General features: G+C 46.1%; 66 protein-coding genes, 4 tRNA genes, 1 rRNA gene, 1 other RNA gene and 1 pseudogene (2 of these 73 cut by a window edge). 27 read left to right on the top strand and 46 right to left on the bottom strand.

Annotated elements, in window-relative coordinates:
* The 3 genes in view from pheT to QVC96_RS01965 are tightly spaced (at most 4 nt apart) and all read right to left on the bottom strand, a layout consistent with a single transcriptional unit that may run on beyond the window.
* A protein-coding gene (gene pheT / locus QVC96_RS01955; protein WP_287689793.1) for a phenylalanine--tRNA ligase subunit beta crosses the window boundary here: on the bottom strand, positions 1-460 show its start. It extends 1,163 nt beyond the left edge of the window; 460 of the gene's 1,623 nt are visible here — the first part of the coding sequence; it begins with the start codon at positions 458-460; the stop codon falls past the left edge of the window.
* A complete protein-coding gene (locus tag QVC96_RS01960) occupies positions 460-1,857 on the bottom strand; it encodes a phenylalanine--tRNA ligase subunit alpha (RefSeq protein WP_287689794.1) in 1,398 nt (465 codons plus the stop codon). Before QVC96_RS01960 ends, pheT begins: the two co-directional genes overlap by 1 nt.
* Positions 1,858-1,861: 4 nt before the next feature.
* The gene (locus tag QVC96_RS01965; protein ID WP_287689795.1) at positions 1,862-2,542 is read right to left on the bottom strand and encodes a metal-dependent hydrolase; all 681 of its coding nucleotides are present in this window, start codon (positions 2,540-2,542) and stop codon (positions 1,862-1,864) included.
* A 52-nt stretch (positions 2,543-2,594) separates the two neighbouring features.
* Between QVC96_RS01965 and map the strand changes: the two genes are divergently transcribed.
* From map to rpl7ae, 8 genes are all read left to right on the top strand, one after another.
* Positions 2,595-3,488: a type II methionyl aminopeptidase gene (gene map, locus QVC96_RS01970; RefSeq protein ID WP_287689796.1), complete on the top strand. Its 894-nt coding sequence runs from the start codon at positions 2,595-2,597 to the stop codon at positions 3,486-3,488.
* A gap of 59 nt (positions 3,489-3,547) precedes the next feature.
* Positions 3,548-4,693 carry a DUF1512 domain-containing protein gene (locus QVC96_RS01975; protein WP_287689797.1) on the top strand — a complete coding sequence of 382 codons (1,146 nt, stop codon included), beginning with the start codon at positions 3,548-3,550 and terminating at the stop codon, positions 4,691-4,693.
* 6 nt (positions 4,694-4,699) lie between these two features.
* The gene (locus tag QVC96_RS01980) at positions 4,700-4,894 is read left to right on the top strand and encodes a hypothetical protein (RefSeq protein ID WP_255775992.1); all 195 of its coding nucleotides are present in this window, start codon (positions 4,700-4,702) and stop codon (positions 4,892-4,894) included.
* A 33-nt stretch (positions 4,895-4,927) separates the two neighbouring features.
* A 5S ribosomal RNA gene (gene rrf, locus QVC96_RS01985) occupies positions 4,928-5,046 on the top strand.
* A gap of 31 nt (positions 5,047-5,077) precedes the next feature.
* A complete protein-coding gene (locus QVC96_RS01990) occupies positions 5,078-6,244 on the top strand; it encodes an HD domain-containing protein (protein ID WP_287689798.1) in 1,167 nt (388 codons plus the stop codon).
* Complete coding sequence (locus tag QVC96_RS01995; protein ID WP_287689799.1) at positions 6,241-6,909, top strand: phosphoglycolate phosphatase; 669 nt, start codon at positions 6,241-6,243, stop codon at positions 6,907-6,909. The genes QVC96_RS01990 and QVC96_RS01995 overlap by 4 nt, the downstream gene beginning before the upstream one ends.
* Before the next feature lie 5 nt (positions 6,910-6,914).
* The gene (locus QVC96_RS02000; protein ID WP_425597974.1) at positions 6,915-8,609 is read left to right on the top strand and encodes a glutamate--tRNA ligase; all 1,695 of its coding nucleotides are present in this window, start codon (positions 6,915-6,917) and stop codon (positions 8,607-8,609) included.
* 62 nt (positions 8,610-8,671) lie between these two features.
* Positions 8,672-9,049 (top strand): 50S ribosomal protein L7Ae, encoded by a 378-nt coding sequence (gene rpl7ae / locus QVC96_RS02005; protein WP_012022058.1) that lies wholly within the window; start codon positions 8,672-8,674, stop codon positions 9,047-9,049.
* A 495-nt stretch (positions 9,050-9,544) separates the two neighbouring features.
* Here the strand turns inward: rpl7ae and QVC96_RS02010 are convergent, their stop codons facing one another.
* The 4 genes from QVC96_RS02010 to QVC96_RS02025 all read right to left on the bottom strand — a co-directional run bounded on the left by QVC96_RS02010 (position 9,545) and on the right by QVC96_RS02025 (position 10,529).
* Positions 9,545-9,832 (bottom strand): hypothetical protein, encoded by a 288-nt coding sequence (locus QVC96_RS02010; protein WP_287689800.1) that lies wholly within the window; start codon positions 9,830-9,832, stop codon positions 9,545-9,547.
* Positions 9,813-9,995 carry a hypothetical protein gene (locus tag QVC96_RS02015; RefSeq protein ID WP_287689801.1) on the bottom strand — a complete coding sequence of 61 codons (183 nt, stop codon included), beginning with the start codon at positions 9,993-9,995 and terminating at the stop codon, positions 9,813-9,815. The genes QVC96_RS02010 and QVC96_RS02015 overlap by 20 nt, the downstream gene beginning before the upstream one ends.
* 192 nt (positions 9,996-10,187) lie before the next feature.
* Positions 10,188-10,277: transfer RNA gene (locus QVC96_RS02020), tRNA-Asn, on the bottom strand.
* 177 nt (positions 10,278-10,454) lie between these two features.
* Positions 10,455-10,529, bottom strand: a tRNA-Pro gene (locus QVC96_RS02025).
* A gap of 303 nt (positions 10,530-10,832) precedes the next feature.
* Between QVC96_RS02025 and QVC96_RS02030 the strand changes: the two genes are divergently transcribed.
* On the top strand, positions 10,833-12,200 hold the full coding sequence (locus QVC96_RS02030) for a hypothetical protein (RefSeq protein ID WP_287689802.1): 1,368 nt from the start codon (positions 10,833-10,835) through the stop codon (positions 12,198-12,200).
* 228 nt (positions 12,201-12,428) lie between these two features.
* Here the strand turns inward: QVC96_RS02030 and QVC96_RS02035 are convergent, their stop codons facing one another.
* The 18 genes from QVC96_RS02035 to QVC96_RS02120 all read right to left on the bottom strand — a co-directional run bounded on the left by QVC96_RS02035 (position 12,429) and on the right by QVC96_RS02120 (position 24,461).
* Positions 12,429-12,905 carry a hypothetical protein gene (locus tag QVC96_RS02035; RefSeq protein ID WP_287689803.1) on the bottom strand — a complete coding sequence of 159 codons (477 nt, stop codon included), beginning with the start codon at positions 12,903-12,905 and terminating at the stop codon, positions 12,429-12,431.
* Entirely contained in the window at positions 12,889-13,515 is a 627-nt protein-coding gene (locus QVC96_RS02040; protein ID WP_287689804.1) for a molybdopterin-dependent oxidoreductase, read from the bottom strand. The genes QVC96_RS02035 and QVC96_RS02040 overlap by 17 nt, the downstream gene beginning before the upstream one ends.
* Positions 13,516-13,703: 188 nt before the next feature.
* Positions 13,704-14,657, bottom strand: coding sequence for an MraY family glycosyltransferase (locus QVC96_RS02045; protein WP_287690402.1), 954 nt, complete (start codon positions 14,655-14,657; stop codon positions 13,704-13,706).
* Between the two features lie 9 nt (positions 14,658-14,666).
* Positions 14,667-15,650 (bottom strand): geranylgeranyl diphosphate synthase, encoded by a 984-nt coding sequence (gene gds, locus QVC96_RS02050; protein ID WP_238024825.1) that lies wholly within the window; start codon positions 15,648-15,650, stop codon positions 14,667-14,669.
* Positions 15,650-16,750, bottom strand: a complete 1,101-nt coding sequence (gene fni / locus QVC96_RS02055) for a type 2 isopentenyl-diphosphate Delta-isomerase (protein WP_287689805.1) — start codon at positions 16,748-16,750, stop codon at positions 15,650-15,652. Before fni ends, gds begins: the two co-directional genes overlap by 1 nt.
* Positions 16,747-17,382, bottom strand: coding sequence for a uridylate kinase (locus tag QVC96_RS02060; protein WP_287689806.1), 636 nt, complete (start codon positions 17,380-17,382; stop codon positions 16,747-16,749). Before QVC96_RS02060 ends, fni begins: the two co-directional genes overlap by 4 nt.
* Before the next feature lie 8 nt (positions 17,383-17,390).
* Positions 17,391-18,041: a hypothetical protein gene (locus QVC96_RS02065; protein WP_238024822.1), complete on the bottom strand. Its 651-nt coding sequence runs from the start codon at positions 18,039-18,041 to the stop codon at positions 17,391-17,393.
* Complete coding sequence (amrB, locus tag QVC96_RS02070) at positions 18,019-18,867, bottom strand: AmmeMemoRadiSam system protein B (protein ID WP_287689807.1); 849 nt, start codon at positions 18,865-18,867, stop codon at positions 18,019-18,021. Before amrB ends, QVC96_RS02065 begins: the two co-directional genes overlap by 23 nt.
* Entirely contained in the window at positions 18,864-19,541 is a 678-nt protein-coding gene (gene rpsB / locus QVC96_RS02075) for a 30S ribosomal protein S2 (RefSeq protein WP_238024820.1), read from the bottom strand. The genes amrB and rpsB overlap by 4 nt, the downstream gene beginning before the upstream one ends.
* 10 nt (positions 19,542-19,551) lie before the next feature.
* Positions 19,552-19,752, bottom strand: coding sequence for a DNA-directed RNA polymerase subunit N (locus tag QVC96_RS02080; protein WP_238024819.1), 201 nt, complete (start codon positions 19,750-19,752; stop codon positions 19,552-19,554).
* Between the two features lie 4 nt (positions 19,753-19,756).
* Positions 19,757-20,170, bottom strand: coding sequence for a 30S ribosomal protein S9 (locus tag QVC96_RS02085; protein WP_238024818.1), 414 nt, complete (start codon positions 20,168-20,170; stop codon positions 19,757-19,759).
* Positions 20,160-20,603, bottom strand: a complete 444-nt coding sequence (locus tag QVC96_RS02090; protein WP_287689808.1) for a 50S ribosomal protein L13 — start codon at positions 20,601-20,603, stop codon at positions 20,160-20,162. Before QVC96_RS02090 ends, QVC96_RS02085 begins: the two co-directional genes overlap by 11 nt.
* On the bottom strand, positions 20,600-20,953 hold the full coding sequence (locus QVC96_RS02095) for a 50S ribosomal protein L18e (protein WP_287689809.1): 354 nt from the start codon (positions 20,951-20,953) through the stop codon (positions 20,600-20,602). Before QVC96_RS02095 ends, QVC96_RS02090 begins: the two co-directional genes overlap by 4 nt.
* On the bottom strand, positions 20,950-21,738 hold the full coding sequence (locus QVC96_RS02100) for a DNA-directed RNA polymerase subunit D (RefSeq protein ID WP_287689810.1): 789 nt from the start codon (positions 21,736-21,738) through the stop codon (positions 20,950-20,952). The genes QVC96_RS02095 and QVC96_RS02100 overlap by 4 nt, the downstream gene beginning before the upstream one ends.
* Before the next feature lies 1 nt (position 21,739).
* A complete protein-coding gene (locus tag QVC96_RS02105; protein ID WP_012022072.1) occupies positions 21,740-22,138 on the bottom strand; it encodes a 30S ribosomal protein S11 in 399 nt (132 codons plus the stop codon).
* Entirely contained in the window at positions 22,116-22,658 is a 543-nt protein-coding gene (locus QVC96_RS02110; RefSeq protein ID WP_238024814.1) for a 30S ribosomal protein S4, read from the bottom strand. The genes QVC96_RS02105 and QVC96_RS02110 overlap by 23 nt, the downstream gene beginning before the upstream one ends.
* A gap of 10 nt (positions 22,659-22,668) precedes the next feature.
* Positions 22,669-23,166: a 30S ribosomal protein S13 gene (locus QVC96_RS02115; RefSeq protein WP_238024813.1), complete on the bottom strand. Its 498-nt coding sequence runs from the start codon at positions 23,164-23,166 to the stop codon at positions 22,669-22,671.
* Between the two features lie 20 nt (positions 23,167-23,186).
* Positions 23,187-24,461 (bottom strand): AIR synthase-related protein, encoded by a 1,275-nt coding sequence (locus QVC96_RS02120; protein ID WP_287689811.1) that lies wholly within the window; start codon positions 24,459-24,461, stop codon positions 23,187-23,189.
* A gap of 40 nt (positions 24,462-24,501) precedes the next feature.
* On the opposite strand from QVC96_RS02120, the gene QVC96_RS02125 reads away from it, so the two are divergent.
* Genes QVC96_RS02125 through dnaG form a run of 4 tightly spaced genes read left to right on the top strand, consistent with a single transcriptional unit; the run spans position 24,502 to position 27,620 of the window.
* Positions 24,502-24,906, top strand: a complete 405-nt coding sequence (locus QVC96_RS02125) for a secondary thiamine-phosphate synthase enzyme YjbQ (protein ID WP_238024811.1) — start codon at positions 24,502-24,504, stop codon at positions 24,904-24,906.
* A gap of 39 nt (positions 24,907-24,945) precedes the next feature.
* The gene (locus QVC96_RS02130) at positions 24,946-25,260 is read left to right on the top strand and encodes a hypothetical protein (RefSeq protein ID WP_238024810.1); all 315 of its coding nucleotides are present in this window, start codon (positions 24,946-24,948) and stop codon (positions 25,258-25,260) included.
* 45 nt (positions 25,261-25,305) lie between these two features.
* The gene (locus tag QVC96_RS02135; RefSeq protein ID WP_287689812.1) at positions 25,306-26,382 is read left to right on the top strand and encodes a tyrosine--tRNA ligase; all 1,077 of its coding nucleotides are present in this window, start codon (positions 25,306-25,308) and stop codon (positions 26,380-26,382) included.
* A 5-nt stretch (positions 26,383-26,387) separates the two neighbouring features.
* Entirely contained in the window at positions 26,388-27,620 is a 1,233-nt protein-coding gene (dnaG, locus tag QVC96_RS02140) for a DNA primase DnaG (RefSeq protein WP_238024808.1), read from the top strand.
* On the opposite strand, the gene QVC96_RS02145 is transcribed toward dnaG, so the two are convergent.
* Together QVC96_RS02145 and rimI are read right to left on the bottom strand one after the other, a co-directional pair.
* Complete coding sequence (locus QVC96_RS02145) at positions 27,607-29,958, bottom strand: DNA-directed DNA polymerase (RefSeq protein WP_287689813.1); 2,352 nt, start codon at positions 29,956-29,958, stop codon at positions 27,607-27,609. The two genes, dnaG and QVC96_RS02145, sit on opposite strands and share 14 nt — an antisense overlap.
* 69 nt (positions 29,959-30,027) lie before the next feature.
* Positions 30,028-30,492 (bottom strand): ribosomal protein S18-alanine N-acetyltransferase, encoded by a 465-nt coding sequence (rimI, locus tag QVC96_RS02150; RefSeq protein WP_287689814.1) that lies wholly within the window; start codon positions 30,490-30,492, stop codon positions 30,028-30,030.
* Between the two features lie 18 nt (positions 30,493-30,510).
* Between rimI and QVC96_RS02155 the strand changes: the two genes are divergently transcribed.
* On the top strand, positions 30,511-31,536 hold the full coding sequence (locus QVC96_RS02155; protein ID WP_238024805.1) for an mRNA surveillance protein pelota: 1,026 nt from the start codon (positions 30,511-30,513) through the stop codon (positions 31,534-31,536).
* Here QVC96_RS02155 and QVC96_RS02160 read toward each other — a convergent pair.
* The 3 genes from QVC96_RS02160 to QVC96_RS02170 are packed head-to-tail and all read right to left on the bottom strand — an operon-like array spanning position 31,504 to position 33,683.
* Positions 31,504-32,457 (bottom strand): radical SAM protein, encoded by a 954-nt coding sequence (locus tag QVC96_RS02160; RefSeq protein WP_287690403.1) that lies wholly within the window; start codon positions 32,455-32,457, stop codon positions 31,504-31,506. The genes QVC96_RS02155 and QVC96_RS02160 overlap by 33 nt on opposite strands.
* A 49-nt stretch (positions 32,458-32,506) precedes the next feature.
* Positions 32,507-33,037 carry a DUF1122 family protein gene (locus tag QVC96_RS02165; RefSeq protein ID WP_287689815.1) on the bottom strand — a complete coding sequence of 177 codons (531 nt, stop codon included), beginning with the start codon at positions 33,035-33,037 and terminating at the stop codon, positions 32,507-32,509.
* Complete coding sequence (locus QVC96_RS02170) at positions 33,012-33,683, bottom strand: nucleotidyltransferase domain-containing protein (RefSeq protein WP_287689816.1); 672 nt, start codon at positions 33,681-33,683, stop codon at positions 33,012-33,014. Before QVC96_RS02170 ends, QVC96_RS02165 begins: the two co-directional genes overlap by 26 nt.
* A 37-nt stretch (positions 33,684-33,720) precedes the next feature.
* Here QVC96_RS02170 and QVC96_RS02175 point away from each other — a divergent pair, with 37 nt between their 5' ends.
* Positions 33,721-34,785, top strand: a complete 1,065-nt coding sequence (locus QVC96_RS02175) for a site-2 protease family protein (protein ID WP_287689817.1) — start codon at positions 33,721-33,723, stop codon at positions 34,783-34,785.
* On the opposite strand, the gene lysS is transcribed toward QVC96_RS02175, so the two are convergent.
* The 4 genes from lysS to QVC96_RS02195 form a co-directional block, all read right to left on the bottom strand.
* On the bottom strand, positions 34,772-36,253 hold the full coding sequence (gene lysS / locus QVC96_RS02180) for a lysine--tRNA ligase (RefSeq protein WP_238024802.1): 1,482 nt from the start codon (positions 36,251-36,253) through the stop codon (positions 34,772-34,774). The two genes, QVC96_RS02175 and lysS, sit on opposite strands and share 14 nt — an antisense overlap.
* 63 nt (positions 36,254-36,316) lie before the next feature.
* An RNA gene (gene ffs, locus QVC96_RS02185) (signal recognition particle sRNA) lies at positions 36,317-36,621 on the bottom strand.
* A 155-nt stretch (positions 36,622-36,776) separates the two neighbouring features.
* Positions 36,777-36,908 (bottom strand) — tRNA-Trp (locus tag QVC96_RS02190).
* 68 nt (positions 36,909-36,976) lie between these two features.
* Positions 36,977-38,089 carry an MFS transporter gene (locus tag QVC96_RS02195; RefSeq protein WP_238024801.1) on the bottom strand — a complete coding sequence of 371 codons (1,113 nt, stop codon included), beginning with the start codon at positions 38,087-38,089 and terminating at the stop codon, positions 36,977-36,979.
* Between the two features lie 786 nt (positions 38,090-38,875).
* On the opposite strand from QVC96_RS02195, the pseudogene QVC96_RS02200 reads away from it, so the two are divergent.
* Positions 38,876-38,983, top strand: a pseudogene (locus QVC96_RS02200) (putative integrase); the annotation flags it as partial.
* Here the strand turns inward: QVC96_RS02200 and QVC96_RS02205 are convergent.
* The 4 genes from QVC96_RS02205 to QVC96_RS02220 form a co-directional block, all read right to left on the bottom strand.
* Positions 38,965-39,040 (bottom strand) — tRNA-Gly (locus tag QVC96_RS02205). The pseudogene QVC96_RS02200 and the gene QVC96_RS02205 sit on opposite strands and share 19 nt — an antisense overlap.
* Before the next feature lie 206 nt (positions 39,041-39,246).
* Positions 39,247-39,870 (bottom strand): protein-L-isoaspartate O-methyltransferase family protein, encoded by a 624-nt coding sequence (locus QVC96_RS02210; protein WP_287689818.1) that lies wholly within the window; start codon positions 39,868-39,870, stop codon positions 39,247-39,249.
* Positions 39,830-41,578 carry an ATP-binding protein gene (locus tag QVC96_RS02215; protein ID WP_287689819.1) on the bottom strand — a complete coding sequence of 583 codons (1,749 nt, stop codon included), beginning with the start codon at positions 41,576-41,578 and terminating at the stop codon, positions 39,830-39,832. Before QVC96_RS02215 ends, QVC96_RS02210 begins: the two co-directional genes overlap by 41 nt.
* Positions 41,560-42,297: a DNA double-strand break repair nuclease NurA gene (locus QVC96_RS02220; protein WP_238024798.1), complete on the bottom strand. Its 738-nt coding sequence runs from the start codon at positions 42,295-42,297 to the stop codon at positions 41,560-41,562. The genes QVC96_RS02215 and QVC96_RS02220 overlap by 19 nt, the downstream gene beginning before the upstream one ends.
* Between QVC96_RS02220 and QVC96_RS02225 the strand changes: the two genes are divergently transcribed.
* Entirely contained in the window at positions 42,263-43,177 is a 915-nt protein-coding gene (locus QVC96_RS02225; RefSeq protein WP_287689820.1) for a thiamine-phosphate synthase family protein, read from the top strand. The genes QVC96_RS02220 and QVC96_RS02225 overlap by 35 nt on opposite strands.
* On the opposite strand, the gene QVC96_RS02230 is transcribed toward QVC96_RS02225, so the two are convergent.
* Both QVC96_RS02230 and QVC96_RS02235 read right to left on the bottom strand, forming a co-directional pair.
* Positions 43,152-44,885, bottom strand: coding sequence for an MMPL family transporter (locus tag QVC96_RS02230; RefSeq protein ID WP_287689821.1), 1,734 nt, complete (start codon positions 44,883-44,885; stop codon positions 43,152-43,154). The two genes, QVC96_RS02225 and QVC96_RS02230, sit on opposite strands and share 26 nt — an antisense overlap.
* Positions 44,886-44,970: 85 nt before the next feature.
* Entirely contained in the window at positions 44,971-45,651 is a 681-nt protein-coding gene (locus QVC96_RS02235; RefSeq protein ID WP_287689822.1) for a hypothetical protein, read from the bottom strand.
* Between the two features lie 93 nt (positions 45,652-45,744).
* On the opposite strand from QVC96_RS02235, the gene QVC96_RS02240 reads away from it, so the two are divergent.
* The 6 genes from QVC96_RS02240 (at position 45,745) to QVC96_RS02265 (ending at position 49,358) form a co-directional block, all read left to right on the top strand.
* The gene (locus QVC96_RS02240) at positions 45,745-45,906 is read left to right on the top strand and encodes a hypothetical protein (protein WP_238024795.1); all 162 of its coding nucleotides are present in this window, start codon (positions 45,745-45,747) and stop codon (positions 45,904-45,906) included.
* Between the two features lie 17 nt (positions 45,907-45,923).
* Positions 45,924-46,523, top strand: a complete 600-nt coding sequence (locus QVC96_RS02245; protein WP_287689823.1) for a hypothetical protein — start codon at positions 45,924-45,926, stop codon at positions 46,521-46,523.
* A gap of 23 nt (positions 46,524-46,546) precedes the next feature.
* Entirely contained in the window at positions 46,547-47,158 is a 612-nt protein-coding gene (locus QVC96_RS02250) for a peptidase M50 (protein ID WP_238024793.1), read from the top strand.
* Positions 47,159-47,186: 28 nt separating this feature from the next.
* Positions 47,187-47,714: a rhomboid family intramembrane serine protease gene (locus tag QVC96_RS02255; protein WP_238024792.1), complete on the top strand. Its 528-nt coding sequence runs from the start codon at positions 47,187-47,189 to the stop codon at positions 47,712-47,714.
* A gap of 163 nt (positions 47,715-47,877) precedes the next feature.
* Positions 47,878-48,423 carry an adenylate kinase family protein gene (locus tag QVC96_RS02260; RefSeq protein ID WP_238024791.1) on the top strand — a complete coding sequence of 182 codons (546 nt, stop codon included), beginning with the start codon at positions 47,878-47,880 and terminating at the stop codon, positions 48,421-48,423.
* A 26-nt stretch (positions 48,424-48,449) separates the two neighbouring features.
* A complete protein-coding gene (locus QVC96_RS02265) occupies positions 48,450-49,358 on the top strand; it encodes an Mrp/NBP35 family ATP-binding protein (protein ID WP_012022099.1) in 909 nt (302 codons plus the stop codon).
* On the opposite strand, the gene QVC96_RS02270 is transcribed toward QVC96_RS02265, so the two are convergent.
* Complete coding sequence (locus tag QVC96_RS02270) at positions 49,328-49,543, bottom strand: hypothetical protein (protein WP_238024790.1); 216 nt, start codon at positions 49,541-49,543, stop codon at positions 49,328-49,330. The two genes, QVC96_RS02265 and QVC96_RS02270, sit on opposite strands and share 31 nt — an antisense overlap.
* 210 nt (positions 49,544-49,753) lie before the next feature.
* On the opposite strand from QVC96_RS02270, the gene QVC96_RS02275 reads away from it, so the two are divergent.
* Positions 49,754-50,101 (top strand): helix-turn-helix domain-containing protein, encoded by a 348-nt coding sequence (locus QVC96_RS02275; protein ID WP_238024789.1) that lies wholly within the window; start codon positions 49,754-49,756, stop codon positions 50,099-50,101.
* Here the strand turns inward: QVC96_RS02275 and QVC96_RS02280 are convergent.
* Positions 50,082-50,651: a LysE family translocator gene (locus QVC96_RS02280; protein ID WP_238024788.1), complete on the bottom strand. Its 570-nt coding sequence runs from the start codon at positions 50,649-50,651 to the stop codon at positions 50,082-50,084. The two genes, QVC96_RS02275 and QVC96_RS02280, sit on opposite strands and share 20 nt — an antisense overlap.
* 125 nt (positions 50,652-50,776) lie before the next feature.
* Between QVC96_RS02280 and cbp1 the strand changes: the two genes are divergently transcribed.
* Complete coding sequence (cbp1, locus tag QVC96_RS02285; RefSeq protein WP_287689824.1) at positions 50,777-51,196, top strand: CRISPR DNA repeat-binding protein Cbp1; 420 nt, start codon at positions 50,777-50,779, stop codon at positions 51,194-51,196.
* Here the strand turns inward: cbp1 and QVC96_RS02290 are convergent, their stop codons facing one another.
* Together QVC96_RS02290 and cdvB1/B2 are read right to left on the bottom strand one after the other, a co-directional pair.
* Positions 51,197-52,342: a tryptophan--tRNA ligase gene (locus QVC96_RS02290; RefSeq protein ID WP_287689825.1), complete on the bottom strand. Its 1,146-nt coding sequence runs from the start codon at positions 52,340-52,342 to the stop codon at positions 51,197-51,199.
* A gap of 45 nt (positions 52,343-52,387) precedes the next feature.
* Positions 52,388-53,023, bottom strand: coding sequence for a cell division protein CdvB1/B2 (gene cdvB1/B2, locus QVC96_RS02295; RefSeq protein WP_238024786.1), 636 nt, complete (start codon positions 53,021-53,023; stop codon positions 52,388-52,390).
* A gap of 260 nt (positions 53,024-53,283) precedes the next feature.
* Between cdvB1/B2 and QVC96_RS02300 the strand changes: the two genes are divergently transcribed.
* A complete protein-coding gene (locus QVC96_RS02300; protein WP_287689826.1) occupies positions 53,284-53,544 on the top strand; it encodes a hypothetical protein in 261 nt (86 codons plus the stop codon).
* Positions 53,545-53,547: 3 nt separating this feature from the next.
* The gene (gene alaXM / locus QVC96_RS02305) at positions 53,548-54,255 is read left to right on the top strand and encodes an alanyl-tRNA editing protein AlaXM (protein ID WP_287689827.1); all 708 of its coding nucleotides are present in this window, start codon (positions 53,548-53,550) and stop codon (positions 54,253-54,255) included.
* On the opposite strand, the gene QVC96_RS02310 is transcribed toward alaXM, so the two are convergent.
* Together QVC96_RS02310 and QVC96_RS02315 are read right to left on the bottom strand one after the other, a co-directional pair.
* Entirely contained in the window at positions 54,252-55,217 is a 966-nt protein-coding gene (locus tag QVC96_RS02310) for a pyridoxal phosphate-dependent aminotransferase (RefSeq protein ID WP_287689828.1), read from the bottom strand. The two genes, alaXM and QVC96_RS02310, sit on opposite strands and share 4 nt — an antisense overlap.
* Positions 55,217-55,742, bottom strand: the 3' portion of a protein-coding gene (locus QVC96_RS02315) for a helix-turn-helix domain-containing protein (protein ID WP_238024782.1). Its footprint extends 56 nt past the window's final position; only the last 526 of its 582 coding nucleotides appear in the window; its start codon lies off the right edge, out of view; it ends in the stop codon at positions 55,217-55,219. Before QVC96_RS02315 ends, QVC96_RS02310 begins: the two co-directional genes overlap by 1 nt.

The raw sequence follows: 55,742 nt of genomic DNA on the forward strand, positions 1-55,742 counted from the left end.
GAGGCACTGGGGCATATCTTATCACCTTCCCCTCAACTTTCTGAAGATCATGAATTCCAATTGCAACCTTCTTCCTCCTTCTGCCTATGGTATCATGTAGTTTCTCCTGGAATTGAATGAGTTCCTTCAGGTAAAGGTCCGGGTTGAGTTTCACGTTATAAACGATACAGGCTAGAGCGTAGGGCCTTGAGGGTACTCTCTCCACCTCCAACACGTAATCGGTGTCCCTTACTGTGTATTTTGGCTCCCCCAATTCCCTACCTGTTATTCCCTTCAGTGCCCTGACTATCCCACCTAGACTAAGCATGTCCAGCCTATCGGCGTTAACCTCTATGGAATACTCGTCCTGATTCACCGGCGATACCTCAGATTTCAGTCTGAAGAGGTAATCCACTAACTCCTGTTCATTCAGCCTAGTCAAGTCCTGCAATATCCACTTGTTAAGGTTTATGGTTGGCATCAGATCACCCTCCTTGATCTCAGGTACTCTATGTCAAGCGAGTACAGATCCCTTATATCCTTGACACCTAGGAAGAGCATGGCCAGCCTGTCTATTCCTATTCCCCATGCGCCGGCCGGTGAGTAAACACCTGCAGGCTCCGTAACCTCCTTTCTAAGGAGTCCAGCACCGGCCATCTCCACCCAACCAAGGCCATCAATAAAACCATAGACTTCAACGCTGGGTTCTGTGAACGGGAAGTAGCCCGGCTTAAACTTCACCTGTTTAACTCCCAGCCCTTGAAATATATCACGAAGAGTGGAAAGGAGGTCCCTGAACGTGAAGTTCTCCTCCACAACCAGCCCATCCATCTGATGGAACTCTATGAGATGGGTAGCATCAATGGAATCTGGCCTAAAGACCTTACCTATTGTAAAGGCCCTTATTGCCCTAGGTGCACCACTTAGTACCCTAGCAGTGACCGCGGTGGTTTGGCTCCTGAGAACAAGCCTCCTGGCATTATCCTCACTCCACGAATACCTCCACCACTTCTCGTGTATCTCCTTTACCTTTTTAACGAGGTCCCCATCTGGTAGTTTCCCTCTTCCCTCAATTACGAAGGAATCATGAATTTCCCTGGCAGGATGATCCTGTGGCTGAAATAACATGTCGAAATTGAAGAACTCTGTCTCCACAAATTCTCCAGACACCTCCACGAAACCCAATCCAACCATAAGGTCCTTCACCTTCTCTATAAAGTCCCTGAAGTAGTGTGTCTTGCCTATGGGAAAGAAAGGAGGATCGGCCTCCACGTTATATGGCTTGAACTCGTAATTTTTCCATGAACCTGTTGTAAGCATTTCATGGGTTAGGTAGAGCTCCGCTGGTCTGACCTCAACGTCCTTAACCAGCTGAACCTTCAAAACTTTCTCCTCCTTTACCTCAACCAGCTTCCTCTTGACGAGCGAATCCAGCATCTCCCTTTCAATTTCCTTTCCGGCCTGAAGATCCTTGAGCGCAATGTACTCAGGTGAGACGTGACTCGAGACCTTGGGTATTACAGTATCATTTTCTACGATTATGAGCCCCTTTCTCCTAGCCCATCCAAAACCTATCTCAAAGTCCTTGCCAAGGACGCTTTTCAATTCTTGTATCTTAGCCGGCTTACCATTGAGAGTGGAAACCAGACGATCCTCTGGTAAACCCTGTTCAGCCCTCAGTTTACCCTCCTCAGTTAACCTAGCCACCCTTCTGGTCTCCTCTGAGATTACTTTCACTATACCCTTGGATTCCAGAGTTGCAATAATACTGAAAACAGAGCTTGGAGGAAGACCTGTTGCTTCCCCAATTTCCTGGGAAGTCGATTCCTTTCTCTTTCTCAAAAAATCCAAGATTTTAAGCTCGTTCTCACTGAGCATTACGCTACAACTCGATTGACTGACCTGGCTGTAACAGAATTGCCTCGTAGCCCTTCTCCTTAACTCCCTTCACAAACTCCTGGGGGTCAACCCTTATCATGTCCCACGTGTTGAAATGTATGGGGATTGCACCCTTCCTCGGTTTTATCATATCCACCGCAATCACCGCCTGCTTAGGATCCATGGTGAATCTTCCACCAATAGGTAGGAGTGCGTAATCCGGCTGGAATACTTGGCCTATCAACCTCATGTCCTCAAAGAGTCCCGTATCACCTGCGTGATATATGGTTGTACGGCCATCGGATACCACAATCCCTGTGGGGTCACTATGTTCGCTTGAGTGAACTGCCTTAGTCAGGGCCAGCCTTATCCCTTCATGTTCCACATAGCCTCCAACATTGGCGGGAATAAGCTGCGCCTCAGGAACCTTAAACTGATTAACTAGATACATCTCTAGATCAAAGGTCGCAAATAGTTTTGCTTTATTATTCATTTTCAATATCTCCACCGTATCCCCAAGATGGTCATAATGATCGTGGGTTACCCCAACGACGCTGACTCCCTCCAGATAGTTAAGCTTTACTGGAGATAGGGGATTGTCTTTTATCAAGGGGTCAATTACAACCCTCTTTCCAGAAATGAGAACCTCCACTGCCGCATGACCTAACCATCTAATTTGAGACATGGGGCATTGTATTAGACTAAAAATAAAAATTTCATTCGCGTATTATCTTTCCATGACCGAGGACGAATTAAAGCTTGTTAAGGCCGCTGGAGAGATTGCTTCTAGGGCCAGGGATCTTGGGGCTAGAATGATTAAACCGGGAGTTAAGGTGATTGAAGTTTGTGAGGCTGTTGAGAAGGCCATAATTGAGGCTGGAGCAAGGCCTGCCTTTCCCTGCAATCTCTCCATTAATCACGAAGCTGCGCACTATAGCCCCGTGATAGGGGACGAGAAGGTAATTCCTGATGGCGCAATTGTGAAACTGGACATAGGTGCCCATATAGAGGGTTACATAACGGACACCGCAGTAACTGTCTACCTCGATGACAGAATGGAGAGGCTAGCTGATGCTGCTAAGGATGCATTGAAGTCAGCTATCTCCAATTTTAAGATGGGGGCTTCACTGTCAGATATAGGAAAAGTTATTGAGAAAACGATCAGGGGATACGGCTTTAAACCCGTAAGGAACCTTGGGGGGCACCTCATTCGAAGATATGAACTCCATGCAGGTATTTTCGTGCCTAACGTTTACGAGAGAATCACCGGGAAGATTCAGGGAGGTAACACTTACGCCATAGAACCCTTCGCTACTGACGGTGGAGGAGAAGTAGTTGAGGGAAAGGAGGTAACAATTTACTCATTAAGATTGAAACAGGTGAGGGGTCTAACAGAGATTGAAAGGAAATACCTGGAGGAAATTGATAAGAGATTTAAGACCTTGCCCTTCTCAGAGAGATGGCTATCAGACCTGGGTAGCAAGGAGGAGGTTGAACAAACTCTCAGGACCCTAAGCAAGCGCGGTGCCCTTCACGCATATCCGGTCCTCCTAGAGGTTAGAAGGGGGATGGTGTCCCAGTTTGAACACACGGTTTACGTTGACGAGAAGGGAACGCTCGTTTTAACCTGAGGTTACTGGTACTTTGATAAAAGTTTAATTTCTCACAAACGCGTGTCTATACGAACATTATGAATGGATTAATAATAGCTCTTGCACAGACCAGTAGTCAAGGTCAAAGCGGGGCAGCCTTGGCGTTCTCATATATATTTTACATATTTTTCATAGCCCTTCTAGCCCTTTCATTCTTCCCTGGAGTTCAGCAGAAGACCCAAATCATGTTTCTTAGCAGAGATGTTGAACAGAAACTTCAGATGATCGAGGGATACCTGAAGGACTCCAGAGGACTCACTGAAAAGCTTCTAAAGGAGAAGGGATTTGCAGATCCAAAGGCCTTCGTGGAAAGGATAATAGACAGGTTCGTTATTGACCCAGTTAGCGTTGAGCCCACTGACATCATAAACAGGATGAAGCTTCTAATGAGGTCCAACGAGGACACAGTGAGGGAAATGATAACAGCTGTGAACCCTAACATTGATCCCATGACAAGGAGTCAAATAGAAATTTCCACAGAAGTGGTTAATGCGCTCAACCTGATCTACAAGGTGATTAGGCATTACCTAATAATGGCGAAGAAACTGAACAGCATCATGATAATGTATCAGCTTCAGATGGTGGCTCCCATATACGTGAAATACGCGGAGGCCTATGCTAAGGCACAGAAAGTGTTCCTTCAGGGAATACCCATAGGAGATGGTTTAGGACCTTTAGTTGCCTCAAGGTTCTTAATGAAAGCCGATCAGAAGTTCACTGTAAGTAAGGATACCATAGCTGGGTCGATAGAGTTTGAAGGAAGGAAGGTAGTTGTGGTGAAGGCAGAAGGCCCAATGGCTACTGTGGGTACTCCAGGTGAGGGAGTGCAAAACGTGATTGAAAGAGAAGGCGGAAGAGTGTCAAGAATAATAACAGTGGATGCAGCGCTTAAGCTTGAGGGAGAGGAGACTGGTTCTGTGGCCGAGGGAATGGGTGTTGCAATGGGTGACCCAGGGCCAGAGAAGATAGCCATAGAGAGGGTTGCAGTGAAGTATGGAATACCCATTGACGCAGTCATTGTTAAGATGAGCATGGAGGAGGCCATTACGGAAATGAGGAAAGAGGTATATCAAGCTGCAGATAAAGCAATAGAATATGTAAAGAGGATCATCCTAGAAAGGACAAAACCTGGAAGCACTGTGGTGGTTGTGGGAGTAGGTAACACGGCGGGTATAGCCCAGTGATGGAAATTGGCAATAAGTGTTGACTCCAAGCAGAATCTGAAGGTTAAGACTCTCATAAAATGCATGCAATGCGACTACACTCAAGAAAGAGACTTCCAAGTAGGTGACTTTGTACTCAAGCTCGTGGGCAACTGTCCCAAAGATAACGGCCCGCTCTACATTGCCGGGATATATGCTGAGGCCGTAACATCTAAGAAATAATTTTTTAAGGAAGGCTGAACAATAAGAGATTGTCCACCCGGTCATAGCGGGGGAGCAACACCCGGACTCATCTCGAACCCGGAAGTAAAGTCCTCCGCGTTGGGGATGCGGTGGGATCCGAAAGGGCCCGCAGCTACCCCAAACTGGGATGGACTTTTAATTTTACATTTCTTATTTCTGCATATGAAAAGGGTATTCGATGAAGTTCATGGGACCATCGAGCTAGACGATTTAGCGGTTAAACTGGTGGACTTACCGGAATTTCAGAGGCTTAGAAGAATCAGGCAGACCAGCCTTGCATACACAGTTTACCCGGGCGCAACTCACACTAGGTTCAGCCATTCCCTAGGGACGTACTACCTTGCCGATAAAATTGGAAACAAATTAGTTAAGGAAGGTACAATAAATAGCGAGGAGTTAAACCTTGTCAAGATAGCAGCCCTAATTCACGATTTGGGTCAGTTTCCTTTCAGTCATGCAATAGAGAGCTTTTACATAACCAAGGGTCTCGGAAACAAGGAACTCAGGGAGCTGGTTATAAAAAATTACATATCGGATGTCCTAGACGAATTTGGAATAGATCATAGGAAGGTGAGGGATCTCCTCGACGGTAGCAGTATGTTAACCTCTGTGATTGACGGTGACGTTGATGTGGATAGAATGGACTACCTGATAAGGGATTCGACGCATACTGGGATTCAACTGGGAAGGATAGATCTAGATAGACTTATTTTTACTATCTCATATAGAGAAAATGGAATTTCTATCCAGGATAAGGGAATAATAAGCTTGGAGAACTTCTATCTTTCAAGGCTTCACATGTACCAGGCGGTATACTATCACAAAACGATCCTGGGATACGAGCTGTTCCTGAGGAGCATCTACTCTAAACTTGTGGAGGAATGCGAGACTAGGCTGGAGGTTGAGGATGTAAAGAGAATGATAGAGGGAGGGACTTTTCCCTACTGGGATGACGAGTGGGTTTTTGGCTCCCTCTATAGGTGCTATTCGAACAATCCCAACTCAGTCACATCGCAGATGATTAAGGATTTCCTTGACAGGAGAGGGCCCAAGGTGGTTTACGAGGAAATTGGTTACGACAACGAGAAAGATACCAAATTCAAGGAGATCACAGAGAGGCTAGTCAAGTTCATTCCTCCCGATTCTCTTTACCCCTTTGAAGAAAAAATCTCAATACTGGATAAGGACAGGATAAGGGTGATTTCCAAGTACAGGGAAATAGGCCTAGATAGTTATCCCACCCTACTTAGGTCAATACCCGAGAGGCTCATCATTAGAAGAGTTTATGTCGATAGAAGGTTTGTCAATAGAGCTAGGGAATTAATTTGATTAAGATGCTCTTAACCGATTTAGATGGTACATTAACCGAAGACAGGGGCACCTATGTCGTGGATATAGACGCTATCAGGGCACTGAGGAGAGCAGAGAGGGCAGGCATAAAAGTGGCCCTCGTGAGTGGGAATTCCTATCCTGTGTTAAGGGGGTTACACAATTACCTGGGATTGACGGGAGGGGTTGTTGCGGAAAATGGTTGTTTTGTTTTTTACAAAGGAGTCACATATAGGGTATGCGAGACGCTCTCCAGAGATATAGTCTCGGAGTTCGCTAAGGTATTCAACCTCAAGGAAAGCTGGCAGAACGAGTTCAGAAAATCGGATTTTGGATTTACACCAGCAGAATTGAAAGACGAAATGATAAAGTGGGCGGAGGATAGAGGACTAGTTGTACAGAGTAGTGGTTACGCTCTTCACCTATCTGGTAAACCTGGGGGGAAGGGAGCTGGAGTGAGAAAACTACTTGAACTCGCGAAGGTCACCAAGGAGGAAACCGGCGCCATAGGGGACTCCAGAACCGACGTGGAAATGTTTAGGGAGGCCGGGATCACAGCCGCTGTCTCCAATGCAGATCCGGAGCTGAAGAAAGTTGCTTCCATCTCACTTAAATTAAAAAGCGGAGCAGGAGTTATGGAATTCATTGAAATGTTACTGAGTTGATCGTAATGGAACTAGAGGAAATTGTATATAAATACGCGTTATGGAATGCCGTCAGGCACAACGGACAGGCCCAGGTAGGTCCAGTTGTGAGCAAGGTATTTGCAGAGAAGCCTGAACTAAAGGCCAATGCAAAGGAAGTGGTTAAGCTTGCCGAGAAAGTGGTAGCCAAGGTAAACTCAATGACTCTGGAACAGCAGACGGCAGAGATCCAGAGGTACCCTGACCTGCTTGAGGAGAGAAAGAAGGAAGAGAAAAAGACCCTTTCTCCTTTACCAAACGTAAAGGGAACCGTGGTCACCAGATTCGCTCCGAATCCCGATGGTCCTCTTCACTTGGGGAACGCCAGGGCCGCAGTCCTCTCCTTCGAGTATGCCAGGATGTACAATGGAAAGTTCATTCTTAGGTTCGACGATACTGATCCCAAGGTAAAGAAACCAATCAAGGAGGCTTACCAGTGGATCAGGGATGATCTACGATGGTTGAACATAACGTGGGATCTCGAGTTCAAGGCCTCTGAGAGATTGTCCGCTTACTACGAGGTAACCAAGGTGATGCTGGAGAAGGGGGTTGCGTACGTTGATACGCTCAGCGATTCCGAGTTTAAGGCCCATAGGGACGCAAGGAAGATGGCGGAATACAAACCAAGGAGCAACCCACCTGAAGTCAACCTAGAGTTGTGGGCGAGGATGCTAAATGGCGATTTTGACGAGGGTAAGGCTGTTGTGAGGATAAAGACCAACCCTGAGGATCCAGATCCTTCCAAGATTGATTGGGTCATGCTCAGAATTATCGACACCAGGAGGAATCCCCATCCCATAACTGGGGACAGGTTCAGGGTCTGGCCCACGTACAACTTTGCCACTGCGGTGGACGATCATGAGTTTGGGATAACCCACATTCTACGTGCAAAGGAACATATGACAAATACCGAGAAGCAGAGATGGGTTTACAACTATATGGGCTGGGAAATGCCAACAGTCCTGGAGTTCGGAAGACTGAAACTTGAGGGCTTCATGATGAGCAAGTCCAAGATAAGGGGAATGCTGGAGACAGGATCGGAAAGGGATGACCCCAGATTGCCTACGCTGGCGGGGCTAAGGAGGAGGGGGATTATACCCGACACAGTGAGGGAGATCATAATACAGGTGGGACTGAAAGTAACTGACGCGACAATTAGCTTCGACAACATAGCTTCCGTTAACAGAAAACTTCTGGACCCCGTGGCCAAGAGACTGATGTTCGTCAGGGACGGAGTTGCCTTCAAGCTGGATATTCCTCAGGAAATGAAAGCCAAAGTGCCCTTAATCCCGTCCAAACAGGAGTTCAGGGAGATTTCGGTGAAGCCCGGCGATGAGATTTACTTGGACAGAGATGACATTGAACAGGGGAAGATAGTTAGACTCATGGATCTTTGCAACGTGAAGATAGAAGGAGACGCTTTAAGGTTCATCAGTCAGGATCTGGAGTCAGCCAAGAGAATGGGGGCTGACATAATCCAGTGGGTAAAGAAGAGCGATAGCAAACCCGTGATCGTGATAAGGGCAGATCCCGAGAAGAACCTAGAGGAGATAAAGGGATATGGGGAAAGGTACTTTGAGAACCTGAAAGCAGGGGATATTGTTCAGCTAGTTCGCTACGGATTCGCTAGAGTCGATAGTATCTCGCCTAGCGGAATTACCATGATATTCGCACATGAGTAACTTTTTAATTCTCGAGGCTTAAATTGCACGGCGTGACGACATAGGAAGGAGGATGAACGCAAATGGCTAAACCGTCTTATGTAAAATTTGACGTTCCGCCGGAATTGGCGGAGAAAGCTCTAGAGGCTCTAAAGAAAGCCAAAGAAACAGGCAAGATAAGAAAGGGTACCAACGAGGCTACCAAGGCTATAGAGAGGGGCCAGGCTAAACTCGTCCTCATAGCTGAGGATGTCCAGCCTGAGGAAATAGTTGCCCATCTACCACCTTTGTGCGAAGAGAAGAAGATACCATACATTTACGTTCCCACCAAGAAGGGAATCGGCGAGGCCTGCGGATTACAGGTTGGCGCAGCTGCTGCTGCCATACTGGACCCAGGACAGGGTAAAGACGTGCTAGACGAAGTAATAAAGAGGGTCTCGGAGCTTACGGGCAAGTCTTGATTTTTTGGCAGTTAATTTATCGTTAATCAGTTTAAGGAATTTATTTCTTTGTTTGATTTCCTGCTATTACCTGGTTCTGGCAAGACTTATGACGTTTTAGGAAAGATAATTTACTACCTCTACCGTCTTGGACGATGCGTTCCAACGCCATTGAAGTTGTTCCATAGTGTTGTCAAACTTCCATAAAAATCATCCTGCGATGTGGAGACTCCGCGCCGAATTTCACGCGGGCCTAGTCTGGTTTGTTGTGTATTTCACGTTAAAGGCTCCTTAAATACACAACAAAATGAGGTAGCCCCTCACGCACTTTAAAATATTCTGGTGTGACGACACTATATCAACGCTATTAAACATCACATAATAATGCTACTCCGCCACAAAGAGCTGTACATGTTACGTCATCAAGAACAAGTATTTCATCATTACTAGCACAATCAAATTCTAGATATTCTGAGAAGCAAACTGCTAATGCAAAGAGATCCAGTAGAGCATTTTTCAACCATCATTTTTTATCTTTTTAATTTCAATTTTTTCTGGTTCATAGTTTGTTATAATCTGTTTCATCGGATTTCCCCTTATTTCATATGCCCCAGAAGCAACTTTAACTAACTTATTTTCTTTCATGTAATAACTTTCCACCATTGCGATCTTTTTATCACCATTTCTACTAATCTTTTTAAAGACATTAAAGACTGGTATGAATCCATTCTCTTCTTCAGCAACAATGAAATGATATTCTTCGTCATCTTTCTTCACTATTATCTCAATATCCTTTGCGTCCATTTTTGGTCCTGACAAAAGCGAAGGAATAATCGTCCACTTGAACGCTGTCCATTACTTCAAATTCAACTCTTTGTCCCTTGTATAATTTATCTTTAGACTCTCCACGTTTCTTAACAACGCCTTCAATAACATCAATCCTCTTTATGAGATCTATAAACTCCATTTCACACACCTTTATCATGTTTTACATAAAGTGTGATATAAACTTCTGTTTTCTTTCAATATTGACAGAAATAAGGACAACCTTGAATTTTTGCCTTATTAACAATACTGAAGTGTATCACGAATTACTCACGTTATTATTCCTGGTTAACCAATTTTCAGAAAAGTGAGCAAAGATTTTAAACAAAAAGAACGCCGCGGGACGGACTCGAACCGTCGACCGCTCGGTTTCTGCCAGACTAAAGCTAACAGCCGAGCGCTCTGCCAGCTGAGCTACCGCGGCACGCGCATTATAAAACATGGACTATCCCATTTAAAACTTTCTCACGTGAGACTGGACCTCCACGTAGTAGAGCTTATTTGCATCTAAAACTTGATCGAATAGTATATTTCAAGGCAAGCAATGCTTAAAAATACGTAGAAACAGACAGATAATTTATTAAAGTTAGGACTTCGCACGTGGGGCCGAGGGGATTTGAACCCCCGATTACCAGGGCCCAAGCCTGGCGTCCTAACCAAGCTAGACGACGGCCCCTTATTGCCATTATAACGGATGGCATATAAGCTTAATCTTGATGTAAAAGATCTTTAACATTCTTTCCTGCTTTCTCAATGGGATACATAAGTTGAGACTTCTATACTAGACACAGAGAAATCAGAATACTCGATTGATATTATTATGGGGAAGCCAAAAGGCAGATCAGGGATACCCTATCATTTTGCGGTTAGATCTTTCTAAACTAGGGACAATGACTCCAATCAATCTAGGCATTACATAATGAACATGATATATGATTTAAATAAAAGCTTAAATATATTGATACCTATTTTGATATACATGGCAACTCAAACTGAAAGAAGTGTCCTGTCGGAGATTGGGGAGATACCATGGGGCGAACTCCTGGACTGGCTCTCCATAGCTATCCTGGGCACCACAGCGGTGGTGAGCACGACCGAGGGAACCTGCACCCTGAACGATGTGGAGAGCAACCCGGAATCCCTCCCGCTAATCCCCTCCCTCATCTATCCGGCCAGGGTATCCTCAAAGGGTAGGGCTAGCAACATAAATAGCATTGATCAACTGGTGAGACATGGACTGCTGGTGAAGACTCAGGCCAGGACCACCGGAGGACTGGAGAAGGAGATTTTCGTGTTCCTTGGGGGTTTCTCTCCCACCTGGACCTATAACGTGAACAAGGTGAACGTATCCCAGTATGGTGCTTCTTTCACTTTTAATTCTGACTCAAATCTGCTCGGAAGGTTATTGTCAGGCTCTTATGGGGTTACCGCGATACCTGTGAGACCACGTAACGGAGTATTTTTCACGGAATTCGTTCCCCCAGTATCGCCCTGTACCTCAGGGGTAGTACAGGATATTACGGAGTTTGGGGCCTTTTTCGATGTGGGAGCCATACCCTCATTTGTTCCCCGGGTATATGCATATATTGGAGGCACGAGCCGTGGAAGAGAAGGTCTCTTTTTCAACAAGGAGGTTCTGAGTGGTACTATATCAAATCAAATTAATGCTGCATCTGATGGTACTCCAACCTGGTTGCCTGCGCTATCAGCGACAGAGAATCCCCTGTCGTTCTTGGGCATCCCTGGCTACGTCTCTTACCCCAACGCCTTGGCCTCCCTGAGGGTTCCAGGACTCGATTCATCCCTGTTTACTTATATACGAAAGGTGTTCGGCCTTGGTGTTGGGGAATACCCCATGATACAGGGTGCTCCATTCTTCGCCAACCTGCCCTGCACGGGCCAGTGCCAGCAGCTGGGGCTCGCGGGCTTCGTGGGCGAGTCTGGAGTCATCCCGGACCTGGAGGAGAGCTATCAGGGTTCAACCTTCGTGCTCAAATCGTCCTATCTTGTCCCTCCTCCCAGGTCGTACAGCTTTGACCACATAGTGGAGTTCGCCAACTCCAGGGGAGTGGGGCAGGCCTTCATCCAGGCTGTGGACCTCCTTGTGGATGCGGTGAGGCTCGAGGAGGCTCTCGTGAGGGAGGGCTGGTCGGAGGAAATAGCGAGCTATGCGGTGGACCAGCTGGAGTGGACCGCCTCGCTCTTCGAGAGGGGCATAGAAAACCTGGCGCGACAGATAAGCGGGGAGCTCAGGGCTCCGGACCATCCCGAGACTCAGCACGTGGACCCGGTGGAACAGCAGATCCACAGGGCATACATGTGCGTGAGGTTCGGAGTGTGCGCGTGAGGGCGGTTCCCTTCAGCCGTGACGGTCCTGAAAATCCACCGCAATGGAAGGCTCCACCCTATGGTGAGGTTGAGGACCGTGCGGACCCTCCCCTGACGCATATGCTAGTACTTTCTGTAAGTTTTTCAGTTCTTTCTGAACGGTGCCCATGCCAGAGGATAAAAATTAATAAAAACTACTAGCGTAGCCTCCGGATTCCATCACTATCCCATGCCTAGAGGGGCAGGCTTAAGGGATGAAATAATTGAGATCCAGATAAACAGTAACTATATACATTCCCAACCACACTGCTGGTATCACGTACCTATAAACCATCTGGTTTCTTATCCCCTTGGAGATTAGTATGGATCCGAAACCTGATACAGTGTGAAGTACAAACAATAAAGCTAAAGGAGTGATCAACGCAAGATGAAGTTCCAGTGAAAGGCCTCTACTCATTAACCCAAAGGTAATTTCACTTATGAAGTTAGACGTGGTAGGCCCTGCCCCAAATCCCGTTATCCCCTCCAGGATTGAAAGAAGGAGAAGACCCAGAGATGTCTTTTTCCTGAAGTGAGCCGTATAGATCGAATCCCTAAAGTTGGGGTCAAACGACTTGGAAGATACTGTGACCATGATTATCCCAAGTATCCACATTGGCTGGAAAATGAAGGAGAGGATTGGTACTAGGGCTGATAGGCCGAGTAGATCACTTTTTCGCCACATCTGGATAACCCTCTGACTCCCAGTAGCCTAGGACGTTTTTTGAGGTGAAGTATAACCTTACCAGCCACTTGACATATGTGTAGCCCCACCACCCTGGCACTGCTAATCTCGCTGGATATCCGTGAACCTGAGGTAAGGGTCTACCATCAGCCATATATGCAATTATCACGTCAGGTTCCATTGCCTTATAGATTGGGATATCAGCGGTGTAACCCTCGGCACCGAATCCGACCACCTTGATCACATCAGGACTAGGCTTAACCATATCAATAATCTCCTTCAAGGGAATCCCTGTCCATACCACATTGGCTTTAAGGAAAAAGGGGTCCGAAACACACTGTATGGTATCCTTCACTTCAACGGATGGTAAATTAATTAAATCCTCGTAGGTGAAGGTCATAGGATTTTTCACTTCACCGTCAACCGTTAGGATGTAATTGTTGACCAAGACTTCCGGGGTCCCGGCTATCTGAACAACGTACCATGAGCCAAAGGGAGTTAGGGCGCTCTGTGAATGTTGATACTCATATACTAGGGGTCTTCCCAACACCAGCAATGAGGTAGAAATAATCATTGCTTTGAGAAAATCTCTCCTTTTCACAGTTAGCATATCTTAATTAGCGTTTTTAAGAAAATTCCCAAATCAAATATCGTGTTGAATTGTTGCGAACTGTGTCGAAGCGAATGAATGTTGCGACATATCATCCTTCGAGCCAGGATTTGGGCTCAGGTTTCTCGACAGTCAAGTCTTTGGAGGCGCGTGAGCGGACCATGTGAAACTGGATTCCATCTATAACCTTATATCCTGATTACTGTAGTCTGGAAGATTACAGCCAACACCGCCATCACTATTTCCACACTCCACAGCACTGCAACTACCTGGTACTCCCTAAACCTCCCGAGTTTCATAACAACGTGAGTGAGCGAGTTAGGAGAGCCACTCCAGGTCAGCGTACCGTCTGGATTCACCTGACCAAATGAAACTCCCTTGAACTTGGTTCTGGCCTTCAGAATGAACTCCAGAACGTAGGGAAAGTAGAGAAAGGCCAGCGCGGTCAGCATGTAACCTGATATTCCAATTGAGCCTATGGCAGAACCTATCAAGTACGTTCCAATATTTCCCAGAAATACCCTTGCGGGATACTTGTTAAAGTAGAGAAATGACGCTAAAACCACTGCCAAAATCATGGCCATATCCCCCGCCTCTGCGGTGACCCCACTTCCCCTTAAACCTATAACAGTCAGAGCCATGGCCATGATCAGACCCATACCTGTTCCAAGGCCGTTTAATCCCTCCAGCATATTGAAAGCGTTGGAAGCTATGGTTAATGCAGCTGGTACAATAATAATATAATAAAATATTCCAAAATTCACCGGGCCTACAAAGGGTATTGATATTGTGGAATGACCTATACTGTAGATGGCCAACGGTACTGAGGCGAAGATGGGTGTAAGGGCCCTTATGGACTGTCTGAGGTTAAGCACGTCGTCAAGAAGTCCAATAAACCCTATTATCAGAGAGGAGAGAAGAACTGCGGTTATAATCCCCGCGTATTCCTGATCTATGGCCAGGAGGACAAAATCGCCCGCTACCAGACCAGCAAGGATACCTATACCTCCCAAGAGCGGAATCTCTGGTTTATCAGGTTTATTCACGTCTTTCCCTACGAAACCGCTCCTTTTAGAGACTCCCATCACCCACTTGGTCGTCAGAATGGTTACAATAAATGCGACGATTAGAGGTAAAAGCATATCAAGCAATTATTTTCGCCTTTTGATAACTATATCGGCTATGCTTCGTAAACCATTCATGGCAATCTCGTTTCTAGGGGTGACCCTGGAAAGGTGAGCGATGGCCTCCTCGTGATACTTCCTGGCCATTTCATAGGCATAATCAAGGGAGAGCTCGGTGATCAGGCTTGCCGTAGCCTTAAGTTTTGAAAGATCATTGGATCCTAGACCCTCCATGATGATTTTTCTCTGCTCACTGTTAGCCCTCTCAAGCGACTTGATTACAAGCAGTGTCTTCTTGGCCTCCCTAATATCGCTGTAAAGCGGTTTTCCCAGCTCCTTCTCATCTGCAGTTATACCAAGGATATCGTCCACTATCTGAAACGCAATACCCATCTTTTCCCCATACTTGTATAGGTTATCCACTTCCTCGGGGTTACCTCCAGCTAATACCCCACCCAGATATGCAGAACATGCAAAGAGCTGAGCTGTTTTTCTCCTGATCATCTCAATGTAGTCCTGCTCTTTCATATCCCATCTCCTCTCAAATTCCATATCCATGGCCTGTCCCTCTGAAACCACTATGACTGACCTTGAGAAGCACTCCAGTACCTTATAGGCAACCTCCCCGCTCAATCCCCTGATTGATTCCGTGAGAATTTGAAATGCCTTGGCGTGTAAGAGATCGCCGGCCAGTATGGCGGTGGGTATCCCCCACTTCACGTGAACTGTGGGGAGACCCCTCCTCGTTGTGTCCTGATCCATTATATCGTCATGTATTAAGGTGAAGTTATGAAGAACCTCAACGGCAGCGCCAGCTAGAATTGCCCTGTGCCTTTCTCCACCTAGCAGGTCTGATGAAAGTACCACCACAAGGGGACGTAACCTCTTTCCGCCTGCACTTATCAGATATCGTGACGCCTCATAGAGTTCCTTGGTGTCACCGTGCAGAAAACTCTCCATGGTAGCATTGACTTTAGTTACAATTTCCTCAAAATATTGGTCCAGTCCCATCAAGCTCCTTTTCTAATACTTTCATAAACTGATAAGGTTAATCCTCTGCTTTCCATCCAGTCCTTAAGCTTTCCAGAAATTATGAGGGGCACCCGTTTAAGTGCTACAACATCTCTTGAACCGGTGAGAAACATCGCCGCCCTGAGCTGAAATGCCACCTCCTGGAAGAACTTCCTTAGCTGTTCCTTCCCTCTAACTGCCTGATGGAGAACTGGATTGGCCATACCGGCTATGTTTGCCCCCAACGAAAGGGATTTAGCTATATCCAGACCGTTCCTTATCCCTCCGCTGGCTATGATGTAACTATCGGGTACAGAATATCTGGTCTCAATTATGGAGGCTGCAGTTGGTATTCCCCACCCTGAAAATAGCTGGGAGCTCTCATATTTCCAGTTACTCTTCCTCTTATTCCTGACCATTTCCACAGCTATCCAGCTGGTTCCTCCCTGTCCAGAAACGTCAAGGATCTTGAATCCGTAATCTGCAAGTAACCTTGCGGTTTCCATGGATATACCGGTCCCTGACTCCTTTATTATCACTGGAACGTTTAGTTCCCTGGAGATGTCCCGCAAAGTCTCCAGCGCAGAGAGAGGATACTCGGGTTCACCCTCTGGCTGGAAGAGTTCCTGTGCAGGATTCAGATGAACGGCTATGGCGTCGGCCTCTATCATCTGTATTGCGTCCATGAATTGCTTTACACCGTAACCCCTTGTCACCTGAGGGAGTCCAAGGTTAGCCACGAGAGGTGCAGTAGGGGCCATCTTCCTTGTAATCCTGAAGCTCTCGGCAGTTTCCGGCCTCTCCACCGCAACCCTCTGGCTTCCCACTCCCATTGCTAACCCCATCTCCTCAACTACTTCAGCTATAACCGCATTGACTTTCCCCAGTTCCTCATGACCGCCGGTCATTCCGGTGACCATGAGGGGAAACGAAAGGGTTTTGCCCAGAAATTGAGTCCTAGTATCCACATCTTTGGTGTTCAGCTTAGGCATCGCCTGGTGGACCAGGGTAACATCCTCAAGGAGGGTGGAAACAATTCCCTGGACGTCCTCATAAAGGCAGATCTCCACGTGTTCTAGCTTCCTGTTAATTAAGCTCATTCCCTCACCTTAATGAACGTACCTATCCTTTCTCCTTTCAACGCGTTAAAAACGTTTCCCCTCTTCTTACCATTAAATATCATTGCGTTGATTTTATTCTGAAATATTTTTCTTACCTTTTCCTTCATCCCTCCAGTCAGATCGTACGAAACGGAGGGGAGTGCAACGAGAGTATTTAGGTCATGTAACTCGGGTATTACATTCCCATTCACCAGAACACCGTCCACGTCTGTTGCAAACAGGGCAGTTAACGAATACTCGCGCGCTATGGATATGGTGATGTCATCTCCAGAGATTATCTCGCCGTTCTCCCTTATATCACCAAAGAGGACAGGAACTAGCCCTTGGTCTAGAATCCTCTCCACTTTCTCGAGATCAAAGACCCTCCCTGGTAAGGGAAAGCCCCCAATCCCTATCATAGCCATCTCCCTGATAACTAGTGCGTTGAGCTCCTCCATGGAGGCCGAGGTTAGGCTTACCCTCAAAGGACTCCTTCTTCCCGCCTCAAAGTGTCCAAAGCTTCCGCCACCATGAACTAACACAAGGCCTTCAGTGAAATCTCTGATTTCTCCCACGGCCTGCCTGAGCACTGGAAAATCCACACAATAGGGCACAGACTTACAGGTTATCATACTACCCCCTAGTTTAATAACTCGATTAGGCTTGCCCATTGCATATCCCAGACCCACTTGAATCTTCCCGGAGGTGTATTTAGATCGTAAAGTAACTTCCAGAGCCCATTTTCTAAGTTTACATTCGCTTGGTCAATCCCCTCGCTAAGAAGCACAGGGAGCATTCCGGCCAGATGAATTACGGAGTTGTCCACGTAACTTGGTCTAACAAGAGGATAACTCATTAACTTCCTCACGGTTAGGGACGCGGTCTTGACCTGAACTGGATCCTCAGCTTCCCTGTATAGAATGGGAGTTCCTTTCCTCTGCACATGTCTTACGGCCTTTATGACATAGTACTCGAACATTACCTCATCCACCAGATCTAGCGTTTCCCACACTTCCTCTTCAGTGAGGGATATCCTCCGGCCAAGAGCCTTAAGCGATTCTAGGGACATGACGGCGTACTGCGAGGCTAGAGGTATATCTGCACCTAGGAGAGGTGTGGGTTCGAAGCCAGTAGCTTCCTTCACCAATTCGCTGAAACGACTCCACCAAGCGGGTATTTCCAATCTGGAATAGAGGAACCTGGCTGGGACCACGAGAAAGGGGTTGTTCACCCCATCTATCCATATACCAGAGAGGATAAGAGGGGCCTCAATCACCGAATCTTGTGGCAAGATAACCTACCACACTGGACTTATCGCCAGAAGTGTCGCCCGATGTTGCATGTTTCAGCACGTATGGTTTCTTATGCATTTTCTTAGCTAAAATGAGAGATGCCATTATGGGGGCATAGCCACACACGGTGACGTCGTATTCCTCTATTACCTTGTACAAGCCCTTATGATCCATTTCTTGGATCTTCTTGATTACCAACTCATCCTTGGCCAATGTCACATCATGGGGATCGTAATGGTTAAGGTCAGAGCTCGCTAGGACGACCACATCCATGTCACCATGCTTTTGCATAAATCGCCATATCCCTTCAGCCACAAACTCTGCGATTTCTGGGGTCTGCATGAGTATAACCACAGGGAGGATGGAAATTTCACCAAAGAAGTATTGAAGGAAAGGTAGCTGAACCTCTATTGAGTGTTCATAAAGGTGAGCCTTTTCGTCTATATCCACAACCTCAGATACCGATACTAGTTCCTTAACCAGTTGGGCGTTAACGTGAGATGACCCAAGAGGAGTTTCCCAGTCGCCCCCAGGCCATATAGATACCTGAGATCCATAACCTGTGTGATTGGGGCCAAGAATAATTACAACGTCTGGCTTACCTTCTCGAGCCAAGTGATAATAGGAGTGTGCGGCAACGGGACCACTATACATGTAACCTGCATGTGGAACAATAAAAACAGGATTTTGCCTGGGACCTCCTGTACCTACCGCGGGTATACCCCCAGGACCAAGAGGGTGATGAAAAGCCCATTCTATTCTTTTCTTTAGTTCTGTGGGGTCGTCTTCATAAAAGGAACCGGCAACTGCCGGTCTCCTTCTCACTGAGATAGTTTCACCTCAAATTCCTCTACTTTTACAGGTATATCAGCGTCCGGCGCAATTTCCTTCCTCTCCCTGAGTATTTGTCTTGCCAACGCCCAGTACAGAAGGGCCAATGACTTGCGCCCCTTATTGTTGGACGGTATTACTAGATCCACGTAGTCTACCTTTGCATCGGTATCTGAAAACGCAATCACAGGTATTCCCATATCGGCTGCCTCCTTTATCGCCTGCGTATCTGTCCTAGGATCTGAAACCAAAAGAACCTCCGGTTCTATGAAATCTTCAAGGTAGGGATTAGTAAGCATCCCTGGAACCATTCTTCCGACAACGGCCCTTGCGCCCACTACTTCAGCGAATTTTTGAACAGGAGTAAAGGCATATGGCCTAGAAGCCACAGCCAGTATTGATTGTGGCTGAAACCTTGATAGGAATTTGGCAGCTACCCTAAGCCTCTCATCTATCTTCCTCACATCTAAAACGTAAAGGCCCTCAGGTCTAACTCTGTAAATGAACCTCTCCATATATCTAGTGCAAGTATGGGTACCTATGTGAACTCCAGCTGAAAGGTAATTCTCGAGGGGTACTAAGAGCTCTATAATTGCTCCTTTCTCGCCCCTCTGAAGTTCCTCCTTCTCCTCCTCAGTTAATTGTGTTCCTCTTTCGTTCTCACTCATGCCATATCACCTAGATTGGTCTTGTGTAGTTAACCACTTCCCTTATAATGTCAACGTGTGTAAGTAAGCTACGTCTGCAACATAATCTTTTCACGTTAAGTTCGTCCAGAACCTTCCCTGGATCTTCTCCTGCCTTGACCCTAGTACTGAAAGCATCCCACTTGTCCGCAATTAGGGAACCGCATGTAAAACATCTCACGGGCACAATCATGGTCTCACCTGTATGATTTCTGTCTCCATCTTCTTGCGCTATACCTCATCCACTTCTCCGCCTCAGTCTGCCTTGGATCTCCAGCCAGCATGGTCCTATCATACTTCTTATAGAGTTCCTTTAGCTCTTGGCTTCCCGTGAACCTAACCAGAGCCCTAGCCAATGCCATCCTGGCTGCATCGGCCTGCCCCATGATACCCCCTCCGTAGGTGTAAATCTTCACATCAACCTTGGAAGTTATTCCCTCTCCGGCCAGCAACATGGGCTCCATTATTTTCATCCTTATTACCTCCACTGGAATCAGCTCTATTGGAACGTTGTTCACGAACACTCTTCCCTTCCCTGGATAAAGATAGCACTTTGCTCTAGCCATCTTTCTCCTTGAATTGGTAATAATCACGCGAGATTCAGTTGACATTTCCCTTCCACCCCAGAACCTTGGACAACTCACCAACAGTTATATACTTACCTTTTAATCTTGAAACGCTTGCTTCCTCAAATTTCACCATCTCTTTTCCCTGGAACTCCTTCGGAACCCCCACGTAAACCTTAACCATCTTCAGCATAGTCTCGCCCTTATGAGTCTTGGGCAACATCCCCCTAATAGTTCTCTTAACAATGTTAATGGGAGTTCTGGGCCTCCTAACACCTAGTTTATAGGGATTGAACAGCGTTCCAACGCTGAAGAGCAACATATATCCGTTCACCACCCTACTTCTGGGACCGCTTATCACTATTTTTTCCCCATTAACTATAACCACTTTCTTACCTTCCTTGAGTAAACCGACCACCTTCGATGCTAGCCTTCCCAGTATCTGACCTTCTCCGTCCACTATTACAGTTTCGCTCATCCGCTCATCAACCTCACGTTGACTTTTCCCTTAATTTCCTCTACCCCTTGGGAAAGGGGAAGAGCTTTGCCCCCTGCACCCCTTATCTTATTGAGCGCGTTTTGGGAGAAATCAAGGGCGAAAACCGTGACCTTATGAGAAATATTGCCCACTCCAAGCACTTTCCCTGGAACCACCACAATGTCCCCCTCCTTGGTATACTTATCTATCTTGTAAAGATTGATAGTTCTCATCTTTCTAGCGGGGACATCAAGTTCCTTGGCAACAGCCTTCCATAGAGGTTTCTCTTGTTTGGCTAGGGAACGAATCAACTTCCTCTTTTCTATGTTAGTACTTCCGGTCCTTTTCATAATGCCTCCACCTTCTTCTTCAACTCCTCGATCTTGCTCAGTATACTCTTTGTTGCCTCTATTAAAATTCTCCTAGGCTCCAAAGAGCCTACAGACTCTATCTCCAGAATATACTGATTTGGTTCCGGGCTCACGTTTATCCCCTCACAACCCTTTACGCACTCCTCACAGAGCGTACAGGACATCTCATTTACTACCTTCAGCTTACCATTCTCAAAGGAGAATACCCCCTCCGGGCAAAGTTGAACTGCCTTCTCGCAATCCTTGCTCACCTCAACCCTGGGCTTATACCTCAGGATTGCCAAACTCACAGGATTAAACTTAGCATGTTCTTTACCGTAACCTAGCCTCATTTTCATTTCCAGTGTTACCTTCTGATTCTTACCCAGAAGTATTATGGGAATGTCCTTGCTGATGGGGACCACGTTGGGATCCTCTGTTCTTATATCCCTGGAATAAACCATGACCTGGGAGTCCTCAGCCTTAACATCTATGTAGGCCTTGGTAAAACACCTATCACAATTTTCCACACAATCTACGCATTCCTCTGGCCTCCTATAGTAGTCGAGTGCATCCTTGCTGTCAAAGGGGATCAAACCTAACCTATGGGCTAACATCTCGTCGTAGAGTGGACTGTTGTTCTCTATGACGTAAACTTCATCCACTGCCATTACTGGAACGTAAAGCATTGAAGCCCTTCTGATAGAATTAACAAACTCAAGGGGGTAATCCTTTGTTAAGATGGAAAGAAAATAATTCTCCTTCTTTAGGACATGAATAGGCATGTCAGACTCTCCTTCCTCTTCTGCCTCCTGGCCTCCTGATTGTGTCATGTGGAATTGGAGTCACATCCTCTATTCTTCCAATAATGAATCCAGATCTGGCCAAAGATCTTATGGCTGGCTGGGCTCCAGGACCTGGTGTCTTTGGTCCAGCACCTCCAGGTGCCCTCACCTTAATGTGAATGGCCATTAGACCCTTATCGAGCGCATCGCTAGCCGCCTTATTGGCAGCCAACATAGCTGCATAGGGAGAGGGTTTCTCCCTATCAGCCTTCACCATCATTCCACCAGATGCCTTAGATATTACCTCAGCTCCAGTGATATCAGTAATCGTTATTATGGTGTTATTCTGCGAGGCGTATATCCTCGCCAAGCCCCATCTAATTTCCCTTTTGCTCGACATTTACCTCACCTTGTCCTGCTGTAGGCGGATTGTTCTTGAAGGGGGATGTGGGATAAAAGTCTATCGAATCCTCCTCATCCCTCTTCACAATATAACCAGGGGAGGTGATTTTACGTCCTCCCACAGCTATATGACCGTGCACTATGAGCTGACGAGCCTGGTATATTGTTCTCGCCAAACCCTTCCTGTGCACGATGGTCTGCAATCTCCTCTCAAGAAGGCTCTCCTCCTCTAGTCCTAGAATGTCATCTATAGTCGATTGCTCGGATTTCAATAGACCTAGCCTATACAACTTGCTGAGCAATTGCTTTTCCCTAACTGCCCTTTCCGCTGGTGGCAGAGCCAAAAGTGACCTTGCCATATGCCTGTATCCTGTCACAATGGTTCTTGCTAACCAAATCTCTTTCTTATTTCTAAGCCCGTAATCACCAATAATTTTCTGCTCTGACTTTAGAGCTTGGGATAGCCAGGGCATTCCTGGGCCTTCCCACTTTCTCCTGCTCTTCTTAGGATCTCCCATCTGATCACCCCTACTTCTTCTGCTGCTGTTGAGACTGCTGCCCTCCAGAGGGTTGTGCAGCCTTTGACCTTTTAACTCCTATGGTCGTCCCAGTCCTTCCTGTTGTCCTTGTCCTTTGACCCCTAACTTTCAAGCCCAGTGAGTGCCTAACGCCGCGCCAGCTCTTGAGCTTCTTCTCCCTCTCAATATCATTTCTCACAACGAATACCAAATCAGAAGTAACGTAATGTAGATCTTGACCAGATTCTATATCCTTTCTCCTGTTAAATATCCATGCGGGCATAGACTCGATCCTTTTGTTAGCCAAGATTTCCTCTATTTTCTTCAGCTCGTGGTCAGTGAGTTCGCCCAATCTCTTATCCTTATCGATATTCAACTTCATGAGGATAATTCTAGCAGTGTTGTAACCTATCCCCTTTACCATGGCCAGACCATATGGGGCCTTCATGGTACCGTCTACGTCCTGACCAAAGAGCCTAACTATGTACCTAAACTGCGATTCTGACATTAAGACCGTCTAGTGCTCTATTAACTTCTTGTTTTTAAGTTTTTCAATACGTTCTCCTTTTTTGATAAGGAGTTTTTATAGGCTTCCTCCAGTCTACTCTTAATCTCGTCCAAATTCATTGGGGAGTAATTCCCTATAACCGCCTTGACGGGGGTGTAGGGGCTCTCCCTGAACGCGGGTCTCATTTCCCTTCCGTCGCGGGTGAGTATTGGGTATCCCTTCCTCCTTGTGACCTCTCCTATAACCTTGGCCTCTACCCCGTTTTCCTTCAGTGTCTTCAAAACCCCATCCGGACTATCCGTGAAAATGAGGATAGAGTCTATAGAAAGGCCAAAGGGATCAATCCTTAGTTCCTCCATGGCCTTCCTTATCCTGGGATTTATAAGGGAAAGGAACTCCTCCTCATCTATTACCAAGCTTAAGTTAGTTATCTCCGAAATTTCAAGAGCGTCTCCCCTGATCCCCCCGTTGGTAACGTCGGTCATGGATTTCACGAGGTCTCTAACTCGATTAACTGCAACGCAGGCCTCAAGGTCCTTAATTCTCAGGGTCTCCTCCACTATACCCTCAAGACCGTGAAATATGGCCATTGACGAGATGGTCCCTCCCCCATGTCCCTCCGTCATGATGATCTGCTGACCCTCAACTATCCTTTTTCTTGTGAAGGGTTCTCCTTGGAGTTTACCCACAGAGGCCACGCCTCCGCTTATCCTTTCGCCCAGAACCATATCACCGCCTATCCTCAGTGTACTACCGGCCAAGATTGGCACATTCATGGATTCAGCTACAGTGGATACTCCAGCTTCAAAGTCGAATAGCATTGAAACGTCGCTATCATCGGAAAGATGAATATCGACCAGAATTCCCAGCGGAATTGCCCCCTTCACCATGATGTCCCTGAGGGTTGCCTTTGTTGCGTGAAATCCTGCCAGGAAGGGGAAGTAGGATAACCTGGAGTGTATCCCGTCAACGGAAACAACTACATCCTGGACTATCCCCGCATCATCCAGCGTCTCCAGATTCCTTTTACTTAGCTCAAACAGTTTCAGATGTATTAGATTATCTCCGAGTCCACGGGAACCCAGTCCGCTGTCCCCTGCCGTGAGACCTACCTTGGTGAAGGAGAAATTCTTGAATTTCTCTGAGTTCCTGACCTCCATTATCAGTGCATCCACGAACCTTTGATTGAAGTCCCGTCTACCCTTATAGAATTCCAGCCAGCGAAGGAGCTCAGTTCTCACCCTGGATTCATCAACATGGTTCAGTAATCTCCTTGCATAACCCTCCAGATCCATAAGCCTAAATAAGTCCCCTCTCTGATAAATTTGAGGGAAAATGAAAATTTTAACAAGAGAATTTGATGTGAAGACCAGCTCAAGGTTTCAGAGCATCGATATTACGGAGGACGTTCAAGCGGCTGTTGGAGATTTTCAAGATGGAGTCGCCCACGTATTTGTGAAGCATACCACGTGCGCGATCATAGTTAACGAGCCGGAGTCAGGTCTCATGGAGGATTACCTGACGTGGATGAGGAAGCTAGTTCCTCCCAATGGGGAATTCAAACATAACACCATAGACAATAACGGGCATGCACATATCTCGGCAATGATCATAGGAAATTCAAGAACCGTACCCGTGAAGTCTGGCAAACTGGACCTGGGAACATGGCAAAGGGTTATCTTACTGGAATTTGACGGGCCGAGAACAAGGAGAATTCAGGTAAAGGTGATGGGTGAATAATAACTTTTATTTTCGGAATGGTAACTAACTGCGATCAGTTTGCCTCCTGGGTTTCTATCTCCGCTTGATAGGTTGGGCATCTGCGAAAGTAGAGAGTGCATACAGAGGGTAGTAGATGATTACTTAACAATGTTGTTCTCTGGATCTGAAAATTTTCACGTTTTCAGGGATGAGGAACCGCCAACAGATGAGAAGACTGTGACGAACTCGTATCTTTTCACCGAGGCCCTGATAGGGAGGTTAATGGAAACGGAAACCGATTTGGATCTTAATACTATAATTGAGGATCTCAGGAATAGATTGGGAAATAATCACCCTGTCCTCATGTTCCTTAAGCAACTCATGGATGAATAGGACTTTTTAGTCTTAATTTCGCCTTTTGATGTAGGGGATGATTACTTGGAGAGTAAACTCTCATTGATAACCAGAAATACCGCGGAGGTTGTTACTCCCGAGGAATTAAAACAAGCCTTGGAAAACGGTAGAAGGCTTAAGGGATATCTAGGTTTCGAGCCTAGCGGACTTTTCCATATAGGATGGCTGATCTGGGCTCAAAAGGTAAAGGATCTGTTGCAGGCAGGAGTGGATATGAGCCTTCTGGTTGCCACATGGCATGCTTGGATAAACGACAAGCTGGGAGGCAACATGGAGATGATAAAGTTAGCAGGAGATTACGCTATCACTGTGCTGGATAGCTTCGGAATAAGCCGGAGTAAAATTCACGTTATAGATGCTGAGGACATGGTAAAAGACAAGGATTACTGGTCGTTGGTGCTGAGGGTTGCCAAGAACACAAGTCTTGCCCGAATGAAGAGAGCCCTCACCATCATGGGAAGGAAGGCTGATGAGGCTGAACTGGACTCCTCAAAACTCATCTACCCAGCGATGCAGGTTAGTGACATCTTTTACATGGATTTGGATATTGCACTAGGGGGAACGGATCAGAGAAAGGCCCACATGCTCGCTAGAGATGTGGCGGACAAGCTGGGTAAGAAGAAGGTAATAGCTATCCATACTCCCCTTCTAGTTGGACTGCAAGGAGGGCAGAGGATGAACCCAGGAGTGGACGAGGATGAGGCATTGGCCGACATAAAGATGAGTAAATCCAAACCTGAAACTGCCATATTCATCAACGATGAACCAGAGGAGGTCGAGGGAAAGCTAATGACTGCCTACTGCCCCAAGGGCGTGGTTGAGAATAACCCGGTGTTGCAAATTAACAAGTATATTCTCTTCCAAGTGGACGACAAGGGACTCAAGGTGGAGAGAGACGCTAAGTTTGGTGGAGACGTGCACTTCAACACTTATGAGGAATTAGAGAAGGCCTATGCTGAGGGAAAATTACACCCCAAGGACCTCAAGGTTGCCACAGCAAGAAAGCTGAATCAAGTGATAGATCCTTTAAGGAAGTCTATTAAATCTAGACCTGAATATGATAAACTAGCAAAAGAAATAGCAAGGAGTGTTAGCAGGTGACATCGTTGAAATATATAATAAAACTGACCTTCGAAGTTGATGGGTCAGTTGATAAACCTGACGTTATAGGGGCCATTTTCGGCCAAACCGAAAACCTATTCGGGCAAGAATTTGACCTTAGGGAACTGCAGGATAAGGGCAGGCTCGGACGAATCATCGTTGAGATAAAGAATAAGGGTGGTAAGGCAGAAGGATACATAGAGATCCCCTCAAACTTGGACAGGGTGGAGACTGCCCTCATCGCATCCATGGTAGAGAGCGTAGAGAAAGTCGGCCCCTATAATGCGAAGTTTGAGTTAAAGGAAATAGAGGATGTAAGGGCGGAGAAGCTGAAGAAGATCATAGAGAGGGCCAAGCAGATACTCACAACGTGGACCAGAGAGAAGAACCTCGATATCAAGGAAGTAATGAACGAGATAAGTGGAGCTGTCAAGACAGGGGAGCTCATAGAGTACGGACCGGAAAGGTTACCGGCAGGACCTGATGTATATACTGATCCTAACCTAATAATAGTTGAAGGAAGGGCAGATATAATAAATCTACTAAGATACGGCTACAAGAACACCGTAGCAGTGGAAGGGGCGAGCGGGAAGATCCCCCAATCCGTGGTAGAATTATCCAAAAACAAGAAGATGGTTATAGCGTTCCTTGACGGAGATCACGGCGGTGACATGATCCTTAAGGACCTCATCAATGCTAACGTGAAAATAGATTACGTAGCTAGGGCACCAGTGGGAAGGGAAGTCGAGGAACTTACAGGAAAGGAGATTGCCAAGGCTCTCTCCAACATGGTACCCCTCTCCCAATACCTGAAGAGACAGCAGGAAACCATTGCCTCAGTCTCGAGTAGAATAGAGAGCGCAGGAGCAAGAACCGAGGTAGCAGAACAGCAATCAGTTCAGGTAATCGAGCAACCCAGAAAGGAGATAGAGATTAAGATTCCTGGAAACGTAATGGAGGAGATAAAGAAGCTCCCAGGAACGTTAGAGGGCATTATCTTCGATGAAAACTGGAACCCTGTTGAGAGGGTACAGGTTAGGGATATCATAACCAAGCTGGAGAACCTAACCAATGGAAACGCATCGTTCATAATTTTTGACGGAGTCATAACTCAGAGACTTCTGGAACTGGCTGCCTCGAAGAACGTTAAGATGATAATAGGGGTAAGAATAGGAGGCATAAACAAGAAACCAGAGAACGTCAAAATACTTACGCTGGCTGACGTTATCGGTCCCTGAAATAATCCATGATATCTATACCTCCTCCCTTCAAATTATTTTCTTTTATTCCGAATGGCTCCAATATTCTCATTACTGCAGGAATAATTTGTTTTTCCACATAATAATCCACGTCTATCTTGGACTTATCCTTTATCATAAAGTATGGTTCCACCCTATCCGAGACCCTTCCCGATCCCTTTACCACAACGTAACCGATTTTCCCGTTTTTCATGATAGCGTAACCGGCGTTTATAGCCTTCTTGGCGGCGATAACATGAGGTGCATCAACCTCATATTCGTCCAAGCTCTTATCCAACGACTTCCATATAACCACATCGTGCAACTCGAATTCTCTTCTCTTGACCCTCATTATAACTTCCTTAGCTTCCTTAACCGCGTCATCTACTCCCTTCAGAAGGATCCTCTCTATGACAACTCTCTGGGTATCCTTGGCTAACTCGCACCAATCTCCCCTTATTGCCTCGAACCCCACAATATCTATTTTCCCATCTAAGGTTAGGCCAGCATATCTCTTTTTGTTTTCTGTAAAGAAAACTTTTTTGTATTTCTTGTCCACTTTTATATCGAGATCTAGAGCCTGTATTATTTTTTGGGTCAATGATTCTACGGAGGCCATATCCCCCTTCACGAAGATGGAATCGGTATCTCCATAAATCACCTCAAATCCGGAACTCTTAGCGATGTCTGCTGCTCTCATTATGGTCTGCCTTCCCCACGCTGTAACAGCCTCTGCACCCTCCTTGCTGTACCACCTTGCTCCTAACCAGCCCATGTAACCATACATCGCATTAGCCATGATTTTGAGGGCCCTCTGTCTCTCATCCAACCTGCGTTTCTCATATTCGTCCTTTGCCTGTTTCAGTAACTCCCTAGCCCTCCTTCTCTCCTCAAGAAGGAAATTGAGTATACTCCTATAAAATCCGTCCACATCTTTTCTGAATTTGTAGCCTACTTCCGGTGCTATCCAGCAGTCATTACACTCTCCCTGTACCAATGTGTCTGGACCTATGTTATACTTTATCATGATAGAAGGATACATTGAACTGAAGTCTAGAACAGCCACGTTCTCGTGAAGACCGGGCTTTGGCTCTATGACTAGACCTCCCTTATATCCCTCATATCTTCTTTCGACCCTATTGGGTATTAACTCATTGAACTGCTTTGCCTGTCTCATGAGCAACCACTCCACTCTATGTCCTACGCTGGCCATGCACAACTGATCCAGTGGTAGGCCTGAAATGGCAGTGAGCTGCTCACCAAAATTGAAGAATACATCCTTGAGAAGGTACGTGGTTTTCACGTCATCTAAGTTATACTTAAGAACCGCTTCCCTCCTCTTGGGATCACCCCAAAACTCTGGAATCTGATACCATTCAAGGTTAGTTCTCTTGTTTTTAGGTAAAACTCCTAGATAGTCGGCCACGTTATCTAGACTCTTAACCTTCACTCCTTCTAGGCTCTCAGCGAAACCATAGAGATCAACGTTGAGCCTACCAACCACGGAATAGTGGCCATAGGTTCCCTGACTGGGTTCAGAGTTCACTTTCCTCCCAATATCAAGTTTAGCTCCTCTCACCGATGCCCTCTCCAGCATGTACTGCCAATCAAAGCCGTTGGAGTTATACCCCAAGATCACATCCGGGTCGTATTCCACAACGAATTTTGAAAAGTCCCTCAGGATCTTGAGATCATCGTCATCGCTGTTGACAAACTGTTTTGACCCATTATCGGTCCAGACTCCAATCACAATGATGGGATCCCTTCTGGGGTTCGGAAAACCATACTTGTTATAAACCTCTATGTCAAAGGCCATGAACCTGAGCTGTGGAGGGGTGTCTTCATATATTCTCTCAACCTTCTTTAGTTCGTAGACCTTTGATACCCTCAGATCCTTCCTTTCCACCTGAGACACTTCAGCAGAAAGCCAGTAGAATGGCCTGATTCCAGTATCAATGGAATATCTCATGTAGAATCTGATATCGGCTTCAAGTACGTCCTTCACGGGTTTCAGTTTAGCAATTTCCTCTCTGTAAGTTCTTACCAGGGCTGGAATTACGGTTTCTATTCGCAGGACCTTCTGCGGTTTTCCAAAGTACTTCATTTCCTGTTCGGTGATTGATGTTATGGGTGATTGATCCCTGGAGAGTCTCTTGATCTGCTCGATGGCCTCCTTAACGTTAGCGTCGTCCCTGAGGATGGCGTAGAAGTAGGGTCTAAAATTTCTCTCTAGAACTACCACCCTATTCCCTTCCCTATCAACTCCCCAGATGTAAATCTCGGGCTTTCCATCCTCTACATCATAGGAGAAATCTAAGACGAAAATATCGACTCTCATAATCTTTCAATACGCTATTCTAGACTTAATTTATAATTGATCTGCTCCTTGAGGCATAAAAACCCTTGATCATTCAAATCCTGACTCTCCCTTAAAGTTCTTTACCATTACGAATCCGTGTTTATTTCTTCCGTAATAATTCCTTCTAGTCCTCACAACTCTATATGACCTGTTGTAGTAGAACCTTATGGCCTCTTCATTATTTACATTTACCTCCAGATACGAATACGTGCATCCCAGTTTATGGAACCTCCTTTCGAGCTCTTGGAGAAGAAGAGAGCCTATTCCCGTTCTCCTGACCTCACTAGAGGATGCTATGGAAATGATATGACCCCTCACCTTTAACTGAACTATACCTATGCAATACCCAACCACCCTATCCCCATCTCTGGCAACGAGGAAAAGACCCTCAGCCAACTGCAGATACGCCTTAAGAAGAGAAAAGGGATAGGGATTATCGAAACTCTCCCTTTCTATCTTCTCTATCTGCTCAAGGTCCTCTTCCCACGCGTCAGAAATAATTATGGAGGACATAATACTTGTGTTAACACGATGAAGATATTAGAATATGACGAAAAGGCAGGTGCCCTTAAACTTCACGTGGAAAATGAGGATGATCTCTGGCTGATTCACCTTGTCTTAAACAAGGGAGATATCGTGGTGGCCAGAACCACCAGAGACGTGAGCATGGGTAACGATAGCAGGCGAATTCCCATGGTTGTGGAGCTGGAGGTAGAGTTCTCAGAATTTCAACCATTCACCTCAAGGCTCAGGATTCACGGAATAGTTAGGGACGCCCCTGAGAGATACAGCATTAAGGGATCGCATCACACAATAAATCTTGATATTGGAGATGAAATTGTAATTATAAAGAAGTGGACCAAGGGACTCATCGATAGAATAAAGAAGCAAGCAGAGAAAAATAGAAGGGTACTCATAGTCCTCACGGATCAGGACGAACTCCTAGTTGCACTGCCCATGGAACAGGGAATCAGAATACTGACAGAGAGAAGCCTTCCAGGGGTATCTGACGAGGATAAGTCCCTTGAGAACGCTGCGCTGGAGGTGAGCAAGGAAGTGGAACAATACGTGAAACAATATTCTCCCGACGCGATAATCATAGCAGGCCCTGGACCATTTAAGGAGATAGTGAGGGATAAGCTCAAGGTGAAAGCCAGAATTTACATGGATAACGTATCCTCGGCCTCTAGGGCTGGACTAAACGAAATCCTCAGGAGAGACGTCATAGATGAAGTTATGCGGGACTATCAGATCTCCATAGCCTCAAGGGAACTGGAGAGGGGTCTGTCGCTTCTAGCTCAGGGTTCGTCCCTCGTGGTTTATGGTAGGGAGGAAGTTGAGAGGGCATCCCAGATTGGCGCTGTGGAAACCCTTCTGGTGACCGACGATCTATTAACACTGGAAGACGAGGAAACTAGGAAGAGGACCGAGGAAATCATGGAGGCAGTAGAAAGCAAGGGTGGGAAGGTTATGATAGTGCCCAAGGACTCACCTGTGTACCTTCAGTTAAAGAACCTGACAGGTCTACTGGCTATCCTTAGATTTAGAATAAACTAGTTTTTCGGAAAGTCTCTGACCGTAGGGTAGTTCCTCCACCATCCATATCTCGTCAATTTTCTCCTTAGGAAGAAGGTTAACCAGAGAGGGACTCACCACGAAAGCGTCTCCGCTTCTTTCTCCGAACTCTGAAAGGTCTACAGACGCCTTCACCACAGCCCGCAACGAGGTCCCCTCCCCTGTTACCTCTTCATAGGGTTTTCCACTAGCTCTCAAGGTTCTGATAAACCTGGTTCTGGTCTCCACCACGTCCTTGTATACTGAACTGCAGTAATGAAGGGAAATCTCAGCCTCATGAAACTTCTCGAGGACCCTCATGGAGGCCTCGAAACTTCCAGATACCCCAGCCAATCCGTGGCCTATCCTAAAGCCCCTGGAGTTGAGACTCTGAAAATTCCTCTCCGTGAGTTCAAGTTCGTTGAGGTTAACGAATTTAACGCCCTTGTTTCTGGCCCAGTTCACGAGCTGAGATATCCTTTCCTCTTCCCCCGGTATAGCTGGCAGTTCCAGCCCCACGTCTATCCCCAGTCTAAGTGCCCTCTCCACTGCAGAGAGGTATTGCTCCTTAACTGGATGAAACCTGATCTCGTCAAGTCCCGCCTTCGCTAACTCAGTAAGCGCATCCATGGAGGCGTACCTGCCAGTTGTGTACAGGTGAATATGATAGGATCTCCCAAACTCGTCTTTTAATAAGGTGATCAATTCCACGACCCTGTCCAGATGAAGTAATGGGTCTCCCCCCGTTATTCCTGCACCAAGGGCATTCATCCTGTAGGACTCGTAAATGAAGTCCTCCAATTCCGTGACCTTACGCTCGTTAGCGTAAGCAAAATCCTTGCCGAATCTTCCCTCGCTGACTGGACAGTAATAACAGGAGTCCCCACATTCCCCTGATATAAATACTACCATCTTACTGCCCATCCTACAGAGCTCGCATCCCCTGGGCAATTCCCTGTTGTAAAGTCCAATTTCAGGATTTCCCTTGAGCAAGGAGTTCAACTATTAGCCCATTGCTCTCTGGGGTTTTAACTTCTGCTAGTAATTCCGAGAGCTGTCTCCTCCTCGTCTCCTGGTCCAGAGTCTTGTTGGCCTGTATTTTCATCCCTCCTTCGTTGCCTCCCTCGGGAAAATACCAGTTCTTGAACCAGGTGAAGCCAGCCCTCAATAAGGATCTTCCCAGCTCCGTATCAGCAACCGAAAAACCTTTCATTATGGCGTTGAAGGTGTCATTATCTCTATAATAGGTTACAAAAAACCTCCCATTATCCGGTAGAAGATCGTAAATCAACTTGAACAGCTCCACCTCTAACCCCTGCTCTCTAGGCCACGGATCGTAATCCAGTTCGATCCATGGCGGATAATACCCCCTTCCTGTGAAGTAGTTACATTTGCCTAGCGGTCTCTCGTCCAGCAGAAGTTCAAACGCCTTAAGCTCGGCTATATGAGTCTGGGTGACGTTGACCGACCTGAGTTTCTTACCCCCTATAACTCCCTCTATCAATTGTCCTTCGAAAGAATTTGTTTTCCTTCAACAAATTCCTTACGGCCTCTTGCAAGCTCTCATCCTCCCTCAGCTCATAACTTAGAAAGGTTCCAGTTCTTCCCCTTTCCTTGCGCCTGCTCAGAAGTCTCTCCCTCTGCATAACGGTATTCATGGAGACCTTCATCAGCTTCACTGCCAGATCCTCATTACCCTTCAGCGGTAACTCCTCGTGGCCCTTCTCGTTGGGAATTATGATCTGGAGGTCCTTATTGACTCCTGGTGATCTCTCTCCCCTGATTAACTGCTCCTTGTCCACAAGACCTCCAAATCTATAGAAGTCCTCTTCAACTCCTGTCAGCTTCCCCAAGGGGAATGATATTACCCTCCTCTCCTCACGATCCAGGGATATATAGGCCTTGGGGGTTGAGGAAGGGGTGGCCTGCACGATGAACTTATGATCGGCCTCTAGAAGATCAAGCCAGACAATATTGGGCGCAAAAACTATCACGTCCACATCACTGGTTTCCTTGACGTCGCCTCTGGCAACGGAACCATAAACGAATCCCCTCATGGACCCTTCTTCAAGTTTATTCAGTATCTCCAGTGCCCAGCCCCTAAGGGTCTTCAGGATCAGCCAGCGCCCTTCATCATACACTATCTGCACAAGGTTTTTTTAAATCGATTACAATTTAAATGAGTCGATGGCATCGAGTGTAGAGTTTTTCATTGGCTTACTGGTGTTCTGGGTAGTTGTCCTAGGACTGCGAAATTACCTTACCAGGAAGGGTTTCAGTGTTTATCCCTTCCTCCTTATGTGGAAGAAAGGAACTAGGGATCAATGGTTTCCAAGGTTAGCGAACTCCAGATCATTTAAGGTGTTTGAAACACTCTCCGTGGTTCTAGCCATAGTATCCATGATCGGGGGACTTTACCTGATCCTATCCTCCCTCTCCACATTACTCTTTCCTGCAAGGCCCTCAGCGGTCAAACTTGAGCCCATAATTCCCGGAGTCACCGTGGGAATAGACCAAGCTCCCTACATTCTCCTCAGTATTGGTATATCCGTGGTGCTCCACGAGCTGATGCACGCCATATCCTCAACCTCAAACAGGGTTCCTGTGAAGAGCGGTGGATTCATACTCTTGGCATTCTTTCCTGGAGCCTTCGTGGAGCCCGACGAAAATTCCTTTCTAGAGTCTAGCCTTATTGCAAAACTAAAGATCATATCTGCTGGTATAGCGATTAACCTAGTACTTGCAGGTATTTTCTTTCCTCTGGCAGTCTATCTACCACCCCTACTTTCACACGGTATATACATTGAGGGGGTGATTCCGAACTCTGCAGCCTATAACGCTTCCCTCCATCCAGGATACGTTATCCAATCCGTGAACGGAGTAGCTGTATCTACCCCCTCTCAACTTAAGTCCCTTCTGGAGAGTAGCACTAGATACACACTAGGCCTTTTGACTCCCAATGGAACCCAGTTCGTGAACGTGACCTCCCAAACCCACTTCCTTGGAGTCTACATTAGCTACTATTATCCCTGGTACGTTTACCCCTTCGTAGCCTTTTTCCTTTGGATGTTTGTGGTGAATTTTAGCCTTGCGTTGCTCAATGGGGCACCACTCATCATAACCGACGGGGGAAAAATATTCACTGAACTTCTGAAAAGAATTCATGTAAGCGAGAGAGTATCCATGGTTATACAGAGCTTTTTAGTCCTACTTCTGGTCCTGGCAATCTCCGTATCCTTCATTCCTCAATAAGTTTCGAACTTACCATGGGGAACGGAATGACTTCCTTTATGCTCTGATTATTGGTGAAGAGCATCACAAGCCTATCTATTCCAACCCCCAGTCCCCCTGTTGGGGGCATACCATAGCTCAGGGCATTTATGAAGTCCTTATCATAGGGATGTGCCTCCTGATCTCCACGTCTCATCATGTCCTGCTCCTCCCTGAACAACTTGTCCTGCAGAATTGGATCGTTGAGTTCGGTATAGGCATTGGCAAACTCCACCCCCGCGATATAAAGTTCAAATCTTTCCACGAGTCCCGGTTTACTTCTATGTGGCTTACACAGGGGAGTTGTCTCTATGGGATAGTCAGTTACAAAGGTAGGCTGAACCAGACTTGGCGTAACAAGCTTGTCGAAAAGTTTCTCTATCATAAGTCCCCTGATGTAGAGTGAACCTCTGGGAACCAACCCGTTCTTCTGCATTAACTCCTTAAGCTGTTCATCGCTCATTTCCTCCACGTTCTTCCCTAGGGCCTCTGACAGGGAATCATACATGGATATCCGCCTGAAACTTCCTAGGTTCACCTCAACATTCTTCTCGCCCATCCTGTAGGGAATTACGGTTGTATGAAGAACCCTATCAGCCAGCTGTTTAAACAACCTCTCCGTCAAGTCCATTATATCGTTGTAGTCGGCATAGGCCCAGTAGAGCTCCATGAGCGTGAACTCGGGATTGTGGGTTACATCTATGTCCTCATTTCTGAAGACCTTCCCGATCTCAAATACCTTATTGAAGCCTCCCACAATAAACCTTTTCAGATAGAGCTCCAGGGAAATCCTGAGATACCAGTCCTCATTTAGGTAATTAACGTGGGACTTGAAGGGTCTAGCAAGAGCACCTCCATACACTGGCTGAAGGATGGGAGTTTCCACCTCAATGAATCCCTCCTCTCCCAGAATATTCCTTATTTCCCTGATAATCTTGAACCTAGTTTCCATGAATCTTCTGGCATTGTCATTATACAGGAAATCCACGTACCTGTGAGAATACCTGAATTCCGGGCTCATTGTGGACCAATCTGGGGGCTCTATCAGGGATTTGGCCAGCATGACGTAATCCTTGACCAGAAGCGTCAGCTCCCCCTTCGCGGTAAAGAAGAGGTCCCCCTGTACGCCTATTATGTCTCCCCTGTCCACAATCTTGAAGAAATACTCGTACTTGTCACCGAGCTCGTTCACCCTCAGATATAACTGAAGCTTTTCCCCGTCATCAAACACATCAATGAAGGATGCCCTTCCATGTCTCCTGAGATTAGCTACCCTTCCGGCCGTCCTCACCCCGGTCAGGAATGGGTCCTTGGGCTTATCCTGCCTTTGATTACCTATTTGCCTCAGTTGAACTATGGTATGTGTGAGCGGATATTTCTGAGGATAAGGATTCACTCCACGGGCCCTGAGTTCCTCCAGAACCTGAATTCTCCTCTCGTCCCATTTCATAGCCAACTTCAATGGATTGCATTTTATAAAACTTAGCGAATCCAAGAAAGATAGGACAGGTAAAGGTCGGCCCCCGCATATGACCGCGCATCAATGGAGGAGCTTACCCAGAGTCTCCTCAGACCGGTGACCGGCAAGCGCTGACGTCCAGGTACGACTGCTCCCTTCCGGGCCTAGTCGGTTCCCCCAGCTAATACAGTTCCCCTCCTCCCTCCGGAAGAGGAGACTGTATCCGTCAGCCCTACCGGGCGATCCTCATCGTAAGCTCTGGACTCCCCCATTGAGGTCACGGCCATATGCAGGTTACTGGTGCCCGCATTACGCCAAGCGGGTAAAGAGGCTGGCGAGACCTCCACCCTACCCGACCAGGTAAATCTGTGCAGGCACGATTTTTAATCTATCTCATGGGTCGGGTGAAGCTGAATAAGATCACTGGCAAGGGAACTCAACAACAATACCCGACTACCATTCCTGGCTTCTTGCACAGGGAAATACTGGATAAGATCACAAAATAGAATTTTAATGGGCCCACGGGGATTCGGACCCCGGACCACTGGGTCTCTCCATTCCAGATATATTTCATCCCCTTTCGGGTCGACAGACCCAATGCTGATATCTGGAGCCCAGCACTCTAACCTGGCTGAGCTATGGGCCCATTATCGATCACGTAAATTAAACTAGACCTATGGGGTAATTAAACTTGTCTACGCATTTCAGTTCTTCTTATCTGTCAATCCTCAGCATCACCCTATACAACAGTGCTGAGATTAGCACAACGACCCCTACAACTATCCATAGAACATGATAACCATGTTCAATGATCATAAAAGATGCAACTATAGGAGCCAGAATACCGCTACTCTGCCAGAAAAAGTTAGCAAAGCCCGAGACGCTTCCAGCTCTTCCCTTATCGATGAGGGAAACCGCGCTGGAATTGGCTGGAGTTATTACGAACCTTACAAATCCCATGAGAAATGATATCACGAAAAGGGATACGCTGGATACAAGAAAGGATAGCAGGATTGTGAGCACTCCATAAAATCCCTCAAAAGTGGATAACGTGTTTCTGACTCCCATTCTCCTTATCAAATGCCCTGCAATTACTGTGGAGGGTATTCCAGCAATAGCCAAGAAAGAGTAAGCAATTCCTGCCTCATATCCGCTCAGGCCCACCTCAATAAAGTATTTAAATGCATAGAGGGTTATTATCCAGTATGATAGAAAAAACAGGAAACCGGCCATACTTACTATCAGAACGTTTCGATCCCTTATCAGGTGAAACTTCCCTGAAGCCTCCCCTCCAGTAACCCTTACCCTCGCGTATAATACTGCAATGATCAGGCAGAGAAGGGATATCATGTAATATGGGTAACGCCATCCAGCATTGATACTGAGGTAAGGTAGAACAAGACCTGCGAGAATTATGGAAAGTGGCCATGCGAGGCTGTAGTAGCCAATTGCCACGGGTAAGTCTCTCCTATCAAATGAGGACGCCAATATCTTTATGGTAACAGGATAAATCCACCCCGCTGAAAGACCCATTAACAAACTTGCGACATACTCCTGAAGTATTGAGGTGGAGATACCTGAGAGAAAGGAGGAAATGGCTAGACCAACCAGCGCTAGCATCACCACTTCCCTTGGTCTCCTGTCAGATATCATACCTGACGGAATTTGAACAATAACGTAACCCAAGAAGAAAAGCGAAAAAATCACGCTATCCTGAATCTCTGTTGGCTTCAGTGAGGAATAAACTGAGACAATGCTCCATGCAATTCTCGCAAAGTACCCTAAGAAGAAGGATGAAGAGGTGACGAAAATAAGAAAATATTTCATGAGGGCAAGATGTCAAATGGTAGTATTTGTGTCTTGCAGTTGAAGGATCGGTTTTAGAGAACTTCCATGAATTTGGGTCATAAACTGATTAACTCGGGTCTGGCTCTTGGCATGAAGTTTCATCATCAGTTTAATACCTCTAGTAAGATATTTTTACTGAACTAGCTACTCATGAGAAGTACATGTAATAACATGAGGTCTTGAAAATAAAGAGAACGCGGATATGCATTGTCGACGTTACAAGAAATTATCGATGCATAGTTTAAAACATAAAGTAAACGGCAAGAGTACAATTCATGACTGGACCGTATTGATAAGGATTTATAGGTGGTCCGATCAGGCTAGGACCTTCCTCTTCTCTTCCTGAAGACACTAAAAACTCTGCTTAATGTGGTCCTGCAGAGCGAGAAACGGAGTGTGAGAGCTCCTAATACGATCGCCGTTGCCAACATGAGATTGGGAATCAGGACTACGTACCATAGAGGATTTACTGCAGAAATAAGATTAATACATACGTTATGTTACTTTGTGAAAAAGTTGATGCATTCTAGGTATTATTGGGTTATCTCACAGGTGTGGAAAGTTATCGTCCTCTTTAAATCTACCTTCAAGTTAGGGAATTTGACGGTTGCCAATTGTCTACACGCGTGAAATGGCAACCATGAAGTGACCTGCTTTGATAGAGAAAAGCACGGGATATAAGTATGGCGACGTGATTATCCGGAGAGAAAAGGGAGGTATTATGTTTACGTTCTGGAGAACGTGAACGGTGAGATGAAGTAGCATTACCTCGCACCTTTAGATGATGTTGTTAGATCGTACGTGGAACTGAAAGAAAACGAGGGTGCGGGGACTCTGCCCCACATTCTGAGAAGTGCGACCGCCGGGATTTGAACCCGGGACCTCCTGCGTGGCAGGCAGGCGTCCTAATCCAGGCTAGACTACGGCCGCAAGTTATGAGTAGATAACGTTTTTTAAAAACCTATCGGTAGGGATAAACGAAGGGATTAATTACCTGAATTGATTGACGTCATGATAGAGTTCTGTACGTTGTTTATTAAAAATAAAAAATAGATCGATGTATTTATGTATACTATTGATTCTCGAAAATGATGAGGACAGTAGGGCGGAATCATGAAGAGGGTCTTGAGTCCTGATCAGTCATAAAAACCGCATAGTCCCTGGGCCTTCATGAAAATGACTGAATCAAGTTTCTCGAGCTTGGGAGAACCCGCCTTAACTATCCTGTACAGGTTCTGTGTCTTCTGGGTCCCTATGGGAACAACCATGGCTCCTCCATCCGCAAGCTGTTGATAAATGAAACAGGGAAGCGTGGGCATCGCTGCCCAGATTATTGCCTTATTATAGGGAGAGTTGCCTGGAAATCCCAGGGTGCCATCACCTACCTGAACCCTGATCCCCAGATTGCCCAACCTCTCTTCAGCATATCTCGCCATCCATGGATCCACCTCTACTGTGGTAACGTTCTCCGGCCCAACAATCTCACCAATCAGGGCGGTGTAATACCCGCATCCAGTCCCCACCTCAAGTACCTTATCCCCTTTCCTTAGACCCAAGTACTCCAGCATTTTCATCCCAAGGGTTAGGGCAGTGGTGTTAATCCTGTCAGTAATTGGGATGGGCTTATCAGCAAACTCTGGATCGTAAGCCAAGTTAGCTGAACTCTCTGGAAGAAACTTGGCCCTGTCCACCTTCAGGTAGGCATTTCTCAGGGAATCATCATTTATCATTGACAGGATTAGCTGATCTATTTTCCTCAAGCGCTCTCCTCACCTCTTCCAAGTTATTTGGGGCACTGAAGAAAACCGGAACGTCATGCGGTAGGGATGCCTTAAAGCTCACCAAGAGCCATTGTCCAACCTCGAGATCCAAGGTTCTATCCAGAAGAGTGTCATTTATTCCAAAGGTTTCAGACACCAGTTGCCTATCGTAGGGCCTGGGCAAAACACTGATGAAATAGGTGTGAAGCTGTTGGAGAACGTTTGTGTTGAGGTACGCCAGTCTCTGGGTGCTGATCAACGCATGGAGGTGATACTTCCTTCCATGCCTCAGCAATTTCTCCACTGCGTTGCTGGACAGCTCGCTCTTGTCCCTTTGCCTAGTATCGAAGGGGATGAACTCCTGTGCCTCATCTAACACGAAGAGAACGGGCGAGGTACTGAACGATCTCTTCCTCCTGGACATGACCTCCTCCAGGAGAGATGCAACAACTTCCCTGGATTCCTCCAGGTTCTGTAGCTCCAGGATAAAGAGTCTTGGAGATGATTCATCCCTATCCAAGATATCTATTGCCAGCTTCTCCACGTCATATTCCTCGCTCTCCTTTACCTCAGTGTTTATGTACGATCTCAACGATGAGATGAAGGAGAAGAGCGAGGAGTTCTCCTTTAGCCCAGCGTTCCTGCCCTCATTTTCCATGTCCTTAAGTATTGAAAGAATGGAGTCGTCCAGAGGAGCATCCTTTGGGATCTTATTCTCCCTCATGAACGTGTCCAGCTTCCTCAACATGAGGCTGAACAGTGGCTTCTGGGCAAAGGCCGTATACTTATCATCTATCTGAGCTCTCACCAGCTCCAGCAGGGTCTCGAAGGTTAGGCCCATTGAGCCCTGAGGTGGAATGTAGAGATTTCTTATCTTGCCTGAGGCAAAGAGCTCCTCAACCTTCCTCCTTATGTTTTCCCTGTGTCTCTCCAGATCCTCCGGAATCACATGGGTCCTCATGAACCTCCTGCTTGCGTCCAGTGGAGTGGAGGGATATCTATCTGTGGTGAGAATCTCCGCCCTCTGACTGAGCAACTGGTCCAACAGCAGGATTGAATATTCCATGGAAACGTCAAAGATCACCACCTTAGCGTTGGTGTGGTTAAGGATCCTGCGAATCAAGGTAGCAGTGAGATTGGACTTACCTGACCCGGTGAAGGCGAAAACTCCCATGTGGTAAACCATAGCCTTAGAGATATCTATGGTCAGGGGGATGTCCTCCCCTATCACTTTCCCGATCTCCACCCCACTCCTTGCGCATACAAATTCCCTGAATGATTCCCTGTTGAGGATCCTGACGGGGGAACCTGGAAGTGGAGGCAGATATCCCTTTTTGAATCCTTCAGGGGTGGCAATATAACCTATGGGATAGGCAAATACGTCTATCCACATCTCCGAGCTGTTCCCGTCGCGCCAGCTCTTGGAAACTTCCTCCATCACCTGGTCCCTTATCTCCTTGGGAATTGACCCATCCATGTTTATCATTCCGTAATGGACAGGAACGTAGTCGGCCACCTCAAGGATAAGATAGGTATCGCTCTTTATGGTCTCCAATGCGAGAAGTGCTCCTATGTTTAGGTTCAGGTCCCTGGAATAGGGCATCTCCACCACAAAGTTCCTGAAAGTAACTGAACTTCTCCCGTCAGCTGTGGGTCTGGTGGTGACCCTGACCTCCCTGAGCCTTCCTGTCACCGGTTCAAATTCCATGATCTCCTCTTACCCTCCACTATACTCCTAAAAGTCCTATATCTCACCAGTTCCTTGGTGTACAGGAAATCGAGCGTCCTCTTTGCCCTATCCCTGTAGAATTTGGCCATTTTGTCTGCAAGGAAGAGTGGGTAGTTATAACCAAAGGCCTCAGGGATGGGCTCCCTGGACATGGCGTATAACAGGGCCAAGATTCTTTCCGGATCCCACTTCAGGTTGGTCTCCACGCGAAAAGTCCATCCGTGGGTGGCTAGCTTGATGTATCCCGTACTCACAGGTCCCTGGAGCTGTGACATGAGCAACCAGGGCGGGTTGGGGATGTTCAGGCTACTTCTCTCTTTCTGATCAAAATCCTTGACGATCCCTATCACTGCGTGGGGTATACTCAGCCCCAGGGACATGTCCATGGTTATTTTCCTGTCCATCAGAAGCAGTCCGCTCAGGGAGTTGGCCTCCTCATACTCCATCCTTCTCATGACCTCCTCTCCATCTTCGTTAGAGACAGCCTCCTTGATTCTAGAACCTAGATACACGAGTCTTGATCCCTTCAGCCTGAAGAACACAGTCGCAACCACAACGTAGCTCTTCTTTCCCTCTTCGGTGAAGAAATCGTGAAGGCTTCCATCAACGGCAGAGATCTCCATATCAAAAACGTAATTATTCTCCCCGCTCAATCTTACTACCGTGCTTGATACACCACTGTCGCTGATCACGGACATACTGCTACCTAACGTTAGGGGATTGGTGGCTAAAAGGCTTAGAGCTCAGGGTATGAGCCAGAACAAGATCGCCCTTCTCGTGGGCGTAACTCAACCGGCAATCAAACAATACCTAGACGAGGATGAGGATGATCTACGCGGAAAGCTCGGCGAGGCTGGCCTCAGCAACGACGAGGTGGAATCGCTTGTATCAAACCTGGTGAGTCTGGTTTCAAGCGGAAGGAGAGAGGAGGCCTCGCTTTACTTCACCACCTTCGGATTGACCATGTTGAGCCAGCTGAAACTATGCAACTTCCACAGGCGCATGAACACCTCCATTTCACCCGATTGTAGAATTTGTCAGTCATTGTATAGGGAGGATGAGGAAACAGAGTTGCAGCTTGCCCTCTCTCTATTGAGAAATGAGAGCGTAGCAAAGCTAATTCCTGAAATCCTGAGTAACCTGGCCTATTCCAAGAGAGATGCCAAGGAAATACTGGATGTCCTAGCTATTCCAGGGAGGATAGCGGTGATAGGAGGGGTCCCTACTCCCGCGTCCAGACCCACGTGGGGTGGAAGCAGACATCTAGCAACCATTCTCCTTGAAACCAGAAAGAGATGCCAGAAGTGGAGATCCGTTATGAACATCAAATACGACGATGGTGTCGATGAGGCGATACGGAGCTCTGGTCTCATAAACATCAAGGTTGGTCCCTCAGATAGGAGGGACGATCAGTCCATTGCAAACATGATCGCCGCAGTCATATCTTCGTGCCCAGACGTAGTTATCCACCTTGGAGGAAATGGGGTAGAACCTAATGCTTACGTTTTTGGTGAGAATCCCCTAGAAGTCTCCTCCAAGGTACTCAAGATAGCTAAGCTTTGTTGTGAGCCCTCCTGACACCTGGCCACCAGTTATACTTCCCAAGTATTGACATTATGGCTGGAACTATGAAGGGCCTAACTATGAACGTATCGAATAGTATGGAGAAGCCCACTGCAAATCCTATCTCCCTGAGGAACTCCATGTTCACTGCGGTAAGGGAGATAAACGCTCCGGTCAGCACCAGACCGGCAGCCGTAACTACGAGGCCAGTCTTCTCCACTCCCTTCCTTATCCTTTCGTCTTCTGTTCCCTGCTCCTCCCTGATTCTAAGCACGATGAACATATCGTAGTCTATGCCCAAACTAAAGAGAAGAGCGAATACAATGAGCGGGGAGAGCCAGTAAACGGTACCAAAGACCAGAAACATAACTGCCACTCCCACAAGGGAGCTGAAAAGCAAGGATAGTACTAGCCTTATGGGCAAGGCCACGGACCTTAGCAGTACCCCCAGGTACACTAGGATCAGGATAATCGTCATGGGTAAAGTTAGGGAATAATAAACGTGAACCGTGTTGGAAACTATGTCTATCCTCTGTGCGTTGCTTCCTCCCACCATGAGACCGGTTGATGCGAGCCACTTGGTGAAATTTATGGCACCGTCACTGAACACAGGATAGGGAATGTAAAACTCCATGAGCGTGTATCCATGGGAGTAAAACCTGCTGGTTAGCGCTGTGGGTTCGCTGAACGTTGCCTTACCCAGAGAGGCTGGTCCGTAAACCAATGCCCCTCTGGAAATAGCTTCGGCAGACACATTATATATAAAGGAATAAGACTCGTTGGGATTCCCCCTTATCACCGCATAGTCTAGGCTGTAATTGAAAAATTTAGTCAGCTGGTCAAGCCCCACCAGGGATTCCGATGAGGATGGGACAATTTCGCTGGCGTTAATGTTTGTCGTATGAGTCAGAAATACTCCCAGGGCCAGAATGGAGGTAACTAACATTAACAGCACCACCGCATATTTTCGCCTTATGGAGAGGTCCACCATGAACCTCAGGTACCTGCTCCTTGAATCTGATGGGTTAGGAATTTCCTTTCTGGGGAAGGAAAGGGTCCTAGTACTCATCCCTTTAAGTGCAGTGTAGGTAAAACCTATGGACGGTAGAAGGGAGGAGACGGAGCTCAATACGAGGGCCACTCCTATATTCCTTAATAGAGGAGATGGAGAGACCAAGAATGAGGCAAACGCTAGGGTAATGGAGAGACCGCTGAAAAGGGCGCCCCTACCAGCCGTCTTGAAAGCCTTGGTGAGGGGTTCCCTTGACCCTGACCTTAACTCCTCAAAGTACCTGTAAATGAACAGAAGCGAATAATCTATCGCTATCCCGAACACTATGGGCGGAATAACAAGGCCTGAGATGTAATAGATCTGGTAGCCCACTAACCTCAGCCCTAGAAGAGACGCATATGCCACCTCAACACCTATTACTGCGCTACCTACCAGGAGTAGGATTGGAACCAGCGATCTGAGCAGTAAGATTAGCAGAATACCAACCAGGGTCACAGTAACAACGTCTATTATCCTCAAGTTCTGCTCGGTGTATAGCTCTGACTGGGCGTATATTGGGAGATGTCCCGTGACCAATCCGTGAAGGTTGGCCATGAAAATATTTATATTGCTTAGACTCTCGTTGTCGGGAACCTGGACTATGAAGAGCCAAGAGTTATTCCTGTGAAAGTAGGACAGGGAGATTCCAGGTTGAGGGATTTTGCTCTCCACTAACTGGATAGCATATTTGCGTGGATCTTCATAGGCCAGGGGTGGTAGCTCCTTGCCCGTGAGGAGGTGAATAAGGATAGAGTAATTATTGAAGTTGAGAAGGAACTGCCTCGAAGTTGAGAAGGAACTGCCTCGCTAGAGTCGCATTGGTGTAATTGTTGTATCCGAAGAAAATTACATAGGGGTCCTTAAATGTCAGGTAACCAGCCAGTCTTGACGCATTAATTTGGGAGAAGTTTTGCAACGCGAGAAAGTAGTAGGTCTTAAACGTGGAGATCACATCTGTTGATGCCTGCACGTTTTTTCCGAGTGGCACACCGTACGTGACGTTCAGTTGACATAGGAATTGAGATATGTTATTCAGAAGCTTGACCCTGAGCGTGGTCAGATTTACGTATAGCTCATGAACTGGAAGTAACTTGGCCTCAGTACTATTTATTAGAGGAGATACTTCCTGCAGGTACTGCTGTTGATACTGGGAAATAACTTCGTAGGGAGTTACAACCTTGGCATCCTGAAGGTAATGGAGATTTTTCTGTAACTCGCTAAATGATTGATTATAGGAACCATTAACAATGACATATATCTCGCTGTACGACGTTTGTGACAGGTTAAAGTATTCTTTAGCCTCGTTCTCCACGACCACACTTTGATATGCGGAGGAAAGGAATGGCGAATCGCTGTAAACAAAGTAGTTCTGTACCTGAATAACCAACGGTGCCAGTATTACCATCAGCAGTATCCACAGAACGAGGAGATATTTCATTGATGATTGTTAATTCAACCACATAAAATGGTTAAGGAAATACCACTTTTACGAATGTAACCCATTTATTCAATTAGGTCTACTATTTACTCCATGCAGTCCCTTAAAGATGCGTTAGCCCTGCTGGAGCAGGTGGAAAAGATACTGAGCTCCTATAACCCTAAGGGCGAGGAGGATAAGAATCTCCTCAACCTGTTAATAACAAAAAACATGAAAATTGAAGCGGAAGCCTATGCAAAATATATAAGGAGTTAATCCCATTATTATTTTTCGTGGTATTTGAGATTCAATTAAATGTAGCTGATTGTGAGGGCAAAAGAGGAATAACTCGGGAAGGTCACTTGTTCTGCATCTCGAGTTTCCTTAACGAAGAACTACAGAGGTTAAAGATACCACCCATAATTTTTGCTGAAGCTGTGATCGACTTCCTAAATGAGGGAAGCGCAAGCTTCACCGCGTACTGGGGCTCTGGAGAGAATGGTGGAACCACCAGGATCCTTGATCTAAGTGTGGTAACTCCCGATAGAACTAGGAGGCTGTTCCTGGTAATCTCCAGGTTTAATGGAATAAACGAGATAACCCTCCTGGAACCGTTCTATTTTACTAATGTCATGGAGAAACTCATTTCCTATGGCAAGAACTTAGAGAGATATCAGCTCACTATGCCCTTCCTCTATAAGTTCGTTATCTTCGAAGCTTTCCACACGTTTAGCAGGGTAACCAACGTAAAATACCAGGGAATAGTATCAGAAGGTACAGAGAAATACATGGTAGCCCTGGAAAAGGAGAAGGCATTACTCTGGAAAATTGAGGAACCCAAAATGAATCTAGTTAATAGGGAGAATATCACGCTTATACATTTAAACTACTGAGCTAATCCGGTTGGAGAAGAGATTTGTCATGGCTTAGGGAGTGGGAATGGAGATTTAGTAGGCTAAATGAGACTGAATCTTTCTTGCTAGCGATATTTTCAATTGCTGTGAAGGGACTTTCTCTATATCTAGTGTCAGGATTCTTTGGATTCGGTGTTCTGGCCGCCTTGGTCGCAGCAACAATTGCCATAGTACCCCATGAGTTAGCACATAGACAGTCAGCAAGGAGATACGGATGTTATTCTAGGTTTACCCTTAACTTCACGGGTTTTCTTTTCACCACAATTATTAACTTGCTACCGTTCTTTGGTCTGGTATTCTTTTCCGGGTATACTCTGATTTCCTGCAGATTTTTCTCCGCCGACAAGAGAATTGAAGGAATAACCGCGGCCGCCGGGCCAGCAACTAATATTGCAATATCACTGATTTTCCTCCTTGGAGCTATAGCTGTATCCAACCCTCTTTTGGCCTTCTTCCTCCAAGTAATCTCAGGGTTTAACGCGGTTGTGGCCTTCTTCAACCTACTTCCCTTCTGGATACTGGATGGCCTGAAAATATTCAGGTGGAACATAGGGGTATGGATAACACTCATCGCATTATCTCTCGTGTTAATGTATTTTACAGGGGAGATCTGAAATAACAATCAAACCAACCATAGTCCTCATGGCGTTAATTCTTGCGGGATTCATTACAGGAATCATTACATATAACATTAGCCCATATCTCTTTTCATTTCTAATTCAAGTGAACTATCTAGTACTGAGAGGGGATTATGTCTCCCTGGTAACCTCTATCTTCGTTACCAACAGTTTCACTGACTTTATTTTCAATTTCTTTTCTATGGGTGTAATATACTATCTTTTCGGGTCTAAGGCGGGTAAGCTGGAGTATATAACTTTCCTAGTGTCTGGAATAATAGGAAATATACTAACTCTGGTATTCTTTCCCCCGTACGTTGCGTCGGCAGGAGCTTCGGGAGGCATCTTCGGAGTCCTAGCATATTACATTATAGATGACATGCTGGAGTTCAATAGGCTTGACTGGAACGGTCTTGCTTTACTTATAATCGTTTTCGTTCTCAGTGATATAATACCTGGCGTGAACTACATAGCCCATATTGGGGGAGTGCTAGGAGGAGTAGTTCTAGCCATTGGAAGAAAGAGGCTTTTAGGGCATTCGCAAGTAAAATAAAATTCATGAACTTGTTTGAACTCGTTCTGTTCGTCACAGGCTTGATCATGTTCCCATATGGAATGTATGAGATCGCGAAAGGTGACGGCACGACTAAGACAAAGCTTACCCTGATCATCACTTCATTAACGTTATTTATTATCGAAAGCATTCTTGCATTTAGATGATTATTGTAATTACAGGGACGCCTGGTGTTGGCAAAACCACAGTCAGTCTCTTGTTATCACAACGTCTGGGACTAGAGTATCTTCACGTCTCCAATTTTGTGATTGAGAGAAGATTATACAGAAGCTATGATAGTCTTAGATCCTCCTTTGAGATAGACGATGAGGAAGTGGCCAAGGAACTTAATCACTATCTAAGTCAAAGAAAAGACGTTGTATTGGAGACTGTCTATCCCTCGCTTGTGGACAACGCAGATAAAGTAGTGGTGTTGAGAAGGCACCCTAAGGTGTTATACGACGAATTGAAAAGGCGTGGATGGAGCGAAATAAAGGTGATAGAGAACGTAGAGGCAGAGATCCTGGGTTATGTGGCGCAGGAAGCCAAAGAGTGGTTCAAGGAGAGCTGTGAAATAGATACTACTAATCTTTCTCCTGAGGAAGTAATTACAAAAATTCTTGAGAATAAATGTGATAAACCCATAGATTGGCTAGATTTTCCGGATGTCCAGGATCTGCTTCTGGCTTTAGATAAGATTATTAGTTGACCATGAAGATATGTTAATTGAGAAAAATGAGTTCCAATCCGTTTAGATTGCAATCGCCACAACCTACAAAGCAACCTAGGGACCTTAGGAAAGCGCCTGCACCCCAGGTCCAAGGAGCAGATCTCAAGATTCAGTCAAGGATGAAAAACGTGAAGTATAAGATAGCCATCCTCAGTGGAAAGGGAGGAGTTGGTAAATCATTCGTTTCATCTAACCTAGCTATGGCCCTAGCTGCTGCTGGAAAGAGTGTGGGAATTATTGACGTTGATTTCCACGGCCCATCAGTTCCCAAGATGCTTGGTGTTAGGGGGCAGATGCTCACAGCAGATGACAACGGGATAAATCCTGTGAATGGACCATTTGGTATAAAGGTTGTTTCCATTGACTTTCTGCTTCCTAGAGACGACACTCCCGTTATATGGAGAGGATCCATAAAGCACTCAGCAATTAGGCAGTTCTTGGGAGACGTGAACTGGGGTCAGCTGGACTATCTAATCATAGACATGCCTCCAGGAACGGGAGATGAAGCCCTCTCAGTAGCTCAGCTGGTCCCCAACATAACCGGGTTCATCATTGTCACCATACCCTCTGAGGTATCAACCCTGGCCGTAAGGAGGTCAATTAACTTCACCAAGACGGTAAACACTAAGATACTTGGGGTTGTGGAAAATATGAGCTACTTTGTGTGCCCCTCAGAGGGGAAGAATTATTACATCTTCGGACAGGACAAGGGAAAGAAGATGGCTGAGGAGTTGGGAGTACCCCTTCTAGGACAAGTTCCTCTGGATCCCAGAATTGCAGAGTCCAATGATCTCGGGGAGCCGTTCTTCTTGAAGTATCTAGATTCGCCGGCCTCTAAGGAATTCCTCAAAATAGCTGATAAAGTAATAGAAATGGTTGAAAATCAGAAATTATCTGATCTTAATCTGAAATAAAATTTTCTCCTCTCATAGTCGGGATATTTTTCTATTTCTCCCTTTCTGACCATCATTGCCAATGTCTCCCTAAGTTCCAGAGCAGTGAAACGAACTCCTTTCTCCATTAATCTATCCCGTATTTCCTCAGATATCATAGGTCTTTCCCTAAGTAGAGATTTTATCTGTTCCTCCAAGCTTTCCATGAATACAAAACGCCGTTCAGATTTAAAAAATTGGAGAAACGAAAGGATCCTAGCGCATGTAGGATGCATTGAGGATCTTTAGCTGAATAATACCTCTCGCTCGAGATCCTCACAAACCAGGAAGCCGTATTGCCATTTACCGAAAAGGTTTCCCAATCACAATAAAACTTTAAAAACAATAAAAACTAAATGTTAAACGGTGCAATTTAATTGATAACTGAGCTTGCGGAAAGAAATATCCTCTTGAAAAGGTTCCTAATGGTAGGCTATGGGCTCTCAGAGGCTGACGTAGAGGCTTTCATAAGGATAATTAAGGGTTCTGAGGGAAGGGATGTGGATTACATTGCCTCGGAGCTGGGAATAAGCAAAAGCAGGGCCAGTCTGATTCTTAAGAGACTCTCAGACGCGGGATTGGTTACCAAACAGAAGAGCACCGGCTCGAAGGGAGGCAGGCCCAAGTATGTGTATAGAGTGGACAGGAACGAAGTAATAGAAAAAATGAAAATGAGAGCCTCTGAGCTTTGCTCTGACCTATCCTCTATAATATCTGGGTTATGAGAAGAACACCTTGGACCAGTATATAAATCCCAAATCCAAGTAAAATAATAAATGATGCAATTTTTATAGCTCTTGCTAGTCTTTTACCGAATTTGTTTATAATGAAAGGGAAAAGTGTTATCCAGACCACTATTCCACTGAAGAAGCCCGGTATTACCAGAATGCCAAATTGTTGAATCATGAACAGTCCACTGGTCAACCACCATGTGATCTGAAAGGGGTTGGTGAGCCCCATGGTCAAACCTGTCAGGTAATTGGCCCTGGAGGTTCTGTTGGACAGAGTGGATTTTAACACCCCAAAGGCCAACCATATCATTATGCCTCCTCCAACTAAATAGAATACATACCTGGCGTCCCTGGGCAAAAAATCTCCAAATACAAGGGTCAGAACAAAGAACACCATATCAGCGGTCATGGCGCCAAGACCCACGCTTATTCCGTGCAACTTGGATCTGAGAGACTCGGAGGCTATCACCGAATTCACTGGACCTGGAGGAGCTGCCAGCGACAGTCCCAATGCCAGACCAAAGATCATAAGTAGGGCATTCACGTAACCTAATAACCTGTGATCTTTAAATAGATTTAACCTTCTAACCCCTGCTTTTGACGGGTTATAAGAAGAATAAAAAAGATTTTGGGGAAAAATATAAAAAGAGTGAAAGAGAACTTTTCGTTATGCAAGAGGATATTACTGAAAAAGCAAAGAAAATGTACGAGAGCGGGAGATCAATAAGGGAGATAGCCAAGGAGCTAAGCCTCAGCTACTCCAGGGCCAGAAGGATACTTAAGGACAGCGGTGTTCAGTTCCGTGGAAAAACCCCACCTGAGCTAATTCAGCAGGTAATTGAATACGGGAAACAAGGGTACAGCGCAAATAAGATCAGTAAACTTCTCAAAATGAACTCCAACACTGTTCTAAGAATACTGAAAAAGCACAACCTAGTCAAGACCAAGAGAAAGTTAACCCAGGATAAAATACAGCGAATCATGGAAATGTACAAGAGCGGAGCTTCCATTTACAAGATTGCAAAGGAGCTTGATATATCCACCAATCTAGTGGTATATTACCTGAAAAAGTTACAATTAAAGAGCTAATTATTCGTGAATTTTCTGCCACATCTGAACTGCCAGCTTCCCCTCATACTTGAATTCCTTAACTAGTTCCTTGGCCTTCTCCCTTCTTTCCCTGTGCCTCTCTAGGAAAGTATTAAGCTTCTCGACGAGGATCTGTTTTATCTCACCTGTGAGCATCTTTCCTGATCTGTACTCCTCTCCAATCTTACGTATTCTATCGTCATCCTCCTCAAAGAAGTAATAGAGCCATTGATAAGGCACGTCTATATCCAAGTTAGCTCCCAGTTTCTTCTGAAGTTCAATTGTGGGTTGTCCTCCAGAGAAGGCATACTTCATGATCTTTCTCTCAACGGTCTTTGGATCGTCAGAAAGGTATATGGCAGACTCGGGTATTGAGGAGCTCATTTTTCCCTCAGGACCCGTGAGAGGAGGCAGGAATTTACTATGTATCTGAGCCGCCTTATAATATCCTAGACTCTCGGCAATATCCCGCTGTAATCTCCAGTATGGGTCCTGATCTATCCCTGCGGGTATGAGGCATCTCCTCCTCTCAAACATTGTGGGTGCTATTTGAAGGGAAGGATAGAAGATAATACCTATATTGGAAGATACGTCCAACCCAAAGGTCGCCTTCACTTCCGAGAAGGTCAACTTCTTGGCAATCTTAATGGCTAGAGGGTACATGTTCCTTATGTATTCGGTGTCCTGAAAGATGAATGTCTTGTCCGGATCAAAACCAGCTGCTATTATGTCTAGAATATTGTCTAGGGCCCACTGCCTGGTTTGATCCAGGGTGTAGTCCTGATTCCGCATAAACTTCTCGTCATCTGTGACCTCTATATACACGTTAACCCCGAACTTCTGCTGGAGCCACGCAGTGAAAATGAAGGGGATCATATGACCTATGTGCATTCCAAGGGATGGAGCTCTACCAGTATACAGGAAGAAACCCTTCCCTGCCTTCCAGTCCTTCAGGACAAGGTCAAGATCTCTATGGGAGAAAAAGATTTCCCTCCTGAGCATGGGATGCATATCCCCAACAATGGAACGTATCTCCTGTCTTAATTCGTCTGTTATCTTTTGAGTCCCAAACTGGATGATTAGCCTGTCGTAATCAACCTTACCCTTAACTTCCCAAGGAGTAACAGAGTAGTTTCCTTCCGCCACAAGAAGAAGTAAAATAGGAAAATAAAATATCTTGGGCCCTTGGGCTTATGCCCTCTGGGCCAGTGCGTTCACGGGAAGATCTGGGAACTTCTCCTTCATTCTCTGTTCCGCTATAGCCGATGCCTCGTCCAGTATCTTTCTGGCCTCCGGTGTGGCAGCAGATGTGTAGGAGTATCCTCCTGCAAAGTCTCCTGCCTCTATTACCACGGTCTGTAGATCCTCAGACAGCGAGGAGAGTTCCAGGGATATCTCTGGCATGACTCCCTTTAGTACTGACTTAAGCTCGTTCACTACTCCCACCACAGGAATAAGGTTTACAAAGACCTCACTGATCTCGCTCACCGTCTCCAATCTAAGCTGAACTTGCTCCAATGCTATCTGCGTCATGATCAGTTGCTTGCTCATCTTTCTTATTTCTGCGACTTCATTTGCATACATTGCTGCCCTGCTGGTGTCCTTAGCCATCTGGGCACTTACTACCCTCTCAAAGAGTGTTCTGTCCCTCTCCTGCAGTCTCGCTATGTGAACGTCAAGCCTGTTTATCATTGAGCCCAGCTTATACCTGGCCTGAACTATCCTGTATTTCAAGGGCTCTTTGCTCTTAAAGGCTCCCTTGAATCCTTCCCATGCACTCCTGTCATCAGATCCAGCCCAATACTTTTGGAAATCTTTTCCAAGCATCTTGATATCTATATTGGGCGAAGTACGGTTAAAAGAGAGAAGAGATGGTAATATGGAATTGGTAGTTTCATCTAAAATAACCATATTTATATTACAACAGACCAGAATATTCGTTTGGAACTCGTACGAATAATCCATAAAATTTGACCTTGCGATGTAATACCACGTTCTAACTTCGTCCTGTTCCCTATTCATTTCTTCACTTCACTGTAATCCAAGGTTTATAACTTAGGGCAACGTTAATTATAACGTGGTATTTCTTGCCCTTCGTTCAAATTGACGATTCAGATGTAGATATCCTCACGGATGAAACTAGGGTTCATGTTTACATTGATCTTAGAGGGCTGGATCTAAAGGAGACCAGCTTGGCAATTCGTGCTGATATTTCCACAGTTTACGTCTACAATAAGGATTTGAGGAACGTGATAAAGATAGTGAGGTTGCCAGTGCAGGTCAAGTCCTTCCCCCTCTCCTATTACCTGAGGAACGGGGTGCTTGGAATAACCCTAGAGAGGCTGTAGGGGATGGCAACGGAACAACTCTACGCCAAGGACTCATACATGAAGAACTTTTCAGCAAAAATAGTCAGAATAGTGCCCCCAGGTGTTATTCTCGATAGAACAGCATTTCATCCCCGGGGAGGAGGACTGGAATCGGATACTGGAATTATTCTCTATGAAGGGAATACATACAAGGTGACAGAAGTTAAATTCGAGGGAAACGAAATTGTTCATGTCCTTGATAGGATTGATGGACTTAGAGAAGGTAGTGAAGTCGAGGGAAGAATAGACTGGGACCAAAGGTACAGAATGATGAGACTTCACACAGCATCGCATATAATCGCATCAATTGCCTTCTCCAAATATAACGCGCTAATCACCGGAGGTAACATCACTCCCGAGTATGCAAAGGATGACTTTAACGTTGAGAACAAGGATATACTTCCAAGAATAGTGGAGGAGGCAAATGAAATAGCAAGGAAGGGAATTAATGTGAAGGTTTATTTCCTGCCTAGAGAAGAGGCCATGAAAATACCTGGAGTGGTCAAACTGGCAGAAAAGATGCCACCTGAGCTGGAGACGTGGAGAATCGTGGAAATAGAGGGGGTTGATGTACAGGCTGATGGTGGCCCCCACGTTAGAAATACCAGCGAAATTGGAAACATAGAGGTTATTAAGGTAGAGAACAGGGGAAAGGGAAAGAAGAGGCTCTACTATACCGTAAAGCCTTAGCTAGGTATTTCCAGTTCTTGAAGAATTTCCTGCAGGACCAAGATAAGTTCTGGGAAGTCGATTCTAAGGGAAAACCTGAAATGGTTCCCTCTCAGACCCACGAAATTGGAGCAATTCCTTACGTAATATCCCCGTCTCAGTAACTCGTGGTTTAGTCTTTCCGCGGGGACAGGAGCCTCAGCCAGAACGTATGGTGCGTGAGATTTGTAGACCCTCAGTCCATGAATCCTTCCAATTCTGTCAAGACTCACCTTCACCTCCTCACGCGATTTAGAGAAGAAATTTTTCGCCTCTCGTGGGTTAATATTTGAAAATGCGTAGTATGCAATCCCATTAACTCTCCAGGGTGGAGCATGGCGCTCCAGGATCCTGCTCATATTTCCTATGGTAAAACCTAGCCTCAATCCCGGGACTGAAAAGGCCTTTGTGAATGAAGAGATCACAAGAAGATTGGGAAATTCCTCCGCCAGATCCACAAAGGAATCAACGGGACTTATATCAGCAAACGATTGATCGAGGACTAGGATTTTACCCTCCTGAAGGAAGGAGATCACGTCGTCCCGGGAAAGCGAGGCCCCTGTGGGATTATTGGGATGGCTTGTGATTACCTTATTACCTTGAAGGGTAAACCTGAACTCTTCGTCCTCATGAGCTAGGTATATCCAGCCTCTTGGGTATTCCTGATAATTGGGTTCAGGGACAAAGAAGTCTCGATCAAGGAGGGATATGGCCTCACTAGCTCCATTGAACACGGCAATAATCTCCTCATTCACGTCATAGATCTCTGAAATAACCCTTTTCAATTCTCGATAGTCGTCTGGATAAAAGGAGTAAACCTTACTCCTCACAGCCTCCTCTATCAGTTCCTCAAGGAACTTGGGAACGCCAAGTGGATTAAGATTAACACTGAAGTCCCTGATTGATGATGGCCTTCCCTTCTCCCACCTCAATCCTCCATGCATTACAATCCCTTTTCGTCAAAGTAGTTCACGATCACATTCTTTTCTGCCCTTCTGATAATCTCTGAGAGGGAGGAAACACTTAACTCCAGCTTCTCTGCTAGAGCTCTTATGGTAATCTTTCTCGGGAACTCGTAATAACCGGCCTCAAGGGCTATCCTGAGTATCTGTTCCTGCCTAGCCGTGAGGATATCCTCGGTCTTGTACTTGGTTACCTTTATCACCTTAGCACTAACGCCACGCTCATGAAGTTCCCGCAACAACTTCTTTAGTTCCTGATAACCGCTCAGAATAACTGTCCAGACGGTCGAATTTCCATTAACAACACCATTGACAATTATGTACTTGGAAAGGATCTCCTCCACCACTCCCTTAACCTTCATCGTTCCAAGGTACTTCAGCTTGGAGACTTTACTGAAGTTTCCCTGTAGTTTACTCACGGAATCGTCAACGCCCTTAACCTCGACCAAAAGCCTCTGAAGTTCTCCTTCCTGCTTTATATCGAGAATCGTGAGCGTTCCCTTCTCT

Source organism: Metallosphaera javensis (ex Sakai et al. 2022) (genome assembly GCA_021654415.1).
Lineage (GTDB): Archaea > Thermoproteota > Thermoprotei_A > Sulfolobales > Sulfolobaceae > Metallosphaera > Metallosphaera javensis.

Coding starts and splice junctions, on each gene's coding strand:
- QVC96_RS01960 (WP_287689794.1), bottom strand. CDS start 1,857: ATGCTCAGTGAGAACGAGCTTAAAATCTTGGATTTTTTGAGAAAGAGA.
- QVC96_RS01965 (WP_287689795.1), bottom strand. CDS start 2,542: ATGTCTCAAATTAGATGGTTAGGTCATGCGGCAGTGGAGGTTCTCATT.
- map (WP_287689796.1), top strand. CDS start 2,595: ATGACCGAGGACGAATTAAAGCTTGTTAAGGCCGCTGGAGAGATTGCT.
- QVC96_RS01975 (WP_287689797.1), top strand. CDS start 3,548: ATGAATGGATTAATAATAGCTCTTGCACAGACCAGTAGTCAAGGTCAA.
- QVC96_RS01990 (WP_287689798.1), top strand. CDS start 5,078: ATGAAAAGGGTATTCGATGAAGTTCATGGGACCATCGAGCTAGACGAT.
- QVC96_RS02000 (WP_425597974.1), top strand. CDS start 6,915: ATGGAACTAGAGGAAATTGTATATAAATACGCGTTATGGAATGCCGTC.
- rpl7ae (WP_012022058.1), top strand. CDS start 8,672: ATGGCTAAACCGTCTTATGTAAAATTTGACGTTCCGCCGGAATTGGCG.
- QVC96_RS02010 (WP_287689800.1), bottom strand. CDS start 9,832: ATGGACGCAAAGGATATTGAGATAATAGTGAAGAAAGATGACGAAGAA.
- QVC96_RS02015 (WP_287689801.1), bottom strand. CDS start 9,995: ATGGAGTTTATAGATCTCATAAAGAGGATTGATGTTATTGAAGGCGTT.
- QVC96_RS02030 (WP_287689802.1), top strand. CDS start 10,833: ATGGCAACTCAAACTGAAAGAAGTGTCCTGTCGGAGATTGGGGAGATA.
- QVC96_RS02035 (WP_287689803.1), bottom strand. CDS start 12,905: ATGTGGCGAAAAAGTGATCTACTCGGCCTATCAGCCCTAGTACCAATC.
- QVC96_RS02040 (WP_287689804.1), bottom strand. CDS start 13,515: ATGCTAACTGTGAAAAGGAGAGATTTTCTCAAAGCAATGATTATTTCT.
- QVC96_RS02045 (WP_287690402.1), bottom strand. CDS start 14,657: ATGCTTTTACCTCTAATCGTCGCATTTATTGTAACCATTCTGACGACC.
- gds (WP_238024825.1), bottom strand. CDS start 15,650: ATGGGACTGGACCAATATTTTGAGGAAATTGTAACTAAAGTCAATGCT.
- fni (WP_287689805.1), bottom strand. CDS start 16,750: ATGAGCTTAATTAACAGGAAGCTAGAACACGTGGAGATCTGCCTTTAT.
- QVC96_RS02060 (WP_287689806.1), bottom strand. CDS start 17,382: ATGATAACCTGTAAGTCTGTGCCCTATTGTGTGGATTTTCCAGTGCTC.
- rpsB (WP_238024820.1), bottom strand. CDS start 19,541: ATGAGTGAGAACGAAAGAGGAACACAATTAACTGAGGAGGAGAAGGAG.
- QVC96_RS02080 (WP_238024819.1), bottom strand. CDS start 19,752: ATGATTGTGCCCGTGAGATGTTTTACATGCGGTTCCCTAATTGCGGAC.
- QVC96_RS02085 (WP_238024818.1), bottom strand. CDS start 20,170: ATGTCAACTGAATCTCGCGTGATTATTACCAATTCAAGGAGAAAGATG.
- QVC96_RS02090 (WP_287689808.1), bottom strand. CDS start 20,603: ATGAGCGAAACTGTAATAGTGGACGGAGAAGGTCAGATACTGGGAAGG.
- QVC96_RS02095 (WP_287689809.1), bottom strand. CDS start 20,953: ATGAAAAGGACCGGAAGTACTAACATAGAAAAGAGGAAGTTGATTCGT.
- QVC96_RS02100 (WP_287689810.1), bottom strand. CDS start 21,738: ATGCCTATTCATGTCCTAAAGAAGGAGAATTATTTTCTTTCCATCTTA.
- QVC96_RS02105 (WP_012022072.1), bottom strand. CDS start 22,138: ATGTCGAGCAAAAGGGAAATTAGATGGGGCTTGGCGAGGATATACGCC.
- QVC96_RS02110 (WP_238024814.1), bottom strand. CDS start 22,658: ATGGGAGATCCTAAGAAGAGCAGGAGAAAGTGGGAAGGCCCAGGAATG.
- QVC96_RS02115 (WP_238024813.1), bottom strand. CDS start 23,166: ATGTCAGAATCGCAGTTTAGGTACATAGTTAGGCTCTTTGGTCAGGAC.
- QVC96_RS02120 (WP_287689811.1), bottom strand. CDS start 24,461: ATGGATCTGGAGGGTTATGCAAGGAGATTACTGAACCATGTTGATGAA.
- QVC96_RS02125 (WP_238024811.1), top strand. CDS start 24,502: ATGAAAATTTTAACAAGAGAATTTGATGTGAAGACCAGCTCAAGGTTT.
- QVC96_RS02145 (WP_287689813.1), bottom strand. CDS start 29,958: ATGAGAGTCGATATTTTCGTCTTAGATTTCTCCTATGATGTAGAGGAT.
- rimI (WP_287689814.1), bottom strand. CDS start 30,492: ATGTCCTCCATAATTATTTCTGACGCGTGGGAAGAGGACCTTGAGCAG.
- QVC96_RS02155 (WP_238024805.1), top strand. CDS start 30,511: ATGAAGATATTAGAATATGACGAAAAGGCAGGTGCCCTTAAACTTCAC.
- QVC96_RS02160 (WP_287690403.1), bottom strand. CDS start 32,457: ATGGGCAGTAAGATGGTAGTATTTATATCAGGGGAATGTGGGGACTCC.
- QVC96_RS02175 (WP_287689817.1), top strand. CDS start 33,721: ATGGCATCGAGTGTAGAGTTTTTCATTGGCTTACTGGTGTTCTGGGTA.
- lysS (WP_238024802.1), bottom strand. CDS start 36,253: ATGAAATGGGACGAGAGGAGAATTCAGGTTCTGGAGGAACTCAGGGCC.
- QVC96_RS02195 (WP_238024801.1), bottom strand. CDS start 38,089: ATGAAATATTTTCTTATTTTCGTCACCTCTTCATCCTTCTTCTTAGGG.
- QVC96_RS02215 (WP_287689819.1), bottom strand. CDS start 41,578: ATGGAATTTGAACCGGTGACAGGAAGGCTCAGGGAGGTCAGGGTCACC.
- QVC96_RS02220 (WP_238024798.1), bottom strand. CDS start 42,297: ATGTCCGTGATCAGCGACAGTGGTGTATCAAGCACGGTAGTAAGATTG.
- QVC96_RS02235 (WP_287689822.1), bottom strand. CDS start 45,651: ATGAAATATCTCCTCGTTCTGTGGATACTGCTGATGGTAATACTGGCA.
- QVC96_RS02240 (WP_238024795.1), top strand. CDS start 45,745: ATGCAGTCCCTTAAAGATGCGTTAGCCCTGCTGGAGCAGGTGGAAAAG.
- QVC96_RS02255 (WP_238024792.1), top strand. CDS start 47,187: ATGGCGTTAATTCTTGCGGGATTCATTACAGGAATCATTACATATAAC.
- QVC96_RS02260 (WP_238024791.1), top strand. CDS start 47,878: ATGATTATTGTAATTACAGGGACGCCTGGTGTTGGCAAAACCACAGTC.
- QVC96_RS02265 (WP_012022099.1), top strand. CDS start 48,450: ATGAGTTCCAATCCGTTTAGATTGCAATCGCCACAACCTACAAAGCAA.
- QVC96_RS02270 (WP_238024790.1), bottom strand. CDS start 49,543: ATGGAAAGCTTGGAGGAACAGATAAAATCTCTACTTAGGGAAAGACCT.
- cbp1 (WP_287689824.1), top strand. CDS start 50,777: ATGCAAGAGGATATTACTGAAAAAGCAAAGAAAATGTACGAGAGCGGG.
- cdvB1/B2 (WP_238024786.1), bottom strand. CDS start 53,023: ATGCTTGGAAAAGATTTCCAAAAGTATTGGGCTGGATCTGATGACAGG.
- alaXM (WP_287689827.1), top strand. CDS start 53,548: ATGGCAACGGAACAACTCTACGCCAAGGACTCATACATGAAGAACTTT.
- QVC96_RS02310 (WP_287689828.1), bottom strand. CDS start 55,217: ATGCATGGAGGATTGAGGTGGGAGAAGGGAAGGCCATCATCAATCAGG.